This window comes from Antarctobacter sp. (assembly GCF_034670325.1).
Lineage (GTDB): Bacteria > Pseudomonadota > Alphaproteobacteria > Rhodobacterales > Rhodobacteraceae > Antarctobacter.
Window position 1 is genome coordinate 448,798 of sequence record NZ_JAXMNR010000004.1, and the last position, 57,671, is coordinate 506,468.

General features: G+C 62.7%; 44 protein-coding genes, 1 tRNA gene and 1 riboswitch (2 of these 46 only partly in view). Of the genes, 33 read left to right on the forward strand and 12 right to left on the reverse strand.

Annotated features, from left to right (window positions below):
* Positions 1-1,500: the 3' portion of an ABC-F family ATP-binding cassette domain-containing protein gene (locus tag VOI21_RS12800; protein ID WP_323770284.1), read on the forward strand. It extends 318 nt beyond the left edge of the window; the window shows 1,500 of its 1,818 coding nt (coding positions 319-1,818); the start codon falls outside the window, past its left edge; it ends in the stop codon at positions 1,498-1,500.
* Positions 1,501-1,507: 7 nt separating this feature from the next.
* On the opposite strand, the gene VOI21_RS12805 is transcribed toward VOI21_RS12800, so the two are convergent.
* The gene (locus tag VOI21_RS12805) at positions 1,508-2,581 is read right to left on the reverse strand and encodes an AbrB family transcriptional regulator (RefSeq protein ID WP_323770285.1); all 1,074 of its coding nucleotides are present in this window, start codon (positions 2,579-2,581) and stop codon (positions 1,508-1,510) included.
* An 81-nt stretch (positions 2,582-2,662) separates the two neighbouring features.
* Between VOI21_RS12805 and VOI21_RS12810 the strand changes: the two genes are divergently transcribed.
* Entirely contained in the window at positions 2,663-3,775 is a 1,113-nt protein-coding gene (locus VOI21_RS12810) for an acetoin utilization protein AcuC (RefSeq protein ID WP_323770286.1), read from the forward strand.
* Between the two features lie 23 nt (positions 3,776-3,798).
* Here the strand turns inward: VOI21_RS12810 and VOI21_RS12815 are convergent.
* Positions 3,799-3,872, reverse strand: a tRNA-Gly gene (locus VOI21_RS12815).
* Positions 3,873-3,996: 124 nt separating this feature from the next.
* On the opposite strand from VOI21_RS12815, the gene VOI21_RS12820 reads away from it, so the two are divergent.
* The gene (locus tag VOI21_RS12820; RefSeq protein WP_323770287.1) at positions 3,997-5,139 is read left to right on the forward strand and encodes a fumarylacetoacetate hydrolase family protein; all 1,143 of its coding nucleotides are present in this window, start codon (positions 3,997-3,999) and stop codon (positions 5,137-5,139) included.
* A gap of 19 nt (positions 5,140-5,158) precedes the next feature.
* Here VOI21_RS12820 and VOI21_RS12825 read toward each other — a convergent pair whose 3' ends face one another.
* The 3 genes from VOI21_RS12825 to VOI21_RS12835 all read right to left on the reverse strand — a co-directional run bounded on the left by VOI21_RS12825 (position 5,159) and on the right by VOI21_RS12835 (position 9,571).
* Positions 5,159-7,198: an ASKHA domain-containing protein gene (locus tag VOI21_RS12825; RefSeq protein ID WP_323770288.1), complete on the reverse strand. Its 2,040-nt coding sequence runs from the start codon at positions 7,196-7,198 to the stop codon at positions 5,159-5,161.
* Positions 7,199-7,307: 109 nt separating this feature from the next.
* Positions 7,308-8,456, reverse strand: coding sequence for a CaiB/BaiF CoA-transferase family protein (locus VOI21_RS12830; RefSeq protein ID WP_323770289.1), 1,149 nt, complete (start codon positions 8,454-8,456; stop codon positions 7,308-7,310).
* A gap of 158 nt (positions 8,457-8,614) precedes the next feature.
* On the reverse strand, positions 8,615-9,571 hold the full coding sequence (locus tag VOI21_RS12835) for an agmatinase (RefSeq protein ID WP_323770290.1): 957 nt from the start codon (positions 9,569-9,571) through the stop codon (positions 8,615-8,617).
* 176 nt (positions 9,572-9,747) lie between these two features.
* Between VOI21_RS12835 and VOI21_RS12840 the strand changes: the two genes are divergently transcribed.
* The 3 genes from VOI21_RS12840 to guaB all read left to right on the forward strand — a co-directional run bounded on the left by VOI21_RS12840 (position 9,748) and on the right by guaB (position 13,779).
* On the forward strand, positions 9,748-11,232 hold the full coding sequence (locus tag VOI21_RS12840; protein WP_323770291.1) for a hypothetical protein: 1,485 nt from the start codon (positions 9,748-9,750) through the stop codon (positions 11,230-11,232).
* 93 nt (positions 11,233-11,325) lie between these two features.
* A riboswitch (cobalamin riboswitch) is annotated at positions 11,326-11,505 on the forward strand.
* Positions 11,506-11,545: 40 nt separating this feature from the next.
* Positions 11,546-12,247 carry a 5,6-dimethylbenzimidazole synthase gene (gene bluB, locus VOI21_RS12845; protein ID WP_323770292.1) on the forward strand — a complete coding sequence of 234 codons (702 nt, stop codon included), beginning with the start codon at positions 11,546-11,548 and terminating at the stop codon, positions 12,245-12,247.
* A gap of 83 nt (positions 12,248-12,330) precedes the next feature.
* A complete protein-coding gene (gene guaB, locus VOI21_RS12850) occupies positions 12,331-13,779 on the forward strand; it encodes an IMP dehydrogenase (RefSeq protein ID WP_323770293.1) in 1,449 nt (482 codons plus the stop codon).
* 421 nt (positions 13,780-14,200) lie between these two features.
* Here the strand turns inward: guaB and VOI21_RS12855 are convergent, their stop codons facing one another.
* A complete protein-coding gene (locus tag VOI21_RS12855) occupies positions 14,201-15,013 on the reverse strand; it encodes an NAD(P)-dependent oxidoreductase (RefSeq protein ID WP_323770294.1) in 813 nt (270 codons plus the stop codon).
* A gap of 551 nt (positions 15,014-15,564) precedes the next feature.
* Between VOI21_RS12855 and VOI21_RS12860 the strand changes: the two genes are divergently transcribed.
* Together VOI21_RS12860 and VOI21_RS12865 are read left to right on the forward strand one after the other, a co-directional pair.
* Entirely contained in the window at positions 15,565-16,728 is a 1,164-nt protein-coding gene (locus VOI21_RS12860) for an RsmB/NOP family class I SAM-dependent RNA methyltransferase (RefSeq protein WP_323770295.1), read from the forward strand.
* A gap of 97 nt (positions 16,729-16,825) precedes the next feature.
* Positions 16,826-19,120 carry an ATP-binding protein gene (locus VOI21_RS12865; protein ID WP_416358976.1) on the forward strand — a complete coding sequence of 765 codons (2,295 nt, stop codon included), beginning with the start codon at positions 16,826-16,828 and terminating at the stop codon, positions 19,118-19,120.
* Between the two features lie 105 nt (positions 19,121-19,225).
* On the opposite strand, the gene VOI21_RS12870 is transcribed toward VOI21_RS12865, so the two are convergent.
* Complete coding sequence (locus VOI21_RS12870; RefSeq protein ID WP_323770296.1) at positions 19,226-19,816, reverse strand: gamma-glutamyl kinase; 591 nt, start codon at positions 19,814-19,816, stop codon at positions 19,226-19,228.
* A gap of 170 nt (positions 19,817-19,986) precedes the next feature.
* Between VOI21_RS12870 and recA the strand changes: the two genes are divergently transcribed.
* The 5 genes from recA (at position 19,987) to VOI21_RS12895 (ending at position 25,267) form a co-directional block, all read left to right on the forward strand.
* Complete coding sequence (gene recA, locus VOI21_RS12875; RefSeq protein WP_323770297.1) at positions 19,987-21,054, forward strand: recombinase RecA; 1,068 nt, start codon at positions 19,987-19,989, stop codon at positions 21,052-21,054.
* 159 nt (positions 21,055-21,213) lie between these two features.
* On the forward strand, positions 21,214-23,892 hold the full coding sequence (gene alaS, locus VOI21_RS12880; RefSeq protein WP_323770298.1) for an alanine--tRNA ligase: 2,679 nt from the start codon (positions 21,214-21,216) through the stop codon (positions 23,890-23,892).
* Position 23,893: 1 nt separating this feature from the next.
* Complete coding sequence (locus VOI21_RS12885) at positions 23,894-24,181, forward strand: DUF1330 domain-containing protein (RefSeq protein WP_323770299.1); 288 nt, start codon at positions 23,894-23,896, stop codon at positions 24,179-24,181.
* Positions 24,178-24,651 (forward strand): MOSC domain-containing protein, encoded by a 474-nt coding sequence (locus VOI21_RS12890; RefSeq protein ID WP_323770300.1) that lies wholly within the window; start codon positions 24,178-24,180, stop codon positions 24,649-24,651. The genes VOI21_RS12885 and VOI21_RS12890 overlap by 4 nt, the downstream gene beginning before the upstream one ends.
* A 349-nt stretch (positions 24,652-25,000) precedes the next feature.
* Positions 25,001-25,267, forward strand: coding sequence for a hypothetical protein (locus VOI21_RS12895; RefSeq protein ID WP_323770301.1), 267 nt, complete (start codon positions 25,001-25,003; stop codon positions 25,265-25,267).
* An 89-nt stretch (positions 25,268-25,356) separates the two neighbouring features.
* Here the strand turns inward: VOI21_RS12895 and VOI21_RS12900 are convergent, their stop codons facing one another.
* Complete coding sequence (locus tag VOI21_RS12900; RefSeq protein ID WP_323770302.1) at positions 25,357-26,004, reverse strand: hypothetical protein; 648 nt, start codon at positions 26,002-26,004, stop codon at positions 25,357-25,359.
* A gap of 31 nt (positions 26,005-26,035) precedes the next feature.
* Entirely contained in the window at positions 26,036-27,853 is a 1,818-nt protein-coding gene (gene typA / locus VOI21_RS12905) for a translational GTPase TypA (RefSeq protein WP_323770303.1), read from the reverse strand.
* Between the two features lie 311 nt (positions 27,854-28,164).
* On the opposite strand from typA, the gene VOI21_RS12910 reads away from it, so the two are divergent.
* Positions 28,165-28,749 (forward strand): outer membrane protein, encoded by a 585-nt coding sequence (locus tag VOI21_RS12910; protein ID WP_323770304.1) that lies wholly within the window; start codon positions 28,165-28,167, stop codon positions 28,747-28,749.
* 154 nt (positions 28,750-28,903) lie between these two features.
* Here VOI21_RS12910 and VOI21_RS12915 read toward each other — a convergent pair whose 3' ends face one another.
* Entirely contained in the window at positions 28,904-29,233 is a 330-nt protein-coding gene (locus tag VOI21_RS12915; RefSeq protein ID WP_323770305.1) for an SMR family transporter, read from the reverse strand.
* Positions 29,234-29,426: 193 nt separating this feature from the next.
* Positions 29,427-30,965 carry a trimethylamine methyltransferase family protein gene (locus VOI21_RS12920; RefSeq protein WP_323770306.1) on the reverse strand — a complete coding sequence of 513 codons (1,539 nt, stop codon included), beginning with the start codon at positions 30,963-30,965 and terminating at the stop codon, positions 29,427-29,429.
* A 304-nt stretch (positions 30,966-31,269) separates the two neighbouring features.
* Here VOI21_RS12920 and VOI21_RS12925 point away from each other — a divergent pair, with 304 nt between their 5' ends.
* The 5 genes from VOI21_RS12925 (at position 31,270) to VOI21_RS12945 (ending at position 40,604) form a co-directional block, all read left to right on the forward strand.
* Positions 31,270-31,839 carry a hypothetical protein gene (locus VOI21_RS12925; protein WP_323770307.1) on the forward strand — a complete coding sequence of 190 codons (570 nt, stop codon included), beginning with the start codon at positions 31,270-31,272 and terminating at the stop codon, positions 31,837-31,839.
* A 45-nt stretch (positions 31,840-31,884) separates the two neighbouring features.
* The gene (locus VOI21_RS12930) at positions 31,885-33,639 is read left to right on the forward strand and encodes a methyl-accepting chemotaxis protein (protein WP_323770308.1); all 1,755 of its coding nucleotides are present in this window, start codon (positions 31,885-31,887) and stop codon (positions 33,637-33,639) included.
* A 240-nt stretch (positions 33,640-33,879) separates the two neighbouring features.
* Positions 33,880-37,281, forward strand: coding sequence for a transglutaminase family protein (locus tag VOI21_RS12935; protein ID WP_323770309.1), 3,402 nt, complete (start codon positions 33,880-33,882; stop codon positions 37,279-37,281).
* A 2-nt stretch (positions 37,282-37,283) separates the two neighbouring features.
* Positions 37,284-39,683: a circularly permuted type 2 ATP-grasp protein gene (locus tag VOI21_RS12940; protein ID WP_323770310.1), complete on the forward strand. Its 2,400-nt coding sequence runs from the start codon at positions 37,284-37,286 to the stop codon at positions 39,681-39,683.
* A 3-nt stretch (positions 39,684-39,686) separates the two neighbouring features.
* Positions 39,687-40,604, forward strand: a complete 918-nt coding sequence (locus VOI21_RS12945; RefSeq protein ID WP_323770311.1) for a transglutaminase family protein — start codon at positions 39,687-39,689, stop codon at positions 40,602-40,604.
* 128 nt (positions 40,605-40,732) lie between these two features.
* Here VOI21_RS12945 and VOI21_RS12950 read toward each other — a convergent pair whose 3' ends face one another.
* Positions 40,733-41,434, reverse strand: coding sequence for a M10 family metallopeptidase C-terminal domain-containing protein (locus VOI21_RS12950; RefSeq protein ID WP_323770312.1), 702 nt, complete (start codon positions 41,432-41,434; stop codon positions 40,733-40,735).
* Between the two features lie 533 nt (positions 41,435-41,967).
* Between VOI21_RS12950 and VOI21_RS12955 the strand changes: the two genes are divergently transcribed.
* From VOI21_RS12955 to VOI21_RS13020, 14 genes are all read left to right on the forward strand, one after another.
* Positions 41,968-43,083, forward strand: a complete 1,116-nt coding sequence (locus VOI21_RS12955) for an MHYT domain-containing protein (RefSeq protein ID WP_323770313.1) — start codon at positions 41,968-41,970, stop codon at positions 43,081-43,083.
* Between the two features lie 249 nt (positions 43,084-43,332).
* Complete coding sequence (locus VOI21_RS12960) at positions 43,333-44,169, forward strand: xanthine dehydrogenase family protein subunit M (protein WP_323770314.1); 837 nt, start codon at positions 43,333-43,335, stop codon at positions 44,167-44,169.
* Between the two features lie 11 nt (positions 44,170-44,180).
* Entirely contained in the window at positions 44,181-44,711 is a 531-nt protein-coding gene (locus tag VOI21_RS12965; protein ID WP_323770315.1) for a (2Fe-2S)-binding protein, read from the forward strand.
* A complete protein-coding gene (locus VOI21_RS12970; RefSeq protein ID WP_323770316.1) occupies positions 44,708-47,125 on the forward strand; it encodes an aerobic carbon-monoxide dehydrogenase large subunit in 2,418 nt (805 codons plus the stop codon). Before VOI21_RS12965 ends, VOI21_RS12970 begins: the two co-directional genes overlap by 4 nt.
* 89 nt (positions 47,126-47,214) lie before the next feature.
* On the forward strand, positions 47,215-48,069 hold the full coding sequence (locus tag VOI21_RS12975; protein ID WP_323770317.1) for a MoxR family ATPase: 855 nt from the start codon (positions 47,215-47,217) through the stop codon (positions 48,067-48,069).
* Positions 48,069-49,247 carry a vWA domain-containing protein gene (locus VOI21_RS12980; protein ID WP_323770318.1) on the forward strand — a complete coding sequence of 393 codons (1,179 nt, stop codon included), beginning with the start codon at positions 48,069-48,071 and terminating at the stop codon, positions 49,245-49,247. Before VOI21_RS12975 ends, VOI21_RS12980 begins: the two co-directional genes overlap by 1 nt.
* Before the next feature lie 11 nt (positions 49,248-49,258).
* A complete protein-coding gene (locus VOI21_RS12985) occupies positions 49,259-50,089 on the forward strand; it encodes an XdhC family protein (protein WP_323770320.1) in 831 nt (276 codons plus the stop codon).
* Between the two features lie 131 nt (positions 50,090-50,220).
* Positions 50,221-51,540 carry an MFS transporter gene (locus VOI21_RS12990; RefSeq protein WP_323770322.1) on the forward strand — a complete coding sequence of 440 codons (1,320 nt, stop codon included), beginning with the start codon at positions 50,221-50,223 and terminating at the stop codon, positions 51,538-51,540.
* 189 nt (positions 51,541-51,729) lie between these two features.
* Positions 51,730-52,461, forward strand: coding sequence for a PIG-L deacetylase family protein (locus VOI21_RS12995; protein ID WP_323770324.1), 732 nt, complete (start codon positions 51,730-51,732; stop codon positions 52,459-52,461).
* A 22-nt stretch (positions 52,462-52,483) separates the two neighbouring features.
* The gene (locus tag VOI21_RS13000; RefSeq protein ID WP_323770326.1) at positions 52,484-53,446 is read left to right on the forward strand and encodes a VOC family protein; all 963 of its coding nucleotides are present in this window, start codon (positions 52,484-52,486) and stop codon (positions 53,444-53,446) included.
* Positions 53,447-53,537: 91 nt separating this feature from the next.
* On the forward strand, positions 53,538-54,209 hold the full coding sequence (locus tag VOI21_RS13005; protein WP_323770327.1) for a 4-carboxy-4-hydroxy-2-oxoadipate aldolase/oxaloacetate decarboxylase: 672 nt from the start codon (positions 53,538-53,540) through the stop codon (positions 54,207-54,209).
* Entirely contained in the window at positions 54,202-55,269 is a 1,068-nt protein-coding gene (locus VOI21_RS13010) for a 4-oxalomesaconate tautomerase (protein ID WP_323770329.1), read from the forward strand. The genes VOI21_RS13005 and VOI21_RS13010 overlap by 8 nt, the downstream gene beginning before the upstream one ends.
* Positions 55,266-56,156, forward strand: a complete 891-nt coding sequence (locus VOI21_RS13015) for an amidohydrolase family protein (protein ID WP_323770330.1) — start codon at positions 55,266-55,268, stop codon at positions 56,154-56,156. Before VOI21_RS13010 ends, VOI21_RS13015 begins: the two co-directional genes overlap by 4 nt.
* Positions 56,153-57,671: the 5' portion of a TRAP transporter fused permease subunit gene (locus VOI21_RS13020; protein WP_323770331.1), read on the forward strand. It continues 404 nt past the right edge of the window; the window shows 1,519 of its 1,923 coding nt (coding positions 1-1,519); its start codon is at positions 56,153-56,155; the stop codon falls past the right edge of the window. The genes VOI21_RS13015 and VOI21_RS13020 overlap by 4 nt, the downstream gene beginning before the upstream one ends.

Consider the following 57,671-nt stretch of genomic DNA (forward strand, 5'->3'; position numbering starts at 1 on the left):
GAAGGGTTGAAGTTTGACCCCGACCGCCCTGTTGATACCGCCTCTGGCGGCGAGCGGCGTCGCGCGGCGCTGGCCAAGCTGATGGCCGAAGCGCCCGATCTGATGCTGTTGGACGAACCGACCAACCACCTTGATATCGAAGCGATTTCCTGGCTGGAAGACGAGCTGAAGTCTACCCGCAAGGGTTTTGTCCTGATTTCGCACGACCGGCGGTTCCTGAGCGAACTCACCCGCGCGACGCTCTGGATCGACCGGGGTGTGGTGCGTCGTCAGGAACAGGGGTTCTCAGCCTTCGAGGCGTGGCGTGACAAGGCATGGGATGAGGAAGACACCCAGCGTCACAAGCTTGATCGCAAGATCAAGGCCGAGGGCCGATGGGCCGTCGAAGGAATCAGCGCCCGTCGCACGCGCAATCAGGGACGCCTGCGCGCCTTGCAGGACTTGCGCAAGGAACGGTCCTCTCAGATTCGCAGGCAGGGGTCGGCGGCGCTGGAACTGACGGCCGGTCCGAAGTCGGGCAAGAAAGTGATAGAGGCCAAGGGCATAACCCATGCCTTTGGTGAAACAACCATTGTGCGCGGCTTTGACATCACCATCCAGCGCGGTGACCGCGTTGCCTTTGTCGGGCCGAATGGCGTGGGTAAGACGACGCTGATCAAGATCCTGACCGGAGAGATTGCGCCCGACGCGGGGTCCGTCAAGCTGGGCACCAACCTGGTGCCCGCGATCTTTGACCAGAGCCGTGCGCAGCTGGACCCCGATGCCTCTCTTTGGGACAGCCTCACACAGGATCGTGGGATGCGGGTGTCAGGGTCTTCCGATCAGGTCATGGTGCGGGGTGCGCCGCGTCACGTTGTCGGTTACCTCAAGGATTTTCTCTTTGACGAACGTCAGGCGCGCGCGCCAGTCCGGTCCCTGTCCGGCGGTGAAAAGGCGCGTCTGCTGTTGGCGAAGCTGCTGGCCCGGGAATCGAACCTGTTGGTGCTGGACGAACCGACCAACGATCTGGACGTAGAAACGCTGGACCTGTTGCAGGAACTGCTGGACGATTACGACGGCACGGTCATGTTGATCAGCCACGACCGTGATTTCCTCGACCGGGTCGCTACGACCACCGTCGCAATGGAGGGCAGGGGCCGCGCCACCGTCTATGCCGGGGGTTGGTCCGACTATCAGGCGCAGAAGCGCGCGGATGCCGCGCCGGAAAAGAAGGCCAAGCAAGCCCCGAAGCAGGACAGTATCGCCCCGGCCGCAAAGGCCGAGCCAAAGCCGCTGCTCAGCTTTACCGAACGGCATCGACTGGAAGAACTGCCAGAGGTGATCGACCGGCTGACCGCGGAGATTGCCAAGCTGGAGCAGTTCCTTGCCGAGCCTGACCTGTTCACCAAGGCGCCTTTGAAATTCCAGAAGGCGACCGATGCCTTGGTAGAACGTCAGACCGCGCTGGCCGGGGCAGAGGAAGAGTGGCTGGAACTGGCGGAAAAGGCCGAAGAGGCCTGACCGGGCCTTAGCGCATCCCCAACAGGCGCGCCATCACGCTAAGTTCCACCACCGTCATCAGAATACGAACAACATGGTGCAGGCCGACCAGCGCCGGGTTGGCGGCAAGACTCAGGGCCACTACCGACATCTCCGCCACCCCGCCGGGGGAAAAGCTGATCAACAGGTGCAACCACTCGATCCCGGTGATCTGCCAGAGGATCGCTGATAGCACGCCGCCCAGAATCAGCATGTAGACCACTGAGACCAGCGCCAGCCATGTGCAACGCCGAAGCAGCGGCAGGTTGGTTCCCTTGAACCGCATGCCAAGGCTGACGCCGATCACCAGTTGCGCGGCGGCGATCAGCCAGATCGGCAGGTGCAGGTCCAGCACGCCGGTGGTGGTCGCCAGTGCCGCCAGAATCATCGGGCCGCTCAACTGTGCGGCGGGCAGCCGGATCAATCGCGCCAGCCACAGGCCCAAACCCGCTGCAAGGCAGATCAGCACCAGCGCCTGCGGTGTCACCGGCACATGTCCGGAGGCCGCCCGCAACCCTGCCGCACTGCCCACCGGGGTTCCCATCCACAACGACAGGCCCAGCGGCAACAGGGTGATCACCACAATGATCCGCAGGAACTGTTGCGCGGTCAGGATGCGGATGTCGGCCCCCGCGCCTTCGCCCATGACGATGCTTTCCATCAACCCGCCGGGCGTCCCCGAATAAAAGGCCGTGGCGCGGTCGTAACCCCCCAGACGACGGAAAATCAGGGTATTGCCAAGGTGCGCGCAAATGACAAAAACCACAAGCCCGCCCATCGTCCAGGGCAGTTGTCCGGCCATCGCCAACAGGTCCGCCGTCACTTGGGTGCCGATCATTACGCCGATCAGCGCCACGAAGCCGGTCCGGAACGGCAGCGGAAAATCGTAGTCTTTCAAGAACGGTGGCGCCCATAAAAGGATCACCAGCGCAGAGGACAGCAACCCACCCAGCATCCAAGGCATCGGCACATGCGCCAAGGTCGCGACAAAGCCACCAAGCGCGCCAAACGCGATCATCGCGGCGGTCTGCCAGACAAGGCGGAAGGTGGGCAAATCATGCATGTGAGAGTGATATTCCCGCTTGTCGCGCTGTGCAATGCGCCGGGGATTTCCTTTGACGTCCAAAGGCTCTAGCTCTCGAAAATGTCTGACGCGCGCTTTATCGGCTCTCCCATCTATCGCGGCTCTGTTTACGGGGCGCGGCACCCGCTTTCGATTCAGCGGGTGCCAGCAGTGATCGACCTTGCCCGCGCGCTGGACTGGTTGCCGACTGCGCGGTATCGCACCTCGCCACGCGCCAAACCCGCTGCGCTGACGCGGTTTCACTCAACTGGCTACGTGGCAGCCTTGCAAGCGGCAGAATCGGCGCAATCCGTCAGTGAGCTTGTGCGTGCGCGGCACGGGTTGGGCACGCTGTCCAACCCGGTCTTTGCCGAGATGTACCGCCGTCCCGCAACGGCGGTGGGCGGCGGGCTGCTGGCCGCCGAACTGGTGGCCGAAGGCGGCGTGGTTTACAATCCCGGCGGCGGCCAGCATCACGGCTTGCCCGATCGTGCCGCTGGCTTTTGCTATCTCAATGAGCCGGTTTTGACGATTGAGCGTCTGTTGCAGATGGGGCTGGCACGCGTTGCCTATGTCGACATTGACGCGCATCACTGCGATGGCGTCGAGATCGCCTTTGCAGGGCGCGCGGACGTTCGTATGGTTTCTGTCCACGAGGCGCGGCGCTGGCCTTTTACCGGCGCACTGGATGATACGGCGGGCGGCGCGGCGTTCAACCTGCCGGTTGCGCGCGGGTTCAACGACACTGAATTTTCGCTGGTGTTGGAGGAGGTGATCCTGCCAGCCGTTGCCGATTTCCGCCCCGATGCGATCTATCTGCAATGCGGGGCGGATGCGCTGCTGGAGGACCCGCTGGCGCGATTGTCCCTGTCAAACCGGTGCCATGTAGCAGCGGTGCGCGCTCTGCGTCCGCTGTCGCCCCGAATGATCGTATCAGGCGGTGGCGGCTACAACCCGTGGAGCGTGGCGCGTTGCTGGACCGCCGTCTGGGGCGAGATTGCGGGATACAAGGTTCCGGACAATTTGCCAGAGCAGGCGGCGGACGTATTGCGCGGGCTGGTGTGGCATCGCAAGGGCAGGCCCGATCCCGCGCTGTTCACGACTCTTGTGGATTCGCCGCGCTATGGCGCGGTTTCAGCGGATCTGAAAGCGGACATCGCCCGGCTGAAGGCGCGTCTCCGCGCGATCATCTGACGCGTTTTTCGGATTTCGAGAGTTGGAGCGGGTAGCGGGAATCGAACCCGCGCGTTCAGCTTGGGAAGCTGACAGGCTACCATTACATCATACCCGCCGCGAGACGCATCGGTAGCTTAGCCTCGGCGCGTCGTCAAGAACTCTCCGAGCCTGTTCCGCCCGCCGGGGATATGCTCTAGACCTCTTGGAAAATCAGAAAACACCTCTGGAGGAACCTTACCATGACGCTCGCTTTGCCCGCGACGGGCACTTTCGTCGGCCGCGTCTGGCGGCCTGATCGCAACGGTCCGGCGCTGATTGCACGCCGCGGGGCCGAGGCGGTGGATATCACGTGCCCAGAGGTGCCGACCATGCAGGCGCTGCTGGACCGTGAAGATGCGGCGGCTTTTGCCACTGAGGCACCGGGTGAGAGCCTCGGACCGCTGGAGGCGTTGGCCGAAGCCTCTACTGAGGCACCTGAGGGCGCGCATCTGTTGGCCCCTTGCGACATGCAGCCGGTCAAGGCCTGCGGCGTGACCTTTGTATCCTCCATGCTGGAACGGGTGATCGAGGAGCAGGCCAAGGGCGATCCGGCGCGCGCGCTGGCGATCCGGGAACGCTGTACCGCCATTCTGGGGGACAGCCTGCGCGCCGTGCAGCCGGGGTCGGACAAGGCATTGAAACTGAAGGAGGTGCTGATCGCCGATGGCGTTTGGTCGCAATACCTTGAGGTGGGCATCGGCCCCTATGCAGAGGTGTTTTCCAAGGCACAGCCGATGGCGGCGGTCGGCTTTGGTGCCAGTGTCGGGCTGCATCCGATTTCCACATGGAACAACCCCGAGCCAGAGATCGTGCTGGCCTGCGACAGCGGTGGGCGTATCCGGGGCGCGACACTAGGCAACGACGTGAACCTGCGCGATGTCGAGGGGCGGTCCGCGCTCTTGCTGGGCAAGGCGAAGGACAACAACGCCTCTTGCGCGGTCGGGCCGATGTTGCGGCTGTTTGACGACAGCTATGGGCTGGACGATGTGCGCAACGCGGAACTGACGCTCACGGTGACTGGCACGGATGGCTATGTTCTGAACGGTCGTAGCAGCATGTCGCAGATCAGCCGAGACCCAGAGGATCTGGTGGCACAGACCTGCGGGACACATCACCAGTATCCCGACGGGTTTTTCCTGATGCTGGGCACACTCTTTGCCCCGACCGAGGACCGAGATGTGCCGGGTGAGGGTTTCACCCATAAGCTGGGCGACGTGGTCGAAATATCGGAACCCGCTCTGGGGCGGCTGGCCAATACCGTGCGGTTGTCGACGGAATGTCCGTCGTGGAGTTTCGGTACCAGCGCGCTGATGCGCAATCTGGCAGCGCGCGGGCTGCTTTAGACAGCCCCGCGCCGGCGGGTCAGGCGCGCTTGCGCCGCCGCCGTCCGCCCCGATCATCGCCGCCGGTGTTGAAACTGACCTGCGGCAGGTTTACGAGTTTTTTCAACTCCGGGAACGGGTCCGTCGCGTGCGGGATCGCATTGGCGGCGACAAAGTGTTCCTGAAACTTTGGCTCGATTGCGGTTTCGACCTTGGTGATCTCACGCACCACGCGCTCAATCTCGCGGCGCGCGGCAAGGTTGCACAGGGCGATGCGTGCGCCAGTGCCTGCGGCGTTGCCCGCACTGGTGACCTTTTCTAACGGCACGTCGGGGATCATGCCCAGCACCATTGCGTGCAGCGGTGAAATATGTGCCCCAAAGGCACCCGCCAGCACAACGCGGTCCACCTTGTCGACGCCGCGCGTGTCCATCAACAGGCGCGCACCGGCATAAAGCGCGGACTTCGCCAGTTGGATGGCGCGAATATCGCCTTGGGTGACGGTGATCCGTGGGCCGCCTTCTTCGCTCGCATCGTGCACTAGATAGGAAAAGGTGCGCCCCTCGGGGATACAGCGGTCCGTGCCGGTTTTGTCAGGGCCGCCGATCAGGCCCGATGGGTCCATCAGGCCAGCGGTGCGCAGTTCCGCCACCGCCTCGATGATGCCGGAGCCGCAGATGCCTGTGATCCCTGACGCGGCGGTTTCCTCGGCAAAACCCTCTTCGTCTGACCACTTGTCGCACCCGATCACGCGAAAGCGCGGCTCCTTGGTTACGGGGTCAATGCGGATCGCCTCGATCGCGCCGGGGGCGGCGCGCTGGCCGGAACTGATCTGCGCGCCTTCAAAGGCAGGGCCAGTCGGAGAGGAACAGGCCAACACCCGGGTGGTATCGCCCAGCAGGATCTCGGCATTGGTGCCCACATCAACAATAAGCGCCAAGTCCTTAGATTTCCCTGGTTCCTCGGACAATGCCACGGCGGCGGCATCGGCCCCCACATGGCCCGCGATGCAGGGCAGGATATAGATTTGCGCGGACGCAGGCAGGCATGTCAGGTCCAGATCGCGGGCGGTCAGCGTCATCGCATCCGATGTGGCCAGCGCGAAGGGGGCTTGCCCCAGTTCCACCGGGTCGATGCCCAGCAGCAGGTGGTGCATCACCGGGTTGCAGACAAAGACGGTCTCAAGGATCAGGCTGGGGTCAATCCCGGCCTCGGCCGCAATCTCCCGCGCCAAAGTGTCCAGCGCCTCGCGCACCGCGCGGGTCATCTCGACGTCGCCGCCGGGGTTCATCATCGCGTAGGACACCCGGCTCATCAGGTCTTCGCCAAAGCGGATCTGCGGGTTCATGATCCCCGAGGACGCCTTGACCTCGCCGGTTTCCAGATCGGTCAGATGGGCGGCGATGGTGGTCGAGCCAAGGTCGATGGCAAGGCCATAAATCCCGCCTTCGTGCAGGCCGGGCCATGCGGCGACAAGGCGTGGCACCGAATCCTTATCGTCTTTGTGCAAGGCGACGGTGATTTTCCAGCTGCCTTTCCGCAGGATGGGTTGCAATTTGGCAAGTGTGGAAAACTCTGTGGATATCTCGGGGATATCCCACTGCGCTGCCAGTGCGCGGGCCACACGTTCGAGATCGCCGGTGGGTTCGTGCATGTCGGGTTCCTGAACCTCGACGTAGTAAAGCCGCGTGGCCGGGTCCATTTCGATCACCCGGGCGGTGGCAGCCTTGCGCACGACCTGACGGTGAACTTGGCTTTCGGGCGGCACATCGATCACCACATCGCCCTGCACCGTTGCCTGGCATCCCAGACGGCGGCCCGGTTTCAGCCCGCGCTTTTCGTCATAACGGGCTTCGACCTTGTTCCAGTCCGACAGCGCATTCTGTTCCACATGAACGCCGTGCTTGGGGAAATCGCCGTAAGACGGGGTGATTTGGCATTTTGAGCAGATGCCCCGCCCGCCGCAGACTGAATCGAGGTCGACGCCCAACTGGCGGGCGGCTGTCAGGACGGGAGTTCCAGCAGGAAAGCGGCCACGCTTGCCAGATGGGGTGAAGATCACGAGGGGGTCTTGCGCCATGTGTCTGCCTCTGTGGGGTGCTGGCCGGGACCATAGCGCCTGTCGCGAGGATGGAAAGGCGGTGCGGCGTCAGAATACGGGTCGAAAACGGCATGGGGCTTGCAGGGGTTTAGCCCTGTTCCAGCCATCGCAGAATTTCACCGCGGTTGCCGTCCAGATCAGGGGCCGGTCCGCGTGTGGTCGGATCAGGCGCATCGCTCATCTTGATCGGGTTTCCGGCAGCCTTGTAGGCTTGGCGACCGTTTTTATCCAGCACGTCCACAACCATGTTGCGCGCAATGATCTGCGGGTCCTTCAAAACCTGATCGACGGTCTGGATCGGTCCGGTCGGAATCCCGGCGGCGGTCAGCCGTGAGATCCAGTAGGCGCGGGTGTTGTCCAGCGTCACCGCCTCGATCAACCGTTTCAGCAGGCGGGCGTGTTCGCAGCGCGCGGGGTTTGTGGCAAAACGCGGATCGTCCGAGATTGGCAGATTGAGCGCAATGCACAGCTTTTCAAACAGCCGGTCATTGCCTGCGGCGATCACAAACAGCCCGTCGCTGGCGTGAAACGTCTCGAATGGTGTGACGGATGGATGCCGGGCGCCGGACGGTCCCGGTGCCTTGCCGGTGACGGTGGTCAGGGCCACGGCATGCTCAAGGATCGCCAACTGGCTGTCCAGCATCGACACATCGATCTTGCGGCCCACGCCGCTGCGGTCGCGGTCCAGAAGGGCGGCAAGTATACCTTGGCTCAGGAACATGCCCGCAACGATATCCCCGATCGACGCGCCGACCCGTACCGGTTCGCGGTTCTTTTCGCCGGTGATCGACATCACGCCGCCGCGCGCCTGCACCACCATGTCATAGGCCGGGCGTTTCGAATCCGGACCGGAATGGCCAAAACCTGACACAGCCCCGTAGACCAGCCGCGGAAAGGCGGCGTGCAGGTCCTGCCAGCCGTAGCCCAACCGCTCCATCACGCCGGGGCGAAAGTTTTCGACAATCACATCCGCCCGCCCCAGCAGACGTTCAAAGATCGCCCGATCCTCATCCCCCTTGAGGTTCAGCGCGATGCTTTTCTTGCCGTGATTGAGGGCCGCGAAATAGGCGGACTTGCCATCTTTGAAAGGCGGGAAGGTGCGGGTGTCATCCCCGGTCCGGGGGGCCTCGACTTTGATGATCTGCGCGCCCATGTCCGAAAGGGACATGGTGCAGAACGGCCCGGCCAGCACATGCGTCAGGTCGAGGATGACATATCCAGCAAGGGGGGCGGTCATGGGCGGGTCCAGTTCTGAGTATCGTTAGGCCTCTGACCACAAAATCGTGACAGGGCGGTGACGGCAAGTGGTGTGCATCGCGGTCCGCGCCGCTCCGCCGATGACGTGGCCGCTAACATGCGGTCCGTCGATGTTGTGCCGAAACCTAAGGCGCCCGTCTAGGGACGAGGCAGCCCGGCGTGAAAAACAAAGCCGAGCAGGTTCATCAAAAGCTGCGCCGCAAGGATCGACGTGCTGCCCGTCGGGTCATAGTCGGGCGCGACCTCGACAAGGTCGATGCCGACGATGGGGTGTGTCCGGGTGACGTTTTGCAGAAGTTCCAATACCTCGTAGTAGAGAAAGCCGCCGTGGCTGGGCGTGCCTGTTCCCGGCGCGATAGAGGGGCAGAAGGCGTCGATGTCGATGGTGATATAGACCGGCGCGCCCTTGGGCAGCCGCGCGACGGTCGCCTCTGGCCCGAGCGCGCGCATCTGTCTGACCGACAGGATGTCCGATCCGCGCGCGCGGGCGTCTTCATACCCTTCTCGCGCTGTGGAAGAGACGTTGCGGATGCCCACCTGCGTCAGTCCCGTCACCCATGGTTTCTCGGCCGCGCGGCGCATCGGGTTGCCGTGCCCCCGCGTGACGCCATGACGTTCATCGACAAAATCCAGATGCGCGTCGATCTGGAGCAGGTGAAAGGGTGCGCGGCCCTCATAGGCCTCGATGCAGGGGATATTGATCGAGTGATCGCCGCCAATGATGACGGGCAGGGCACCGGCGTCCAGAGCGGCCGTTACCCCTTTGCAGATATTGGCGTGGCTGGTCAGTGTATCGGTGTGGACGATATCGGCGTCGCCCATGTCCACAAGCCGCACGCCCTCCAGATAGGTCACATCATCCTCATGGTCGTAGGCCCCGGCGTGTCCAAAGCTGAACAGGGTCGAGGCCTCGCGCACCCCGCGTGGCCCGAAACGCGCGCCAGCCCGCCATTGGGTGCCTGCATCGAATGGCGCGCCAAGGATGGCGGCATCGGCGTCCAGCGCGGACCAGTCCGGTTGGTATGGCGCGCGGGCAAAGGTGCAAATTCCGGTAAAAGGCAGGTTCAGGCGGCCGCTGTCGTATCCGTGACTCATTGCGCAATCTCCAAAGCTGGGCAGAGCCTATCCGGTGGACCCGGCGCGGCAAGGGGCGGCGCTGTGTCAAGCAGGTTATTACCGTAAAAGTTGATTGATGGACTTTGTTTTCACCCTTACGTTAGCTAACCTTGCGTCACTTGAAGCCTGCCATGGATTGAGAAGAGGAGACAGGGATGCGTGATTTCGGGGTTAAAGCGGGGTTACTGGCCATGCTGCCGCTGGCGGCAGCTGCACAGGACTATGGCGTGAACATGCCAGCGGAACCGGCACCGGGGGTGATGTTCCCCACCGCCGAAGATGAGATCAATTCCTGGATCTACGCCGAGCCGCAGAACGATGCTGCAATTCACGCCCATGCCTGGGGCATCTGGGCGGGATTGACCAAGCCTGTCGACGGCGAGGATGCGTTTGCCCGCGTGACCTATCAGACATGGCTGACCAAGGCGAATATCATCGCGGTTTTTACCGGCAAGGAACCACAGGACAAGTTCCAGCTGGGCGAATCCTCGCAAATGTTCCGGCACGGTCTGGTGGATGGCTTTTTGGCAAATGCCGCCTCTGAAAAGAAGGACGGCACCGAACCGACGACCAATGCCGCCGGGATCATCGTGAACACCGATATTCTTGAGAATGTGGCCTACAGCCCACCATCGGCGTCGTATCTGCTGGAGACCGGGACCGGCAAGCCCGAGGTGCTGGACCGGCTGCTGGCGGACGGCGACAAGGTGCGGTTTCCCGACGAGTCCGTGAACGTCAAACCGGTCTACAAGCTGATCACCAACGACCGGCTGACAGACTGGACCGACGCCGACGGCAGGACGCGCAAACTATACGCCTTTCCTGCATGGCCGGGCATTCCGGACCTTGCCAACTGGACTCCCGACATGAAAGAGGGCGGCTACCCCGAAACGCTCTGGCAGCAATGTGTCTACGTCGACATGGATCTGAAGGGGTCAACCACCTCGACTGGCGTGGATGTGAACTGCAAAAGCCCGGGTGTGGGCAATATCTATTCGGTCGATGACTTTATCGCCGTCGACCTGAAGAAGGCCGGCGCGACCTTTGTCAACAAAGCAACCGGCGAGACGCAGGAGATTGGCGGCGACGGCCCCGCGATTGCGTTGCTGGTAGCGATGCATGTCACCTCACGCGAGACGACGCAGTGGACATGGCAGACCTTCTGGTGGGAGGCGGATGCCGCGCATCCCAATACCCCCTCCAGCGCGGCGATTGCGGCAGCCCGCCCCGATACGCTGACCACGCAGGCGGCGCATTACGCCATGGCCCCGGCCTATTCTATGCTGGTGCCCGCGCAGCCGCTGGTGGGCGGCAAAAACGTCGGCGCGCTGGTTACCGCCTTTAATCCTTACCTCGAGGCCGGATTTGGCACGCCGGTCATTTCGATCATGGAGACGGTGCAGACGCCGGACGGCAAGGGGGCATGGACAACCACGACCACCGACATGGGCATCCAGACCAACTGCATGACCTGCCACGGCCTTGCGGCATGGGGCGGACGCGGGTCGAACTATGCGGCCAATTTCTATGTGCCGCGTGACTTCTGGGTGTTCGACACGGCGCTGGACGTTGATTTCGCGTGGTCGGTCGAGGCGATCGGGGATGCGATCAAGGCGATGGAAGAGAAGACGAAAGACTGATCTGATCCGGCTTTGACAAAGGAACAGGCGCCTGTGGGCGCCTGTTTCCGTTTGGCCCGACGGATCTTGGGTTGTCGTGGCTCGGTTTCCAACGCAATCTGCCCGCTGTCAGGTGCCCCGCCACGGGGAGAATCGGGAAGCTGGTGAAACTCCAGCGCGGGCCCGCCGCTGTAACGGGGACGGAACGGACTTGTGCCACTGGGGGGTCCCCGGGAAGGTGTGCGTTTCGGTTGATCCCAAGCCAGAAGACCGGCCTGACGACATGGATCGGCGTCTGGAAAGCGTTTGATCGCTGTCGCTTGCGAGGCCATTTATGTCCAAACCCGCCATCGCGCCAGAAAGGGCGCGCCAGTTTACCCCGTTTGAGCGTCGGGCGCTGTACGATGTCATCTATGCGCGCCGGGATGTGCGCAATGAATTCCTGCCAGATCCGGTGGCCCCCGACGTGCTGCGCCGGGTGTTGGAAGCGGCCCATGCCGCGCCCTCTGTCGGCTTCATGCAGCCGTGGAATTTCATCCTGATCCGCGATGCCGCGCGGCGACGGGCGGTGCATAAGGCCTTTGAGGCGGCCAATGCCGAGGCGCAGGCGATGTTTCAGGGCGAAAAGCGTGCCCAATACGCCGCGTTGAAGCTGCAAGGCATCCTGAAAGCTCCGTTGAACATCGCCGTTACCTGCGACCGCGCGCGCGGTGGAAAGGTGGTTCTGGGGCGCACGCACAACCGGGACATGGACCTGTATTCAACCGTTTGCGCGGTGCAGAACCTCTGGCTGGCGGCGCGGGCCGAGGGGCTGGGCGTTGGCTGGGTCAGCATCTTTCGACAAGAGGACCTGCGCGGTCTTCTGGGTCTGCCTGAGACGGTCGAGGTGGTGGCCTATTTGTGCGTCGGCCATATCGAAGAGGCCTTTGACCAGCCGGAGTTGCAGGCGCGGGGGTGGCGTCGACGGCTGTCCCTGGACGGTCTGATCATGGAGGACCATTGGCGCGGGGATCACAATGAAACCGACGCAAGGTAAAGTGGTGCGCCGCGCGGGCTTTCCTTTCCCCGCCGCCCATGCGATAGGGACGCGCCAACCGATCCCTCCCAAGGAGTGCCCCCATGGAGATTCGCGAGGCTCTGACCTTCGATGACGTTCTGCTTGTTCCCGCGGCCTCAAGCGTGTTGCCGTCCACCGCTGACACGCGCACCCAGGTCACCAAATCCATCGCCCTCAATATCCCGCTTTTGAGTTCGGCTATGGACACGGTGACCGAAAGCCGCATGGCCATCACCATGGCGCAGGCGGGCGGCATGGGCGTGATCCACAAGAACCTTGGTATCGAGGAACAGGCTCGCGAAGTGCGCCGGGTCAAACGCTTTGAAAGCGGGATCGTCTACAACCCGGTGACCTTGCGCCCCAACCAGACGTTGGGGGACGCGCGGATGCTGACAGAGCGGTACGGCTTTACCGGTTTTCCGGTGGTGGATGAAAACCACCGGGTTGTGGGGATCGTCACCAATCGCGACATGCGCTTTGCCGAAAATGACGCGACCACCGTTCAGGCGATGATGACCCGCGACAACCTTGCCATCCTGACCGAACCTGCCGACCGGCAGGAAGCCATCAACCTGATGAAGGCACGGCGCATCGAAAAGCTGTTGGTGACGGATGCGACGGGCAAGCTGACCGGGCTGCTGACCCTGAAAGACACCGAACAGGCGGTGCTGAACCCGACCGCCTGCAAGGATGGGCTGGGGCGGCTGCGCGTAGCAGCGGCGACCGGCGTTGGTGACAGCGGGTATGAGCGGTCGCAGGCGTTGGTGGATGCGCAGGTCGACATCATCGTGGTGGACACGGCGCATGGCCATTCGTCTGGCGTGCTGGAGGCCGTCGAGCGGGCCAAACTGTTGTCAAACCAAGTGCAGGTGATCGCGGGCAACGTCGCCACCTCCGAGGCCGCCAAGGCGCTGATCGGCGCTGGGGCGGATGCGATCAAGGTGGGGATTGGTCCTGGGTCGATCTGTACCACGCGGATGGTGGCGGGCGTCGGCGTGCCACAGCTGACAGCGATCATGGATTGCGCCCGGGCGGCAGGCGACGTGCCGGTGATCGCCGACGGAGGCATCAAGTTCTCGGGCGATTTCGCCAAGGCCATTGCGGCGGGGGCGAGCTGTGCCATGGTTGGCAGCATGATCGCGGGCACCGATGAAAGCCCGGGCGAGGTGATCCTGTATCAGGGTCGCAGCTACAAGGCCTACCGCGGGATGGGGTCGTTGGGTGCAATGGCGCGTGGTTCGGCCGACAGGTATTTCCAGAAGGATGCCGCCAGTGACAAGCTGGTGCCCGAAGGGATCGAGGGGCAGGTGCCCTACAAAGGCCCGGCGGGCACAGTGATCCATCAACTTGTTGGCGGTCTGCGGGCGGCAATGGGGTACACTGGCTGTGCCACCGTCGAAGAGATGCGCCACAACTGCAATTTTGTGCGGATCACCGGCGCGGGGCTGAAGGAAAGCCACGTGCACGATGTGCAGATCACGCGGGAATCGCCGAACTATCGGATCGGGTGATCTGGAACGGTGATGGGACGGGCTGGGGACGGGACTCGGGCCCGTGCCGGTCCCATCGCCCGCCCACCAACCCTTAATTCGGCTCCGGTTGGCAGGGCGCGCCCTTGGCGCGTGTAACGCTTCAGGATTCACCCGCGAACACGCCCGTGCCTGTTCCCCGAAGCCATCCCTCGCTTGATGATGCCTGAGACAACCGGCACCGCCCCGCAAGGGCAAGCCGCGCGATGCGCGGTGCTGCGCACCCTTGCAGGCCGGAGCCGGTCGCCTCTTTTCGGCATCAGCGAGGGATGGCTCCGGGGAACAGGCACTTGGGGACGGTCTGCGCCGGTTGTGCGGACAGGCCTGCGTGCGATTGACGGGAAAGTTTAAGATCGCGACGTAAAACGCTGATTTATTATGGATTATTCCCGGTTGGCGTTGGTCACTTTTCGTGGATGCCATCGGCGGTAAAGGCTCCGCCCTGATAGACCACATCGGGCGCATCGCCCGGAAATTTTGCTTCCGAGGCGTCCAGCTTGCTGCGATAGGCCTCGGAGTTGTCCTGAGGACGCCATCCCAGCCAAGCGACCTTGGTGTTGTCCCACCAGACGCTGTCATTGTCGGAGACCCCGTAGATCACCGGGCACCCCAGACGCGGCACGTCGAACACCCGTTCGATCAATGAGACGAAATCTCCGTAGGACATCCATGAGGACAACATCCGGTGCGATTTCGGTTCGTCAAAAGAAGAGCCGATCCGAACCACGGCTGTTTCTTGGCCGAACTTGTTCCAATATGCCGATGCCATCATCTCACCGAAGACCTTGGAGACACCGTATAGCCCATCAGGTTGCGGGTAGACCGTGTTGTCGATGACCTGATCTTGTCGGTAAAACCCGACGGCGTGGTTGGACGAGGCAAAGACGATGCGCGGTTTGCCGTGTTTGCGGGCTGCTTCATACAGGTTGTAGACGCCTTCGATATTGGCGTTGCGGATCACCTCCCAGGTGCCCTCGACGGATTTGCCGCCAAAATGCACGATGCCGTCGCAGCCTTCGACCAGAGCCTCGACCGCGGCCCTATCGCCAAGATCGCAGGGCACGATTTCCTCATGCGGGGCGGCGTCGCCCATGTCCGCGACATCCGACAGTCGGATCTTGTCCGCCAGATGGGTGAGGCGCGAGCGCAGGGCGTGGCCCAGCCCACCGGCAGCTCCGGTGATCAGAAGGCGGTTCATCTTGGAGGTCGGGTGCATGGGTAATCCTTTGTGTCTGTCCGTCAGTCGGCAAGGCAGGTCTGGCATGGGACCTGCGCGCCAAGGTCTGTGATTGCCTTGATCCCGGCGGCCTGCGGCTGGTCAGTGCTTGACGCGCGGCCTCTGCCGGGGTGGTCCCGTAGAGTGTGTCGGGTCTATCGTCGCAAACGCAGGTGTTGCAAGTCGAGGGGACGTCGTCCGCTTTATACATGCCCGGTCCTTCATTGCGCGGCGCAAGGAAAGCCATGGGTTCGGCTGGGCGGTGGTTACGGACTGGCCGAAGGCTGCGTCGGTGCATTGGACAGAGCCGACGGGGATATCGCGCCAGCAAAGACACTCCGTCCGCAAGTCCGCAGTTTCCCCTTCGCCGATAGCGCTATGGCTGTCGGTGAGGCAACCAATCGAAATGCCCACGAAGCCCTCCCAGTCTTTCGCTTCGCGGCGACCCTAGCCGCAATCGTTCCCAAGCGCCAAGGGCCAAGCGTCGGGTCTCGTCAAATCGGGTGGGTTGGGCTAGGCACTTCACACCTTACTGCCCCGGAGAGCCGCTCATGACCCCTGCCGCCCGCGTTCAGGCTGCTATCGAATTGACTGACCAGATCGCCGCCGGCCGTCCGGCGGAACAGGTGCTGACCACATGGGGCAGGACATCGCGTTATGCCGGGTCCAAGGACCGGGCGGCGGTGCGCGACCTTGTGTTTGACGCTTTGCGCTGCTGGCGGTCCGCGGCTGTATTGGGCGGAGGTGAGAGCGGTCGGGCGCGCATGTTGGGGGTGATACGGCTGCGCGGCGAAGACGCCGAAGCGATCTTTACCGGTCAGGGGCATGCCCCGGCAGAACTGAGTGAGGTAGAGCGGGATGCAGGACGCGCGCCCGAAGGGAATGAGGCGCTTGACCTGCCAGATTGGTTGGCGGTCCGGTTTCGGGAAAGTCTGGGGGCTGCAACCGAGCAGACAGCAAAGGCGCTGCGCGCGCGTGCGGATGTGTTCCTGCGGATTAACAGTCTGCGAGGCACAATTGATCAAGCCATCGCTTTGTTGGCAAATGACGGAATCACGGCGGAGCCTCATTCGCTGTCCCCGACCGCCTTGCGCGTGACCGAGGGCGCGCGCGCAATTGCCCGCAGCGATGCCTATCTGTCGGGTGCGGTCGAGTTACAGGACGCGGCCAGTCAGGCTGTGGTGGATATGTTGCCGCTTTCTCCCGGACTTTCGGTTCTGGACTATTGCGCCGGTGGTGGTGGCAAGGCGTTGGCCATGGCGGCGCGGCTTGGCGGCGGCGGTGTCGATGCGCATGACGCGGCGCCACGGCGCATGGCGGACCTGCCAGCACGGGCGCTGCGTGCCGGGGCAAAGGTCAGGATCGTTTCAGAACCGCAAAGACTGTATGATCTGGTGTTCTGCGATGTGCCCTGTTCTGGCAGCGGGGCATGGCGCCGCGCGCCCGAAGGCAAATGGCGGTTGACCGATCCGCAGTTGGCGGCACTTTGCGCGACGCAGGCCGATATCCTGGACAGTGCCGCCGAGCTGGTTGCTCCGGGTGGATGCCTGTCCTACGCCACATGTTCCGTCCTGGCTGAGGAAAACGCGGAACAGGTCCGGGCCTTTTTGGCGCGTTCGCTGGGCTGGCGGTTGGAAAGTGAGCGCCAGTTCCTACCGTCCGACGGCGGCGACGGATTTTTCGTCGCGGTTCTGCGATCGGAACCCGTCACGTAGACACAACTTTGACGAGAAATTCTCGAACGGTTAACGTGCTATTAACGGACTTGGTGGGCATACTCAGAGGCAACGATTCGTGATTTCGGGGGATGGCGTGGAGGCGACAATCGATATTGCGCGCAAGCGCCAGGGCGGAATGTCGCCCGTACTGGGGGCGTCGGCGCTTGTGGTGCTTGCCAGTCTTTCCCTGCTTGTGTCGCAATTCGCGACGGTCCGCACAGTAGAGGTGGTGGCGCTTGCCGCGACCGGGGCGTTCGGGTGTCTTGCCGTGGTCTGGCTGATGGTGGACCGGATTACTGGCGGGCGGTTTCAGCGGCGCATTGCGCAACTGGCCGACTTCATCGAAACGGAGCCCGCGTTTTGCTTTCTCACCGATGGTGACGGGGTTGTCTTGCGGACCAATCGGGCCGCACGCGACCGTTTCGTCAGCACGGACGAAAGCCGCCTCTCGGCAATGTTGCGGGATGTTTTCGCCAGTTCCGAAGGTATCGTCTACCGGATGCAACAAAAGGCGCTTCGAGACGGGGCGGCGGTCGAGGATGTGACCAGCCATTCGGAAGGCTATCGCATCTACGTTCGGGCGTTCCGCGCCGACCTCATGCTCTGGCGTCTGGAGAACGAGTCGCAGCGCGCAGGCGGGCGGACGCGGGCCGATCTTGCGGTGATCTCCTTGGGGCGTAACGGGGCGGTGCTCTACATGAACCCGGTGGCGCGTGAACTCGTGGGGCAACGGGTGAAACGGCTTGACGATATCTTTGCCGATCTGCCCCTGCGCTCTGATGGCGTGCATTGCCTCAAAGGCAGCCACGCCGGACAAAGCGTTCTGGTCCATAGCGCCGATATCGGTGGCGGACGGCAGGAACTGGTTCTGTCTCCGATCGCCGAGGATGCGGGCCGACAGGACATCATGGGCAGTTTTGACGGGCTTCCGGTTCCGCTTCTCAAGGTTGCGCCGGATGGTGAGGTCGTCCGCGCAAATCCCGAGGCGCGTCGGCTGTTGAATCTGGGGCAGGGAAATCCTGGTCATGTGGCCGAACACATGGAGGGATTGGGTCGCGCCATCAAGGACTGGTTGCAGGAGGCAGCGGATGGTCGTGGCCTGCACCGGTCAGAGTTTCTGCGGCTGACCCGCGCCGACCGTGAGGTTTTTGTTCAGGTCACGCTCAATCGCGTGATCGAAGAAGGTGAGACCGCGCTGATCGCCGTTCTGAACGATGCCACCGAACTCAAGACCCTCGAGGCGCAATTTGTCCAGAGCCAGAAAATGCAGGCCATCGGTCAACTTGCGGGCGGCGTAGCGCATGATTTCAACAACTTGCTGACCGCGATTTCGGGTCATTGCGATCTGCTACTGCTGCGTCACGATCAGGGTGACCCGGACTATGGCGACCTTGTGCAGATCAATCAGAACGCCAATCGCGCGGCGGCCCTTGTTGGGCAGCTACTGGCGTTTTCGCGCAAGCAGACGATGCAGCCAGAGATCATGGATCTGCGCGATACGCTGTCCGACCTTGCGCATCTGCTCAATCGCCTTGTCGGCGAGAAAGTGCGCCTGACGCTCAAGCATGATCCTGTTCTCCCACCGGTCCGCGGCGATCGCCGCCAGCTGGAACAGGTCATGATGAACCTCGTGGTAAATGCGCGCGATGCCATGCCCGACGGGGGCGAAATTGTCGTCGAAACCGAGTCTCGGACCCTCAACGACCCGATGAGCCGCGACCGCGCCGTTGTGGCCCCGGGTACTTATGTGTCGGTCCGGGTCACGGATGAGGGCATCGGTATCCCGCAGGACAAGTTGCAAAAAGTGTTTGAGCCCTTCTTTACCACCAAACGCACCGGCGAAGGCACCGGACTGGGGCTGTCGACTGTCTACGGCATCGTCAAGCAGACCGGGGGGTTCATCTTTGTCGATAGCGTGGTGGGGCAGGGCACCTGTTTCACTTTGCTGTTCCCCGCCTTTGAAACCCCAAGGCAAGTGGCCCCGGTTGCCATCCCGAAGGATGAGCGCAAGCTGCCGGAACAAGGCACTGGCGTGGTGCTGCTGGTCGAGGATGAGGCCCCGGTTCGCGCTTTTGCCGCCCGTGCCTTGCGCTTGCGCGGCTATACCGTGATCGAGGCGGAAACCGCCGAGGATGCACTGAGTACACTCGATGATGAGGACCTTGCCGTCGACATCTTCGTCACCGACGTGGTTATGCCGGGGATGGACGGGCCGACCTGGGTGCGCAAGGCGCGGGAACGGCGGCCAGATACCCGTGTGGTTTTTGTTTCGGGCTATGCCGAGGATGCCTTTGGCGAAGGCAGCGAAGAAATCCCGAATTCGGTCTTCCTGCCCAAGCCATTTTCGCTGTCGGATCTGACAGAGACGGTTCACCGCCAGTTGAATTAAGATGGGCTGACAGCTTTTCGACAGTGCTGTGTTGGTTGGGTTCAGGTTTAAATTCCGACGATCGTTCGTATCACGCTGCCGTCCGAAATTGCCGGCAGAGTCGCATCAGAGCGCGCTTTCCCAGATCTCAAAATCCGCCGCGCATTTGCGTCGCAGCTTGGCCTCGGTTTTCGCGGACAAGGTCAAATCTCGGCTGGGCGACACATTTTCCCGCGGCAGGTCAATCTGCGTCTGTAGACGTTCTTCCAGAAATCCGATCAAACCCGCCTGATTTTCATATTTGAACAGGTGCGACACAGCCACGCCATTTGGCCGGGGCTCAACGAATTTCGCCTGACTGCCGACATTTGCGTAGGCGGGGCGAGCCCCCTGAGCATAGGCGTCGCAGAACATGTCGAAACTCAGACCCCGGGTCGATGTCGGTTTACCTTCGAGAAATCCACGTTGGCGATAACGATACCAAGACCCCAGCCAATCGACGGGTTCACGGATGACGGCCAGCAGGTCCATCTCTCCACCGACTTTTTCGAACATCGGACGAAAAAAGCGATTGTAGCGATAGACCGGCGCATGTTTCAGCTCCGGAGGATCAGACACAGCCATCGAGGCCACGGGCGCAAGCGCGCGTGCATAGGCCGACGTCCCCGTCTTGGGCACCGCCAACATCACAAGACGTGCTTTCCAGAACACCAGCATTCAAATTGTTCCTGTTTCGTAAACCTTGCTTTAACCCTCTCGCAGCAAAGTGGAAAAGGAAAGATTTGACTTGAAATGTTCACTCTTTGGTCTCATACGGTTTGGAACAAGAGGTGAACGAAAGCAGCGATTGCCGCGCTCCACGGCATATGGAATAAGGATCGAAACGCATGGCAACGGCAGATCTTCTGAGCATGGACACTAAGAAAAAAGCGGAAAAGCAGAAGGCCCTGGATAGCGCGCTGGCCCAGATCGAGCGGCAGTTCGGCAAGGGCTCGATCATGAAGCTGGGTGGCGAAAACGCGATCAAGGATATCGAGGCGACGTCGACCGGGTCCTTGGGGCTGGATATCGCTTTGGGAATCGGCGGTTTGCCCAAGGGGCGGATCATTGAGATTTACGGACCGGAAAGCTCGGGCAAGACAACCCTGACCCTGCACGTGGTGGCCGAAGAACAGAAAAAGGGCGGTGTCTGCGCCTTTGTCGATGCGGAACACGCGCTGGACCCACAATATGCGAAAAAGCTGGGCGTGGATCTGGACGAGCTGTTAATCTCGCAGCCTGACACCGGTGAGCAAGCGCTTGAAATCGTGGATACTCTGGTGCGTTCCGGCGCGGTCAACCTGGTGGTTGTCGACTCCGTTGCCGCGTTGACGCCGAAATCAGAGCTTGAAGGCGACATGGGCGACAGCAGCGTCGGCGTGCACGCTCGCCTGATGAGCCAGGCAATGCGCAAGCTGACAGGTTCGATCAGCCGGTCGAACTGCATGGTCATTTTCATCAACCAGATCCGGATGAAAATCGGCGTCATGTTTGGCTCTCCCGAGACGACCACGGGCGGCAACGCGCTCAAGTTCTATTCCTCTGTGCGTCTGGACATCCGCCGGATCGGCGCGATCAAGGACCGCGATGAGGTTGTCGGAAACGCCACCCGCGTCAAGGTGGTCAAGAACAAGGTTGCGCCACCGTTCAAGCAGGTGGAATTCGACATCATGTATGGCGAAGGCATCTCGAAGATGGGCGAATTGATCGACCTTGGCGTAAAGGCTGGCGTGGTCGAGAAATCCGGTGCCTGGTACAGCTACGGCGACGAACGGATCGGGCAGGGGCGTGAGAACGTCAAAACCTACCTGCGTGAGAACAAGCGAGTCGCTCTTGAGATCGAGGACAAGATCCGCGCAGCGCACGGGTTGGAGTTCGACATGCCCGAAGATGATCCGGAACTGACCGAGGACTGACCTCTATTCCAGTCGGTACGTTGAGGGCGCCACACAGGGCGCCCTTTTCTTGATCACCTGTTGGTCCCGGATGAATCCGCGCCGGATCAAGGGGCGGTGGACACCGCCGGATGGCGCGGATACATCTTCGCCGATCACTCGCCCGCGAAGAGGCCCGACATGGCAAGCCTGAACGACATCCGCTCTACCTTCCTGACCTATTTTGAAAAGCAGGGGCATGAGGTTGTGGCCTCCAGCCCGCTGGTGCCGCGAAACGACCCGACACTGATGTTTGTCAATTCGGGTATGGTGCAGTTCAAGAACCTCTTCACCGGGGTCGAAAAGCGGGACTACAACCGCGCCACTACCTCGCAAAAATGCGTGCGGGCGGGTGGCAAACACAATGACCTCGACAACGTGGGTTACACCGCGCGCCACCACACCTTTTTCGAGATGCTTGGGAATTTCTCTTTCGGCGATTATTTCAAAGCCGAAGCGATTCCTTTCGCCTGGGAACTGGTGACGAAGGAATTCGGGATTGATCCCAAGCGTTTGTTGACAACGGTGTACCACACCGATGATGAGGCATTCGACACTTGGAAAAAACTCGGTGTGCCCGAGGATCGGATCATCCGCATCGCGACCTCCGACAATTTCTGGCAGATGGGGCCGACCGGTCCCTGCGGCCCTTGCACTGAAATTTTCTACGATCACGGCGACCATATCTGGGGCGGACCTCCGGGCAGCGCCGAAGAAGATGGCGACCGGTTCATCGAGATCTGGAACGTCGTCTTCATGCAGAACGAGCAGTTCGAGGACGGCTCGATGAAGGCGCTGGACATGCAGTCGATCGACACCGGCATGGGGCTGGAGCGGATCGGCGCGCTGCTGCAGGGCAAACACGACAACTATGATACCGACTTGATGCGTAGCCTGATCGAGGCGAGCGCCGATGCGGCCAGCGTCGATCCGGACGGGCCGGGCAAGATGCACCACCGCGTTATTGCAGACCACCTGCGGTCCACCTCGTTCCTGATCGCCGACGGCGTAATGCCCTCGAACGATGGACGTGGTTATGTCCTTCGTCGGATCATGCGTCGCGCCATGCGCCACGCGCACCTGCTGGGTGCACAGGACCCGATGATGTACCGCCTTGTCCCGGCGTTGGTGCGGCAGATGGGGCAGGCTTACCCGGAACTTGGTCGTGCGCAGGCGCTGATCGAGGAAACACTGAGATCGGAAGAGACCCGTTTCAAAGCCACGCTGGATCGTGGGTTGAAGCTGTTGGACGACGAACTGGCCGACCTTCCCGAAGACGCGCCGCTGCCCGGGGCTGCGGCCTTCAAGTTGTATGACACCTTTGGTTTTCCGCTGGACCTGACGCAGGACGCCCTGCGTGAGAAGAACCGGACCGTTGACGTCGACGGCTTCGATTCTGCCATGCAGGAACAGAAAGCACGGGCCCGCGCTGCATGGAGCGGATCGGGTGAGGCGGCAGATGCGACCGTTTGGTTCGACATTGCCGACTCCCATGGTGCAACTGATTTCCTTGGCTACGACACCGAAACCGCCGAGGGCCAAGTTCTTGCGTTGGTGGTGGACGGCAAGGCGGTCGAGAAACTCGATGCTGGCCAAAGCGGCTGGGTCGTGTTGAACCAGACGCCGTTCTATGGCGAGTCCGGCGGTCAGGTGGGCGACACCGGCTGGTTGCGCCGGTTGGAAAACGAAGATGAGGGCGCGACGGTCACGGACACCCACAAGATGGCGGGTGGCAAGGTCACGGCGCATCATGTGACGGTGGACCGTGGTGCGCTGACCAAGGGCGACGCGCTTCAGCTTGAAGTCGATCATGCGCGCCGGTCGGCAATCCGCGCCAACCACTCGGCCACGCACCTGCTGCACGAGGCGCTGCGTGAGGCGCTAGGCGATCATGTGGCACAGCGCGGCTCGCTCAACGCACCGGACCGCCTGCGGTTCGATTTCAGCCACAACAAGGCGTTGAGCGCTGCGGAATTGCAGGCAGTGGAGCGTGATGTGAACGCCTTTATCCGCCAGAACGCTGCTGTCAGTACGCGGATCATGACGCCAGACGACGCGCGCGGTATCGGCGCACAGGCGCTTTTCGGTGAGAAATACGGCGATGAAGTGCGCGTGGTGTCGATGGGCATCCAAAGTGGCTCTGGCAAGGGCGCGGAGGGGCAGACCTATTCGATCGAACTATGTGGAGGCACCCACGTCAGCCAGACCGGCGATATCGGTTTGTTCGTCACGTTGGGCGACAGCGCGTCGAGCGCTGGTGTGCGCCGGATCGAGGCACTGACAGGCGCTGCGGCCTTGGATTATCTCACCGAACAGGATCACCGTCTGGCCGAGGTGGCCGGTGCGCTGAAGGCGAGCGCTGCGGACGTTCCCGCACGGGTCAAGGCGTTGCTGGACGACCGCAAAAAGCTCGAATCCGAAGTGGCACAACTGCGACGCGAGTTGGCGATGGCCGGTGGCGCCGGGCAGGGTGGTGGCGCGGAAGTGCGCGAAATCAACGGGGTAAAGCTTGTTGCTCAGGTTCTGAGCGGGGTGACAGGCAAAGACCTGCCGCCGCTCATCGACGAGCATAAGGGCCGGATCGGATCTGGTGCGGTTCTGTTGATCGCGGATGCCGGCGGCAAAGCGGCCGTGGCAGCCGGCGTGACCGATGACCTGAAAGGCACGCTGTCGGCGGTGGACATCGTCAAGGCCGCTGTGGCCGAACTGGGCGGCAAGGGCGGCGGTGGCCGTCCCGACATGGCGCAGGGCGGTGGTGCCAGCGCTGACAACGCCGATGCAGCAATCAAGGCGGCAGAAGCCGTTATTGGAGGAAAATAAGATGGCCGCACTCTGGATTGCCCATGTGACCGTGACCGATACCGAAGCTTACGGCCAATATGCCGAACTTGCGGGGCCTGCCATTGCCGATCATGGCGGGACCTTCATCGCCCGTGGCGGGCGCTTTGTGCAGCTTGAGGGCAAGGAACGCCCGCGCAATGTGGTCGCCCGCTTCCCCTCGGTCGAGGCCGCGGTGGAATGTTACCAGTCCGACGCCTATCAGGAGGCTCTGAGCCATGCGCGCGGTGCGTCCGAGCGTGAGCTGATGGTGGTCGAGATCACTGAGTGAGATCACTTGCTGACCTGCGCCGGACCTTTGCAGGGCCGGGGCGGTTGGAATGGATCGGTCTGCGGCCCGAACGCAAGGCGCCGCTTGTCCCGGTTCCTCGCGCAGAGATTGGGCCCGAAGGCTTGACCGGAGACCATGGTCGATCCGGCAAGCGAGCGGTGACCTTGATTCAGGCGGAACACCTGCCGGTCATAGCGGCGCTGGTTCACCGACAAGAGGTGCCGCCCGATGTGCTGCGGCGCAATCTGGTGATATCTGGCATTAACCTGACAGCACTTCGGGAATTCGGCCTGCGTATCGGATCTGTCCGGTTGGAAGTGACAGCGCCTTGCGCTCCTTGTTCCCGCATGGAGGCGGCTCTGGGGCGTGGCGGCTATTCGGCCATGCGCGGGCATGGCGGCTGGTGTTGTGCGGTTGTGCAGTCCGGGTGGATCACACAAGGGGATGCGGTCGCTCTGGAAAAAGGATAGGCGTCGGCACCTTTTTGCCCGGTCCCCCCGGCGTTTGAGCAATCTCCTGCCGCAAATCTTTCCCGGTCTTTTGGAAGATAACTGATTCGTGCGACATTCCCTCCAATCCCTTGTCAGGGGGTGAAAAATTTCGATTCCGTGAATTGTTCCCGATATAGAAAATATCGTGCCGGTCCGATCGGGCTGGACCGTTGCAAAACTATGGCACCTCCACCACAGAATCCCTTATTTCGGCTGGAAAAAGTGGGGTTTGTCGAATTTTGCCCCGCCAAGTCAGGAATTCCTGTCGCGCGGCGGCGATTTTCTTGGCTAGAGTTTGGATACCTTCAATTTTCTTGGGAGAAAGATCATGAAAAAAGTTCTTGTCGGCGCACTTATCGCAGCCGCTTTCGCAGCACCCGCAATGGCATGGGAAGGCAAAGTTGTTGCCTGCTATGACAAGGTCTGGGTTCCGGCCAAATACGGCTACAAGCAGCACCTGATCATGGCGGCCCACACCGAGTGGGAATACAAGAACGGCCAGATGATCAAGGTCCACTATCCGGCTGTCTACAAAGAGTCCAAGCACATGGTGAAAGCGGGCTACTACGTGGCCAAGAAAGCTGCCTGCAAGTAATCTGCGCGCATCGAAACAAGGAAGGCGCGGGGTCTGCCACCCCGCGCCTTTTTCTTTGTCCAATGAGATGTTTGGCCTACGTCAAAGGATCAATGCCGGGGTCTTGTGAAGACAATGCTGCCGTCGAGAATGCCGTTGATCCAATCGCAACGATCAGGTCGCTGTTTCAGATGCGCCCAAGCGCTCAGCGCGAATTGGTCGGTTTCGAGCATGAGCGACCCAAGGCTGATCTCGTCCCGTTTGACGGTCTCGTTCGGGTCAAACTCGTCTAGCCAAGGGGCGCGGAACTTAGTGGGCAAAGCCTCAAACTGCAGCGCGTAGGCCAAGTATTCACTGGTGACATAGCATTCAGTGAATTCGGCCGTGCAGGGCGTCCCGTCATAAAGCGCATGGATCAATTCGTGGATGACGACGCTCTCGAAAAACTCTTGGGGCGGTATGTGCGCGAATATGCTGTCCGCTTCGATTTTTCGGCTCAGAGCATCGGGGGTCAAAACCTCTATCTTGGCCTTGCCGCAATGAAACAAACCCAGACAATCGCCAAGGATTTCCTGTGCTGTTTGGATGTTTACACGTTCAGACAGGCGTTGATCACAGGCGTCAAGCTGCGCAAACACCCGGTCTGAGGCGCGGCAGGCGCGTTCAACAAGCTCTGCCGCGTTTGTTTTGACCGTCACCAGTCCATTGTCGCAGGGCACTTGAGCCGAGGCCGTGACCGCAACAAGTGTTGCGATCACGGATCCTAAAGCGCGCTCCCAGCGCGATCGATTAGACCGAACGCGCCATGCGTTTACGCTCATGCGGGTCGAGAAAGCGCTTACGCAGGCGGATGGCGTTGGGTGTAACCTCGACCAGTTCATCGTCATTGATATAGGCGATGGCCTCTTCCAAAGAAAGAGTGATCGGGGTTGTCAGGCGGACCGCCTCATCTGTGCCGGAGGCGCGCACGTTGGTCAGCTTTTTGCCTTTGAGCGGGTTTACCTCAAGGTCGTTCTCACGGCTGTGTTCGCCGATGATCATGCCTTGATAGACCTTGGTCTGAGCACCGATCATCATCCGGCCACGGTCTTCGAGGTTCCATAGCGCGTAGGCCACGGCCTCACCGTCTTCCATCGAGATCAGAACACCGGCGCGACGGCCCGGGATCGGACCTTTGTGCGGGGTCCAACCGTGGAAAACGCGGTTCAGCACGCCGGTGCCGCGCGTATCGGTCAGGAACTCGCCATGATACCCGATCAATCCTCGCGACGGGACGTGCGCGATGATGCGGGTTTTGCCGGCACCTGCGGGGCGCATCTCGACCAGTTCGCCCTTGCGGGCTCCGGTCAGCTTTTCGATAACCGCGCCAGAGTATTCGTCATCCACGTCGATGGTGGCCTCTTCGACCGGTTCCAGCGTCTTGCCGTCCTCTTCGCGCAGGATCACCTGCGGGCGCGAGATCGACAATTCGAAGCCTTCACGGCGCATGTTCTCGATCAGAACGCCCATTTGCAATTCGCCCCGGCCCGACACCTCAAACGCTTCGCCACCGGGCGTGTCCTTGATGCGGATGGCGACGTTGGTTTCCGCCTCTTTGTACAGGCGGTCGCGGATCACGCGGGACTGGACCTTTTTGCCATCACGGCCTGCCAGCGGGCTGTCATTGATGCCAAAGGTGACGGTGATGGTGGGCGGGTCGATGGGCTGTGCCTCTAGCGGGTCTTCGACTGCCAACGCGCACAGCGTATCTGCAACGGTGGATTTGGTCATACCCGCAAGGCTGACGATATCGCCTGCTTCGGCCTCGTCGATGTCTTGCAGGTGCAGGCCGCGAAAGGCCTGAATCTTGGTAACGCGGAATTGCTCGATCTTCTGGCCGATGCGCGACAGGGCCTGAATGGTCTGTCCCACTTTGACGCGACCGGATTCAACGCGGCCTGTCAGTAGGCGGCCAACAAACGGGTCGGCACCCAGCGTCACCGCCAGCATCCGGAAGTCATCGTTGACCTGCTTCACCTGCTTGGGGGCAGGGACGTGGTTCACGATCAAATTGAACAGCGCATCTAGATTCTTGCGCGGGCCGTCCAGTTCGGCATCGCACCAGCCCGAGCGGCCCGAGGCATAGAGATGCGGGAAATCAAGCTGGTCCTCATCCGCGTCGAGGTTCGAAAACAGGTCAAAGACCTCATCCAGCGCGCGATCCGGCTCGGCGTCGGGTTTGTCGACCTTGTTGAGCACCACGATCGGGCGCAGGCCCAGCGCCAGCGCCTTGGAGGTGACGAATTTGGTCTGCGGCATCGGGCCTTCGGCGGCATCGACCAGCAGAACGACGCCATCGACCATCGACAGGATGCGTTCGACCTCGGCACCGAAATCGGCGTGGCCGGGTGTATCCACGATGTTGATGCGTTTGCCCTTCCATTCGACGCTGGTCGCTTTGGCAAGGATGGTGATCCCGCGTTCACGTTCCAGGTCGTTGGAATCCATGGCACGTTCGGCGACGGCCTGGTTGGCGCGAAAGGCGCCGGATTGTTTCAGCAGTTCGTCCACCAGTGTTGTCTTGCCGTGGTCCACGTGGGCGATGATCGCGACATTGCGCAAATCCATAAGACGTTTCCTTTGTCCGGAGTTGGCGCGGACGTAGCCGGGACGCGGCAAAAAGGCCAGAGCCCTTTTGCCGCAAGCCTGTTGCAAGGGTGGAACAGGTCACAGCTGCGAGAGCGTCAGAGGGAACCGGCGGGCTTTTGCCGGGCAAAGGAAGCGCCTCAGCGACGTTTGGCCGGTCCCTTGGTCCCGGGCAGATCGGATGGAACTGGACGCGTGCTGACCCGTTGAAAGGGCATGACGGATGGATACATCCGGTCGTGACATGACGCGCCGCCTGAGAGCGGCGTACGGAACCAGAAAAGGAGACAGTCATGAAATCGAGCATTTTTGCCCTTGTCGCAGCGTCGGCAACCCTTGGTGCGGTCCCGGTCCTTGCCGGCAGCCTTGATGACACCCCGGTCGAGGTTGCGCCCGCAGCCCCCATTGTACCCGTTGCGCCCCTCGGCGTCGACTGGACCGGCATTTATGGTGGTCTTTCTTTGGGCAACATGAACGCTCAGGGCGGCGGCGCCTCGAACAACGGCACCGTTTACGGTCTGCACACTGGCTATGACTATGACTTCGGCAAAGTCGTGGTCGGCGGTGAGTTGGAGTATCAGGCCGGCGACGACTACAGCCTTGGTGGTGTGGACGTGGACAACGTGATGCGGCTCAAAGGCCGGGTCGGCTATGAAATGGGCCAGTCGCTGCTGTACGGCACCGCTGGTGTCGCGCGGATCGACACGGCACTGGGCGATGCAACCGGCCCCGTCGGTGGTGTCGGCATCGAATACCGCGTCAATGACCGGTTCTCGATCGGTGGTGAGGCGCTGGCGCACAGCTTTGACGATGTGGGTGGAACCGGCGCTGACATCGACGCGCAGACATTCTCGCTGCGGGGTTCCTTCCGCTTCTGATGTCCCCTCATGTTTTGCGGAAGGCACGATCCCCTCGGAGCAATCGCTCCGGGGGGATTTTTCTTTGCGTGCGGGAACCGGACAGGCGGCTGTCCGGCCTCGCGACAAGTCGACAACAGGTCTGAAGGGCGAGAGTCCGGTTTCGGGCGCGGTTCTAGTGGGGTGACGTGTTCGAAAAGAGATGAATGACCAGAATGCCGGTCAGGATGAGTCCCATGCCCAGAACAGCGGGCAGGTCGAGCCGTTGCCCAAAAACCACCAGACCAATAACCGCAATGAGTACAATCCCAAGCCCCGACCAGATCGCATAGGCGATGCCCACAGGGAAGAACTTCAGCGCGATTCCCAGCAGGTAAAAGGCCGCGCCGTAGGCGAGGACGACTATGATCGTCGGCCCCAGCTTGGAAAACTGCTGACTGGCCTGTAGTGCGGTCGTTCCAATTGTTTCGGCCAGAACGGCAAAAGCAAGGATCAGGTAAGGCATCGCAATCTCCGGAACGCGCAGGAAACGACGGGCGCGCATTCACCGCTAGCGCGCCCCGCGCCCGACCGCAAGCGGCCGGATCCTATGGGGATTGAGCGGCTTGTCGTCCCTATGCCGCTGCGGGCGGCAACCGCCAGCGTGCTCCCAAGCCTTGTTGGTCTCGGAGAGGCAGCGCCCGTTGCCGCGCGCGGTGTCAGGCAGGCAGGTGGATGTTGAACCGCGCTCGGATTGCGGTGTCGGTGGCAGCGTCAAACCGCGCAGGGCTGCGGGTGGCAAGGATTCCTTCCTTGCGGCTGGTCGCGTTGACCAGCAGATCGGGCTTTTCCTTTTCTTCCCATTCCTTCGGGGAACTGCGGTTGCCCAGCTTTGGGTAAACATGGTCGCTTTGCATCCGGCCAAGGGTGGCGTCGGTGCCAAGGTAGTGTCCCGGTCCGTTCAGGCAGACATCGCGCATCTGCTCTAGCGCCAGCGTTTCGTCGTCTACCTCGATCCCGCGCACGCAGCGCAGGGCCTGACCAATCAGATCGTCGCCAAGGATCAGGCTTTCGTGGCAGAACCCCAACAATGAGGCATGCATTCCGGCGGCCTCGTAGACCATGTTCAGGCCTGACAGCCCGGCCATGACATTGGTGCACATCTGCTCCCATCCTGCCTGCATGTCCGGCAGTTTGGAATCCGACGCCCCCCCGGTGGCCCCGCCAGGCAGACCATAAAACGCATGCATCTGCGCGCAGCCCGAAGACAGCAGTGCTTGTTCGCCCGATCCCACGGTCATGGCACCAGACCGCAGGTCCAGCCCAAAAGGCCATGTGCCAAAGATCGCCGGATGGCCCGGTTTCAGCGCGTTGACATAGACCACACCGGCAAGGCATTCGGCGACGGCCTGCACGATGGCCCCGGCGATGGTGGAGGGTGCGGTGGCACCTGCCATCCCGGCGCTCAACAGCAGCACTGGCATGCCGCCATGAATGCACGCCTCCATCGCCTGACAGCTTTCCGTGGCGAATTTCATCGGTGGCACGACGAAGCAGTTCGAATTGGACACGAAAGGCCGGGCACGCCAAGCCTCCTCGCCACCGGCAATCAAATGCAAGAGCTCCAGACCCTCGGCGACATGTGACGGGTCAGAGAATGACGTTCCAATGTGCTTGGTAGTGCCCGCGCAGCAGGCGTAGATGGTGTTCAGGTCCATCTCGCGGTTGTCGAGGATGTCCCGCGCCACCATAGGCCGTTGCAGGAAATGGATATTGTCCAGAACGTGCGCGATGCGGGCAGCATCGTGCAGATCCTGAAGCGTGCTTTCGCGATAGTTGCGACCTGCAACATCGACCATATGCACCGCGGCGCCCGCTGTGCCGTAGTGGACCCGCTGCCCCGACAGGTCGAGGTCAAAGCGCGGGTCACGGCCACACAGTGAAAGATCGCGGCAGGCTTTTGCCAGCATGTCCTCGACCAACGACGGCGAAAACCTCAGCCGACCGTCGTCGCCCAGTCTGGCACCGGCGTCTGTCAGCAGTTCGATCCCCGAAGGAGGCGCATCTGCAAGGCCGATTTCGTCGAGCGCAAGCAGGGCTGTTGCATGGATTCGCTCGACTTGGGTGTCGGTCAGCGGGCGGAACGTGCCGCCGGTCATACCGGGACGGACGGGGCGGATGTCTTCGGACAGGGCGGCCGCGCGGGCGGCGACCCGGGCGGCGCGGCCACCACTGCGGCGCGAAAGAGGTGCTGTCATGATCGGAGGTCCATTATTCGGGAATACCAAGGGCAGATCGAAGTCGGCGGGCTTAGTCCGGCCGACCACGGGCCGCGCGTCCGCGTCGGGCACCAATCTTGCGCAAGTTCAATGAGATGGTTGCGTTTTCCCAGCACATGTCTGCCAGCGTCTCCGACCGCATAGGTCTTGTCTGTGCCGAAAACGACGCCGTGTCGCTTTTGATCCGGAGGCAAAAATGAATTCAATTTTACAGACGGTTAAGGGCACGTAAATGCGCTGCGCCTAATGTGCGGGCACCCGAATCCAACACCGGAGTACTCCAATGATCCGCGCTTTTCTTCTGTCCGCCGCGCTTGTCGCGACACCCCCCATGGCCATGGCGGTCGAACCCCATGCGGCTATGCAGGCCTATGTAGATGCCGAAATCATGACTTGGGCGCATGACGGCACCATCATCAATGCGATCGCTGCTCAGAACGCCGAAACATCTGGCTATGATGCCATTCAAATCGATGCGCTGGACAAGACTTGGCGCGCCGAGGTTGGCACCGGCTCTGATCTGGTCAATGGCGTGCTCAAGAACGCGGCTGCCGATTTCCTGCGCACGCAGATTGCCTCCAGTGGCGGCATGATCACTGAGATTTTTGTCATGGATGCCCAAGGTCTGAACGTTGCCGCGTCCGGCGCCACCTCTGACTATTGGCAAGGGGATGAGGCCAAGTTTCAGGAAACCTATCCCAAGGGCGCGTCCGCCGTGCACTTTGGCGAGATCGAATTCGACGAGTCCAGCCAGACCTATCAGGCGCAGATCTCTGTCACGATCACGGACCCTGCAAGCGGTAAGCCCATCGGCGCGATGACCATCGGCATCGATGCCGAAGCGCTAATGTAAAAAATCCGACAAAAACGAAACTCAAAACGGGCAAGGAACGCGAGCATGACACAGGACGACAAGGGGCGGCTTGGGGCTGGGCTCCATTCAGTATTCGTCAGATGTGCGGCGATCATGGCCGTCACCACGATTGTGGTGGCGGGTCTGATTTCGGTCCAGGCGGGGTCCTTGATAAAAGGACTGGCAGTCAAGGGCGTCGTCGATCAGGCGGCCAAATCAGCTGAACGCTACGCAGAGTCGCTGGTCAAACCGATCCGGTTCAGAGTCGTGCCCAAGATCGAAGAAATGACTTCGGCCGCAATGAACGCGGCCGGAGCAGACGGGAGCGCCATGGTGGTCTTGGACGCAGAGGGCGCGCTTTTGGCAAGCGCGGGTGATGATCCGGCCCTTGTCGATGAGATTTCAGCTCTTGCCCGCACTGCCTTGGCAGAGGGTACACGGCAATTGGCGGTGGGCGGGTTGATCGTCGCAGAACCTGTGCTGGCTGAACCCGAGGGGCCGGTAATCGGTGCCTTGGTGGTGGCGTTGAACGCAGATGCGGCGCTTGCGGAATCCCGGAACGAAAAAAAGCTGATTATGATGACCGCGGCGGTCGTGTTCGTCGTCCTGATGGCAGGCACGCTCTTGGTACTGCAACGCAGCCTGGGACGCCCCCTGCGGCAGCTGACCGAAGCGGTCAATCGTGTTTCGCAAGGCGACTATGAGACCGAGGTCGGAATGGCCGGGAGGCGTGACGAGTTCGGTGAAATCGGGGCGCACATGCGGTCGCTGATCGTCGCGTTGCGTGATGCTCGCGCCGCCGAGGAAGAGCGCGCCGAGAACATGGAACGGCAGGTCGAAATGGTTCACCACCTGGGTACGGCATTGGACATGCTGGCCGATGGCGTGCTCAACCGCGAGATCGAGGCTGAATTCCCAGAGGAATACGCGGCATTGCGCGCCAACTATAACCGGGCCATCGCCAGCCTTCGGAAAGTGATCGACGAGGTTTCGGCGAGTGCGGGCAGCCTGCTGGACAACGCCAACCAGATCACCTCGGCTTCTGACGATCTGGCCCGCCGGACGGAAACGCAGGCGGCCACACTGGAGCAATCGGCGGCGGCGCTGGAGGAACTGTTGAGCAGTGTCACAGCGGCAGCGGAAAACGCGCAGAGCGCCGATGAGCAGGTGCGCCAAACCCGCGATATCGCCGAACGCAACGGGCAGGTGATGAAGTCCGCCATCGAGGCGATGGGCGCAATCGAGAAGTCCTCGGATCAGATCAGCGAGATCACCAACGTGATCGACGACATCGCCTTCCAGACCAATCTTCTGGCGCTCAATGCCGGGGTCGAGGCGGCCCGGGCCGGAGAATCGGGCAAGGGGTTCGCCGTGGTGGCGACAGAGGTCCGGGGGCTGGCCCAGCGTAGCGCTGCAGCGGCGCAACAGATCAAGGATCTGATCACCGGCGCTGGCGAGCAGGTTAACAGTGGTGTCAAACTGGTCGAAGAGGCCGGTGGCGCTTTGGACGACGTGCTGGCCCGAGTGGCCGATGTTTCGAAAATGGTCAGCGGGATCGCGAACAGCGCCGGGGAACAGGCGCAGGGTCTGCAGGAAATCAATGTGGGCGTGTCAAATCTGGACCGGGTGACGCAACAGAACGCGGCCATGGTGGAAGAGGCCACCGCCTCGGCACATATGATGCGCGGCGATGCCAGCGCCCTCAGCGAAACCGTCGGTCGTTTCACGACGCAAAAAGCGGGTTCTTCCGACCGCGCTGACAGCAAGACTGTCAAGAAGCCGACCAATAAGGCGGCTTGAGCACGAGGGCCTGTGAATTTGGGTGTTTTCTGCTGAAACACCCTTGGGCGGTCTATAATCCGGCACTTGCATAGCGTCTTGCGCCGGATTGCTCAAAAAAAAGGCGTTTGCCGAAAGCTGTCTCTTGGGGGCGGCAACGACAGGCCGAATGTCTGACGACAGTGGCAACGGGTTTACATCCCGGCCTGCGAAGGGTTCTGTGGAAAAAGGAAAACGCAACACGGAACAGACGGGAAAAAAATGGCGATTACGGCGAGCATTCGGCACCTCACGCACTACACGTACGACCGACCGGTCACCTTGTCTCCGCAGATCATCCGTCTACGCCCTGCACCTCACAGCCGCACCCGGGTGATCAGCCATTCGCTCAAAGTGTCGCCGGAAGGGCATTTCGTAAACCACCAGCAGGACATCTACGGCAACTGGCTGGCGCGTTTTGTGTTTCCGGAGCCGGTGACAGAATTCCGGATTGAGGTTGATCTGGTTGCCGACATGACCGTCTACAACCCGTTCGACTTTTTCGTGGATGACGTGGCCCGCGAATGGCCCTTTTCCTACCCCGAAGATATCGCCCCGGATCTCGCGGTTTACCGCAAGGCCGTGCCGATCACCCCAAAGGTCAAGGCATGGGTCGAAAGCGTTCCGCGCAAAAAACAGGTCACCATTGATTTCTTGGTCGAGTTGAACCGACAGCTCGAAACCGAAATCGACTACCTGATCCGGATGGAGCCGGGCGTGCAGACGCCCGAAGAGACATTGACCAAAGGCTCGGGCTCTTGCCGCGATACCAGTTGGCTGCTGATCAATATCCTGCGCCATCTTGGTTTCGCGACACGCTTTGTCTCGGGCTACCTGATCCAACTGAAGCCGGACCTTGAGGCGCTGGATGGCCCCTCGGGTACGGACCATGACTTTACCGATCTGCACGCATGGTGTGAGGTCTATCTGCCCGGCGCGGGCTGGGTCGGCCTTGACCCGACCAGCGGCTTGCTGACCGGCGAAAGCCACATCCCGCTGGCCGCGACCCCACATTACAGCAATGCGGCCCCCATCGTGGGCGGCTTTGAGGGGCACGAGGACACCAAGACAGATTTCGATTTTGCGATGGAGGTCAACCGCATCGCGGAACACCCACGCATCACCAAGCCGTTCTCCGAGGAAAGCTGGGACGCGCTGGATGCGTTGGGCCAAAAGGTCGACGAGGAAATCGAGGCGGCGGACATGCGCCTGACCATGGGCGGTGAGCCGACCTTTGTGTCCATCGACGATTTCGAAAGCCCGGAATGGAACACTGATGCCGTCGGCCCGCAAAAGCGCGATCTGGCAGACCAGTTGATCCGGCGACTTCACGACAAGTTCGCCCCCGGCGGTTTCCTGCACTACGGGCAGGGCAAATGGTACCCGGGCGAAACTCTGCCACGCTGGACCTTTTCGCTGTACTGGCGACACGATGGCAAACCGATCTGGCGCAACAAGGACCTGGTGGCCCGGGAAACCGACAAGTCCGCGACAGAGGTTGACGCCGAACGCTTCATGGTCGGCTTTGCCAAGTCGTTGGAGATCGGGACGGAATACGTGCAACCCGCGTTCGAGGACCCGGCCGTCTGGATCCTCAAAGAGGCGGAATTGCCAGAGAACGTGACGCCCGAGGATTCCCGTCTGAAAGACCCCGAAGCCCGGCAACGGATCGCGCGTGTGTTTGAGCGTGGTTTGGACAAGCCTGCCGGGTTTGTGCTGCCGATCCAGCGCTGGCAATCGCGTGCCTTTGGCCGTGGCTGGAGGTCGGAACGGTGGCGCGCACGACGCGGCCATCTGTTCCTGATCCCCGGCGACAGCCCGGTGGGCTTTCGCCTGCCTCTGGGTACGCTGCCCTATGTCAGCCCGTCCAACTATCCCTACGTCTATCCGGCAGACCCCAATGTGCCGGTCGACGAATTGCCGGATTTCCTGGAAATGGACGACAAGCGGCAGGCCGTTTTCGAAGAGCTGCGCCGCATCGCTCAGGAAGAGCGCGACACCTTGCCGGAAACCACGCCGGGCCGCGAACAACCCGTTTCCGCCCTGCGCGGGGATGAACCGTCAGAGGCGCTGCGCGAACAGGCGGTGACGCCGGAGGGGGCGACCGTGCGGACCGCCATCGCGGTAGAGCCGCGCGATGGCAAGCTTTGCCTCTTCATGCCGCCGGTTGAACAGCTTGAGGATTACCTTGAACTGATCTCTGCCGCAGAGGCCACCGCCGAGGCGCTGGACCTTCCGCTGCACATCGAAGGCTATACACCGCCGCACGATTCCCGCCTGAACGTGATCAAGGTGGCACCGGACCCCGGCGTGATTGAGGTCAACGTGCATCCCGCGTCTAGCTGGAAGGATTGCGTCGACATCACCAGCACGGTCTACGATGAGGCCCGTCAGTGCCGCCTTGGCGCCGACAAGTTCATGATCGATGGCAAACACACCGGGACCGGCGGCGGCAACCACGTCGTCGTGGGCGGCGCGACGCCAATGGACTCTCCCTTCCTGCGGCGACCCGACCTGCTGCGCTCACTGATCCTGTACATGCAGCGGCATCCTTCGATGTCCTATCTGTTCTCGGGCACCTTCATCGGGCCGACCAGTCAGGCACCACGGATTGACGAGGCGCGGCACGACACGCTCTATGAACTCGAAATTGCCATGTCGCAGATCCCCGACCCGGATGAAGGGGGGACGCCGCCGCCTTGGCTGGTGGACCGGCTGCTGCGCAACATCCTGATCGACGTCACCGGAAACACCCACCGGGCAGAGATCTGCATCGACAAGCTGTATTCGCCGGACGGTCCGACCGGGCGTCTGGGGCTGGTGGAATTCCGCGGCTTCGAGATGCCGCCCGATCCGCGCATGAGCCTTGCGCAGCAGGTGCTGATCCGCGCGCTGCTGGTGCGGCTGTGGAAGTCGCCCGTCAAGGGCAAGCCGGTGCGCTGGGGCACCACGCTGCACGACCGGTTCATGTTGCCGGAATTCGTCTGGGCCGATTTCCTCGACGTGCTGCGCGATCTCAAGGAACACGGGTTCGATCTGCGGCCCGAATGGTATGAGGCGCAGCGTGAATTCCGCTTCCCCTTTGCCGGGGAGATCGAAGCCGACGGCGTGCACCTAGAGGTGCGTCAGGCGCTGGAGCCGTGGCATGTGCTGGGCGAACGCGGGGCAATCGGCGGCACGGTTCGCTATACCGACAGTTCGGTTGAGCGGATGCAGGTGCAACTGACCTCTGCCGATCCGGACCGCTACGTTGTCTGTTGTAATCAACGCAGGATACCGATGACACAGACCGGGGAAAGCGGACGCCGCGTCGGCGGTGTGCGGTTCAAGGCGTGGCAACCGGCTGAGGCGCTGCACCCGGTGCTGCCGGTGGATGCACCGCTAATCTTCGATATCTTTGACACATGGTCGGGGCGGGCAATCGGTGGGTGTACCTATCATGTCGCGCATCCGGGCGGGCGGAGTTACGACACGTTCCCGGTCAATACCAATGAGGCGGATGCCCGTCGTCTTGCGCGGTTTGAGAAATGGGGGCATACCCCGGGGACCTACCAACCGGCCACCGAAAACACGCATCCGGAGTTCCCGATGACACTCGACCTGCGCCGCGCCCCCTGGATCTGAATATGGTCGAAACCGGCGCCGCTGCACCGGCGCGCAAGGCGCCGCTGGAACATTATCAGCCACCCAAAGGGGTGGCTGATGAATTGTTGCGGCGTGACGGCACCCTGCGCCCGGCGTGGAAGCCTATGATTGACCATCTGGCCGGGCGCGATCCCGGCCAGGTTGCTCAGGACTTTGCCCGCGGCGACCTCTACCTGCAGGATGCGGGCGTCTACTATCGCCAGTATACCGGCGACGAATCCGCCATGCGTAACTGGCCGCTTAGCCATATCCCGGTGATCATTGGCGAGTCCGAGTGGCGCGAACTTGCCGCCGGGATCGAACAGCGGGCCGAACTGCTGGAACGTACGATGGCGGACCTTTACGGTCCTGCCGATCTGGTCAAACGTGGCTTGCTGCCGCCGCAATTGATCGCGCGCAATCCCGAATGGCTCAACCCTATGGTTGGGGTGAAACCGCGCTCGGGGCATTATCTGCATTTTCTCGCCTTTGAGATCGGGCGCTCGCCCGATGGCAGTTGGCTGGTGCTGGGCGACCGGACGCAGGCCCCATCGGGCAGCGGCTTTGCGCTGGAAAATCGTATGGCGACCCTGCGCGTCTTCCATGAGCTATACCCTGAGGCGAATGTTCAGCGGCTGGCCGGGTTCTTTCGCAGTTTCAGGGATCGACTGACCCAGCTGCGCGGGACAGAGCAAGGGCAGGTGGCGATCCTGACCCCGGGTCAGCACACCGACACCTATTTCGAACACGCCTATATTGCGCGATATCTTGGCTTCCTCCTTCTGGAATCTGAGGATCTGGTGACGATAGACGGCAAGCTGATGGTGCGCACGATCAGCGGGCTGGAGCCGGTCAGCGTGCTTTGGCGACGCCTCGATTCACGATTTGCCGATCCGCTGGAACTGGATGAAACGTCGGCGCTTGGCACGCCGGGCATGGTCAGCACGCTGCGCTCAGGATCAGTGACGATGCTGAACTGCCTTGGGTCGGGTGTGCTGGAGGCGCGGGCGCTGATGGCCTTTCTGCCGCGTATCTCCGAGGCGCTGCTGGGAGAGCGGCTGAAGCTGCCCAACATTGCCACATGGTGGTGCGGGCAGGCCAAGGAACGCGCCTATGTTCGCGACAATCTGGAACGGATGATGATCGGTCCCGCTTTGTCGACCGATCTTCCGTTTGACTTCGACAGCACCACGGCGCTTGGCGGCCGGTTCCGGGACAATGCGCGCGGGCCTGTGCTCGACTGGTTGGAAAAGAACGGCGACTCGCTGGTGGGACAGGAGGCGGTGACGCTGTCCACGACACCCGCGATGATCGATGGTCAACTGGTGCCGCGGCCTATGGTGGTGCGGGTCTTTGCGGCGCGCACGCGCGATGGTTGGACCGTGATGCCGGGTGGCTACGCCCGCATCGGGCGCAATGGCGACCCCACGGCGCTGGCCATGCAAAGCGGCGGGTCAGTGGCGGATGTCTGGGTTGTCGGCGACCGTCCGGTTGCCCCCGATACCCTGTCAGGCCAGCAGCCCGGACCTTTTGTGCGGCGGATGCCCGGACGGCTTCCGGCACGGGCGGCGGATAACCTGTTCTGGCTGGGACGCTATGTGGAGCGGGCGGATTTCACCGCACGGACCCTGCGGGCCTATCACCTGCGGTTGGAGGATCACGGCGGGACCCCGATGCCGGTGTTCGACCAGTTGGGCCGCTATCTTCAGGGCCGGGGGCTGTACCTGTCGCAACCCATGCCGGACCTGTTCCTGACCCTGCTGGAAAACGCACGGGGCTGCGCCAGCAAGGTGCGGGACAGGTTCTCGGACGACGGATGGTACGCGCTGGACGAACTGGAGGGCGCGGCGCGCGCATTGGCCGGAGCGGTCGAGCCGGGTGATGCCACCGGCCGCGCGCTTAGCCAGTTGCTGCGCAAGCTGGCGGGGTTTGCCGGTCTGGTGAATGACAACATGTTCCGGTTCTCGGGCTGGCGCTTTATGTCGATGGGGCGCGCACTGGAACGCGGTGTGCAGATTTCGGACCTGCTGGCGGTGTTCTCCGATGAGGGCACGCCTCAGGGCAGCCTTGATGCCGCGCTGGAGATTGGCGACAGCGTGATGACCCACCGCCGCCGCTATTCCGTAGAGACAAACCGCACCACGGTGGTCGATCTGCTGGCGCTGGACCCGGAGAACCCTCGATCCGTCATCTATCAGGCGGGGGTGCTGCGCGATCAGCAGGCGAAATTGCCCCGGCGCAGCAAATCCAGCCAGTTGAGCGTTGTGGGCCGCCGCATCCTGCGGCTCCATACCGACCTGAGCATCGCCACACCAGAGGAACTGAGCAGTGCTGCGCTGGCCAAACTGGCCGACGATCTGCAGGCCGTGTCGGATGCCATTCATAACGAGTACATGGGGTAGGCGATGCTCTACGACGTCACGCTCGCGGTGCGCTATGCCTACAATCTGCCTGCCGCGTCCGCGCGGATGCACCTGCGCATGATGCCGGGCAGCGGTCCGGCGCAGCGGCTGGTGTCCGGTCTGCTGGTGGCCGATCCACAACCGGCCTATCGCCGGGACCGGGTGGATTTTTTTGGCAATGCGTTGACAGAGATCACCTATGATACGCCTCTGGACGCGGTCGACTTTCGCTTTACCGGGCGCATCCGGCGCAATGATCTGCCCAATGAACTGGACTTGTCCTGTGCCCTGCAGGGAATGCCGCGCGAACTGGCCGAGGTGCCGTCGCTTGCGCCAGAGTCGCCGCATCACTTTATGGCGGCATCGGACCGCGTTGCACTGGTGCCTGCGATCAGCGCCTTTGCCCGCAACCTCACGCGTTTGGACCAACCGGTGCTGAAGGTGGTCGAGGCAATTGCGCACGGGTTGCACGAGGAAATCACCTTTGACCCCACGGCGACGGATGTGACCACCGATCCGGCAGAGGCTTTTGCCAACCGGCGCGGCGTCTGTCAGGACATCAGCCATATCATGATCGCCGCCTTGCGCGGGATCGGCGTGCCTGCGGGCTATGTCTCTGGCTTTCTGCGGACGGAACCGCCCGAGGGGCAGGAACGCTTGGCCGGCGCGGATGCGATGCACGCCTGGGTGCGGGCCTGGTGTGGGCAAGAGATGGGCTGGATCGAGATTGATCCGACCAATGACATGCGCGTTGGCGCGGATCACATCAGTGTGGCGGTGGGCCGCGATTACGCCGACGTGGCGCCGGTCAAAGGCTCGCTGCGCAGTTCGGGGCTGCATAGCACGCGACACAGCGTCGATGTCGTCCCGGTGCCCGATAAGGGCCTGACAGAGGACCGCAACCGCAGCAATACCAATTGACACCGAACAGGCGATGCTGTCCTAGCCGTACGTTGCCACGACTTCTTTGCCATCGTCCCAACGGGTGACACGTTCGAACAGCATCCCACTGTTTGTTGTCATAACCGATCTCGATCTCGCGCCCGTCGTCATAGGTTATCCCGCGAGAGACGTTGGCCCCTGTCATAGGCGTTTGTCGGGCTGGTCCATTGGCCCGAGGCGGTAAAGCTGCGGGCGATGCTTTGCCATCCGTGGCTGTCGGTCGCGTCAACCTCAAGGGGGCCTTCGGTCAGGCCGCTGCCGGTCTTGTACAGACGCACTCTGGTGACCGCGCCGTGGTTCTGGATCGTGCCCAAGGCCCCGTCGGCAAAGCTCAGGGTTTCCACACCAGTCAACATGTCGGTTCTGTCGTCGCCATCGGTCAGGTCGGTGTCAGTGATCCGCAGCGTGCCGTCCCAATTCAGGTCATTCCCTTCGGAGGCGCCGGTAACGATGACTGTGTCGTCACCCGAACCGCCATCAAAGGTGTCATCACCGGCGACGGTTATGGCGTTTTCAATCACCGCCCCGCAGGCGATGCCAAAGTTGCCCACGTAGCCATCAAGATCCGACCAAGTGGCGTCTGTCAGGCTCAGGCGTTGGTTGTAGACCCGCGTTCCAAGGTCGATCAGGTCGAGTCCGTCCAAATTGACCGTCAGCGTGTCGCCTGCGTGAACGTTGAAGGCACGCCGGTCGCCGTCGCCGGACGTCGCGGCGGCGGCGATCGATCCGGTCAGGCCATGGAAATCGTAGTCATCGGTCTTCGGGTTGGGTTCTGGCAGAGAAAGCACATGGGGCAGGGGCCTGTTCATCAGGTGCGCGCCTCGCCTGGTCTTGGGCAGTGGCGAGATGCGCAGGTGCGAAACCGTCGTGCGTTGACCCGGCAGAGGGCCCCTCGCGGACCATTGGTTCTGGTCGGGAACAGACCCGACGGTTCGTATGGTGGTGGTGTGCTGCAAGATGCCTGCGCCCGGGCACATGGCCCCGCCGAGCGCCTGAGGCACGTCTTGCGAAGCTGGGGTATGCCGTGAGACCAAAGTTGTTTCAGGGCTCCTGTAGCAGCATGGCGAGCAGTAGACCGGGGCCAAACCGATCCATGGTTCGGTATGGGAATACGAATCCGTGAAGGGTTGGGCGGGAAATTTTTGAAGGCGCGTCATTGGTGCGGGTTAAGAAACAGAAAACGAAGAAAACGTCGGAGTGTTTCCGTTAGCCCGCTGTTCTGTCGAGACAAATTTTGTTCATACTATCATAAATTGTGCCAAGTCAGGCATGAGGAGGCTTTGATGCGCTTGCGCCGCGAGGATGGCATGACTAATTTTCGCGCATCTGGAGGAGCGGCTGCGTGCTGGAGTTTTCGCATCATCCGACGCTTGTGGCGGCGTCTCTTGCGGTTGCGCTCATGGCCGGATTCAGCGGTCTTGCGATCACTCGCGGCGCATCGAGTCTGCCCTTGGGGCGGCGCAAGGCGGTTGTTGCGATTTCGGCCATCGCATTGGGCGGTGGCATCTGGTCGATGCACTTTGTGGCCATGTTGGGCCTGCAACTGCCGATCCTGTTTTATTACGACGGGCTTGTGACGCTGATATCAGCGCTGATCGCGATCCTGATGGTGGGTTTGGCGCTGCTGATCCTGCATTTCCATGCACGCACGCTCGCCAGCCTGACGCTGGCAGGGGCGATAGTCGGCGCCGGGATCGTCGCGATGCATTACGTTGGCATGAGCGGGATGGAACTGTGTCGCCCGGTCTACAGCGTCGGCGGTGTGGCAGTGGCGCTGGTTGCGGCGCTGGCATTGTCGATCGCCGCGATCTGGGTGGCCTATGGCGAAAGGACACGGGGCCACATTCTGCTGGGCACGCTGTTCTTTGGTATTTCGGTCTTTGTCGTGCATTTCGTCGCCATGGCCGGAACTGGCTTTGTCGGACTGGGCAGCGGTGGCGGGGCAGGTCCGATCTTGTCGAACGAAATTCTGGCGATGGGGGTGACGCTGTCGTCCTTCGCGATCTGCGGCGCATTCCTGCTGTCCGGCGCGACCTTCTTTCCCGTGAAGGCCGCAGGACCGGCGGACTTGGACGCTGCTGCAGTACTCGAAGATGAGGTGTCAACGGCTGTCCCGGCGGGCGCGCGCGTCTCCGTCCCCTTCGAGAAAGAGGGGCGCACCCAGTTTCTTGACGCGGGCGCGATCGCTGCGGTGCGCGCGGAGGGCCATTATACGGTGCTGTACTCCGGCAGAGACAAGCTGTTCTGCCCTTGGTCGATTTCCGAGGCGGCGCGGCGATTGGGGCCTGCGGGGCTGATCCGGACCCACCGGAGCTATCTGGTCAACCCTGCCTTCGTGACGGAATTTCGACGGACCAAGGACACGGGACTGTGTTTTTTCGAGGCGGTCGAGTCGCTGCCCAAGGTGCCGGTGAGCCGCTCGCGCCTGTCGGGGGTGCGGGACGTTCTGGGCATCTGAACATCTGGCCCATCGTGCGGCCAGTTGCCGGGGTCGACAGACGGCGCTCGATCCGGCCTTTGGCCGAAACGTCGCCCCGCCCACCGTCCCCGGCCAATCCCGGTCCTCGCCGCAGGCTTCGCACCTCGTGCAGGTATTTCGCATTTCGTGCGCGTCGCCCTGCACTTCATGGCTCTTTCGTTGGTTCGCGTCCTCCTTCGGGGAACTCTGACAGCGCGCGGCAGGAGACCGCAGGGAGGACATTCGATAATGATACCAGCCGCGTTCGAATACCATCGGCCGATCGACGTTGCGTCGGCCATCGGCCTTTTGCAGACACATGGCGATGAGGCGCGCGTGGTCGCGGGCGGGCACAGCTTGATCCCGATGATGAAGCTGCGCATGGCCTACCTGTCGCATCTGGTCGACCTTCAGGACATTGCCGAGCTTAAGGGCATCGACGTGGGCGCGGGCAGCGTGACCATAGGCGCGATGACCACCCAGAATGAATTGATCACAAATGCAGGCCTGTCCCAAGCAGTGCCGATCCTGCGCGAGGCGGCGCTACAGATTGCCGATCCGCAGGTACGCTATGTCGGCACCATCGGCGGCAATGTCGCCAACGGCGATCCGGGCAATGACATGCCGGGTCTGATGCAGTGCCTTGATGCCTCATATGAGGTGGTCGGCCCGGACGGCGCGCGCGAAATCGCGGCGCGGGCGTTCTACGACTCCGCCTATTTCACCGCGCGCAGCGATGAGGAGATCCTGACGCGGATCACCATCCCTCTGCCAGCCGCGGGCACCGGATATGCCTATGAAAAGCAAAAGCGCAAGATTGGCGACTATGCCACTGCCGCCGCGGCGGTGCTGGTGGGCCAAGGCGGCGCATCGATTGCCATGACCAATCTGGCGGATACGCCGATCTGGTCGGCAGAGGCGGGTGCGGCTCTGGCCGCCGGGGACAGGGAGGGCGCTGTCAGCGCCGCGCTCGCCGCCATTGATCCGCAGGAGGACATGCGCGGACCGGTGGAATTCAAGAAACATGTGGCGGGCATCGTTTTGCGCCGCGCCATCGACCGGGCGCTGTCGCGCGTCGCGGGCTGAGGGGAAATGGGATGAGCAAGATGCATGTAAAGCTGAAGGTGAACGGTGAAGAGGTCGAGGGCCTTGCAGAACCGCGCACCCTGTTGATCCATTTCCTGCGGGAAAACCTCAAGGTGACGGGGCCACATGTGGGCTGCGAAACCTCGCATTGCGGGGCCTGCACCGTCGACATGAATGGCAAGTCGGTGAAATCCTGCACGGTCTTCGTGGCGCAGGCGCAGGGGTCGGATGTGACCACGGTCGAGGGGCTGGTGAACCCGGACGGGTCTCTGTCCGTGCTGCAAGAGATGTTCCGTGAACATCACGGGCTGCAATGCGGTTTTTGCACGCCGGGGATGATCACGCGCGCACACCGTCTATTACAGGAAAACCCGACCCCGACGGAGGACGACGTGCGCTTTGGCATGGCGGGCAACCTGTGCCGGTGCACAGGCTATCAGAACATCGTCAAGGCGATCCTTGCGGCCGCTGACATGATGAACGCTCAGAAATCGCCCTCAAGCAGCGAAGCGGTAGGGCAATCAGTGGAGGCCGCGGAATGAAGGACGAGGTCGCAACCCCCGAAGAACGCAGCGCTGGCCTCAAAGGCATGGGCTGCTCGCGCAAGCGGGTCGAGGATGTCCGGTTCACCCAGGGCCGCGGCAACTATGTCGATGATATCAAGCTGGACGGTATGCTGTTCGGCGACTTCGTTCGCTCTCCTTATGCCCACGCAAAGGTCGTCTCGATCAACACCGAAGAGGCGATGAAGGTGCCCGGCGTGCTGGCGGTTCTGACCGCCGCCGATCTGGAACCGCTGGGCCTGCACTGGATGCCGACGCTTGCGGGTGACAAGCAGATGGTCTTGGCCGACGGCAAGGTGCTGTTTCAGGGACAAGAAGTGGCTTACGTCGTCGCCAAGGACCGCTATGCCGCCGCCGACGGCGCCGAGGCGGTCGAGGTCGAGTATGAAGAACTGCCCGTCCTGACCGATCCTTTTGAGGCGCTGAAATCGGACGTTGTCCTGCGTGAGGATCTGGTGGGACAGACCGAGGGCGCACACGGCCCGCGCAAACATCACAACCATATCTTCACGTGGGAGCAGGGCGACAAGGACGCCACAGAGGCAGTCATGGCTGGCGCCGACGTGGTGGCCGAAGAGATGGTGTACTACCACCGCACGCACCCCTGTCCGCTGGAGACCTGTGGCTGTGTCGCGTCGATGGACAAGGTTACGGGCAAGCTGACCCTGCACGGTACCTTTCAGGCACCGCACGCGATCCGCACGGTGGTCAGCCTGATCTCTGGCATTGCCGAGCACAATATCCGCGTGATTTCACCCGATATCGGCGGCGGCTTTGGCAACAAGGTCGGCGCTTATGCTGGCTATGTCTGTTCGGTCGTGGCCTCGATCGTCACCGGCAAGCCGGTAAAATGGGTCGAGAACCGGATGGACAACCTGATGTCCACCGCCTTTGCGCGTGACTACTGGATGCAGGGCAAGATCGCCGCCACCAAGGAGGGCAAGATCACCGGGCTGTGGTGTCATACGACCGCCGATCATGGCGGCTTTGACGCCTGCGCCGACCCGACCAAGTTCCCGGCGGGATTCATGAACATCTGCACCGGGTCTTATGACATCCCTACCGCCTATCTGGCCGTGGACGGTGTCTATACCAACAAGGCACCGGGGGGCGTGGCGTATCGCTGTTCATTCCGCGTGACAGAAGCCGCCTATTTTATCGAACGGATGATCGAGGTGCTGGCGATCAAGCTGAACATGGACGCGGCAGAGTTGCGCCGCATCAACTTTATCCGCAAGGATCAGTTCCCCTATCAGTCCGCTTTGGGCTGGGAATACGACAGCGGCGACTATCACACTGCATGGGACAAGGCGCTGGCGGCGGTGGGGTATGACGATCTGCGCCGCGAACAGGCGCAACGGCTGGATGATTTCAAGGCGGGCAAGACGCGCAAGCTGATGGGGATTGGCCTGACCCATTTCACGGAGATCGTCGGCGCGGGGCCGGTCAAGAACTGCGACATCCTTGGCCTTGGCATGTTCGACAGTTGCGAAATCCGCATTCACCCAACCGGGTCGGCCATCGCGCGGCTGGGCACGATCAGTCAGGGGCAGGGGCACGCCACCACCTTTGCCCAGATCATCGCGTCAGAGATCGGGATTCCGGCGGATGACATCACGCTGGAAGAAGGCGACACCGACACCGCGCCTTACGGGCTGGGCACTTATGGTTCACGCTCGACGCCTGTTGCCGGGGCGGCCACGGCCATGGCCGCGCGTAAGATCCGCGCCAAGGCGCAGATGATCGCGGCCTATCTGCTGGAGGTGCATGACGACGACGTGGAATTCGACGTCGATCGTTTCGTGGTCAAAGGCGCGCCGGATCGTTTCAAGACGATGAAAGAAATCGCCTTTGCCTCTTACAATCAGGCCATTCCGGGGTTGGAGCCGGGTCTGGAGGCGGTCAGCTACTACGATCCGCCCAACATGACCTATCCTTTTGGCGCCTATATCTGTGTGATGGACCTGGACGTGGACACCGGCGAGCACGAGATCCGCAAGTTCTATGCGCTGGACGATTGCGGCACCCGGATCAACCCGATGATCATCGAGGGTCAGGTGCACGGCGGCGCGACCGAAGGCTATGCCATCGCCATGGGGCAGGAGATTGCCTACGACGATATGGGCAACCACAAGACCGCGACCTTGATGGACTTTTTCCTGCCCACCGCGTGGGAGACGCCGACCTATGAGACGGACTTTACTGTCACACCCTCTCCGCATCATCCAATTGGGGCCAAGGGTGTGGGCGAAAGCCCCAATGTCGGGTCGGTTCCGGCGTTTTCCAACGCGGTGCACGATGCGTTCCGGCCCTTTGGCCTGACGCAAAGCCACATGCCGCATGACCACTGGCGGGTGTGGCGGATCGCACGTGATCTGGGGCTGCACGGGTAAAGCGGTTTCGCCCCGCGTCGCGCGGCGATCCGGCCGGGGGGCTTTGCCCCCCGGACCCCCCAGAGGTATTTGGACCAAGAAGAAATCCCATGAGCCACAAGACCTTGCAGGATCGTTTGGCCGCCACCGGCTATGTCACGGATGAAAGCTTGGCGATGGCGCTGCATCTGGCGCTGACGCTGGGCCGTCCGCTGTTGCTGGAAGGCCCTGCGGGTGTAGGAAAGACTGAGATCGCCAAGGCGCTGGCAGAGGTGCTGGAGACTCGGTTGATCCGGCTGCAATGCTATGAGGGGTTGGACGCAGGCCACGCCATCTATGAGTGGAACTACCAGCGGCAGTTGCTGGCGATCCGGGCCGAGGGCGCGGGAGAGGCGGCACTGTTTTCCGAGAAATACCTGCTGAAACGCCCTTTGTTGGAGGCGATCTCGCAAGAGGTGCGGCCAGTGCTTCTGATTGATGAGATCGACAGGGCGGATGAGGAATTTGAGGCCTATCTGCTGGAAATCCTGTCGGACTTTCAGATCACCATCCCGGAACTGGGCACTATCAGCGCCCGGACGCGCCCGGTGGTTATCCTGACCGCCAATGGCACACGCGATCTGTCGGATGCGTTGCGGCGGCGTTGTCTGTATTCCTATGTCGACTATCCGGACCGGGACACCGAACTGGCAATCCTCGCACGTCGCGCTCCGGGCGTGGAAACGCGACTGGCGCAGCAGATCATTGGCGTGGTGCAGGCGCTGCGCCGTGAGGATCTGGAGAAATCGCCGGGCATCGCCGAGATGCTGGATTGGGCCGCGGCCCTGTCGGGCCTCGGGATCAACGATCTGAGCGGCAACCCCGTTCAGGTGCAGGCGACGCTGGTTTGCCTGCTGAAAACCGCCGCCGACCGGGACGCCCTGCCACCCGAGGTCATGGCGCGCATCGTGGGCAAGGTGGCGTGATGTCGGTCACCCGCTTTCCCTCGCGCGCCGAAGGACTGGCCGACCGCATGGCCGGATTTATCGCGCATCTGCGGATGAACGGGCTGCGTCTGGGACCGGGGGAGACGGTGGCGGCGCTGGCGGCCTTGTCAGAGGTCGAGGCCAGCGCCCCGGATCAGGCGCGTCGCGCGCTCAAGGCGCTCTTGGTGCCCGACGCCGAGGGCTGGCGTCGGTTCGACGATCTGTTTGACGGCTATTGGTTCAACGCGGGCAAAAAGCGGCAGGGGCAGGCCAACACGCATGTGCGGGTGCAAAGCGCGAAGCCGGCGCTTTGGCAGACGCATCTTGGCGACGATGGCGCAGAACAGGACGGGGATGCGGGCCAGCCCGATGGCGGCGACGGAGAGGCCGAAGGCATCGACGGCCGCCTGATCGCTACCCGGACAGAGGCGCTCAGCCGTCGCGACCTGCGCGAGTTGATGGATGAGGACAGCCTGCGCGCCGCCGAAAAGGCCGCGCGCCAACTGGCGCGTGCGTTGCGAGACCGGCGCTCAAGGCGGCGCAGGCAGGCGGCCCGGGGGCAGGAACTGGACCTGCGCCGGGTCATCCGCGCCAGCCTTGCGCGGGGGGGCGAACCTTTGGACCTGCCACGTCGCAGGCGGCTAGACCGCCCGCTGAGGATCGTGGCGCTGTGTGATGTCAGCGGGTCGATGAGCACGGTTTCACGGGTGTTTCTGGCGTTTCTCAGGGGGCTGATCGGCACCGACACGCGGGCCGATGCCTATCTGTTTCACACCCGGCTGATGCGCGTCACCGAGGCGCTGCGCGATCACGACACCCTGCGCGCGGCCGGGCGGTTGAGCCTTATGGCCGAGGGGTTTGGCGGTGGCACCGATATCGGTGGCGCGCTGCGGAGTTTCAACGAGGGGTATGCAAGCCGCGCGGTGAATGGCCGGACCGTGGTGGTCATTCTCAGCGATGGCTATTGCACCGGCGCGCCTGAGGAGGTGGCTGAGGGGCTGCGACGTCTGCAACGGCGGGCGCACCGGGTGATCTGGCTCAATCCGCTGAATGGCTGGCAGGCACATGCGCCGGTGGCGCAGGCGATGGCCGCCGCGCGGCCGCATCTGGACGCTTTGCTACCCGCCAACACGATTGCGGCGCTGGCCGCACTTGAACCCGAATTTGCGCGGCTTTGACGGAGGACATCATGGACCCATTCGACATTTTCGACACCGTGTCCGAGTTGCGCGCCAGGGGGCGGCCCTTTTGCCTTGTCACCGTGGTGCGGACCGAGGCGGCGACATCGGCGCGGGCCGGGGCGAAGGCGGCTGTTACCGAGGAGGGCGAGGTCATTGGCCATCTGGGCGGGGCCTGCGTGACCCGGGCGGTACGCGAGGCGGGGCAAGCGGCGCTGGACAGCGGCGCGCCTCGGGTGATCCGGGTAAAGCCATCGGAGACGGTGGTGGCGCTGCACGACGCGGATGGGGCAGAGGTCTACAAGAGCGGCTGCCCCTCGGGAGGAACGGTGGAACTGATGATCGAACCCTTTGCATTGCCGCCCACCATCTGCATCTTTGGCGCGTCGCCCATTGCCCGCTCGGTTGCGGGGCATGGGCTGTTGGCGGGCTATCGCGTGGCCTTGGCCGAAGGGGTGTCCTGCGCGGGGGAGGTGCGACGCTTTGAGGGCGAGGAGATCGCCGCGCTGGGTCTGGGCCCGAGGGATACCGTGGTGGTGGCCAGTCAGGGGCAGCGCGATCTGGCCTGTCTGAAGGCGGCGCTGGAGAGCGATGCGGGGCGGGTCTCGATGGTGGCCTCCAGAAAGAAGGCGGGGGTGCTGTCCGAGCGGCTGCTGGCGGCGGGGATGGATGCCGGGCGGCTGGGGAGATTGAAGGCGCCCGCCGGGCTGGATATCGGCGCGGTCGATCCGGCGGAAATTGCCCTGTCGATCCTGGCCGAGATCGTCGCGTGGCGGCGGACGGCGGGGGATCTGGGAAGAGGCGGCACCGGCCTGTCCACGCGTGGACAGATCGGCGGGTGAATGAAATCAAGGGCTTCCAGAGACGGATTCATCAAGCGTTAGGATTTCACGGCCCGAAAGCGGCCCCTTTCCACGGGGCCTGAACATGCTCTAGTCTCGACGCAAAGGCACTAAGTCAGAAAGAGGCCGCGGTGTTCGAGATCCTGTCAGACCGCACCTATCGTCACGTCTTTCTTGCGCAGGTCGTGGCCCTGCTGGGCACCGGGCTGGCGACCGTGGCGCTGGGTCTGTTGGCCTTTGATCTGGCGGGCGACGGCGCGGCGATGGTGCTGGGCACGGTCTTTACCGTCAAGATGGTGGCCTATGTGGGCATCGCGCCCGTGGCCGGAGCCTTTGCCGACCGGGTGAACCGACGCGCGCTATTGGTGACGCTGGACGTGGTGCGCGCGGGCGCGGCGCTGTGCCTGCCCTTTGTCACCGAATTCTGGCAGATCTATGCGCTGGTCTTTGTGCTGCAATCGGCCTCTGCCGCTTTTACCCCGACCTTTCAGGCGACCATCCCGGACGTGCTGCCCGAGGAGGCGCGCTATACCCGCGCGCTGTCGCTGTCGCGGCTGGCCTATGATCTGGAAAACATCGCAAGCCCGACGCTGGCGGCGCTGTTGCTGGCGGTGATGAGCTATAACGCGCTGTTTCTGGGCACCGTTGTCGGCTTTCTTGGGTCGGCATTGCTGGTGGTGTCGGTGATGCTGCCCAGCCCCAAGTCGGGCACGCGGCGCGGCATCTATGACCGCACGACGCGGGGGATACGGATTTATCTTGCGACGCCGCGCCTGCGCGGGTTGCTGGCGCTGAACCTTGCCGCTGCGGCGGCGGGGGCGATGGTGCTGGTCAACTCGGTGGTGCTGGTGCGGGGCGATCTGGGGCTGGGCGAGGCCGCGCTGGCCTGGGTAATGTTTGCCTTTGGGGCCGGGTCCATGACGGCGGCGCTGCTGCTGCCCCGACTGCTGGACCGGGTAAGGGACCGCCCGGTGATGCTGGCCGGGGCGGGTGTGATGGTGCTGGCCCTGTTGGCGCTGGCGGTGGGGATCGCCGCCACCGGCCTGACATGGCCGCTGCTGGCGGCGGTCTGGGTTTTGGTCGGGCTGGGCTATTCGGCGGTGCTGACGCCCTCGGGGCGGTTGCTGAAACGCTCGGCCCAGCCAGAGGATCGCCCGGCGGTCTTTGCGGCACAATTTGCGCTGAGCCATGCCTGCTGGCTGCTGACCTATCCGTTGTCGGGGTGGGTGATGACGGTTTACGGCGCGGTCCCCGCGCTGATCGTGCTGGCGGTTGTGGCGGGCGCGGGCGTGGGACTGTCGCGGCGGCTCTGGCCGGTGGAAGAGGCCGGGCCGGTGCCGCACCGGCACGACAACCTGCCGCTGGATGACCCGCATCTGGCCGGACACCGCGAGCATTCCCATCCGCTGGTCATTGATGACCGGCACCCGCATTGGGGCGCGAAATTCTGACCGCCTAGACCGGGCAGAGGAAGACGGTCGGGGTTGCATCACCGTGCGCAACCGGGCGGGAAGGGGCATCTTTCCGTCAGCGGTTTCTTGATACTGCTATAGCAAAAATTCATGACCTTCGCAGGGTTTGGAATTGGCAGGTCAGGCCATGACAGGGCAGACTGACGGCCACGGGGGAGGACCTTTGGTATGAGCGATACAAAGACGGCGCTGGTGATTTCGGCGCATGCGGCGGATTTTGTCTGGCGCTGCGGCGGGGCAATCGCGCTGCACGCGGAACTGGGCTATGAGGTGACGGTGGCCTGCCTGTCCTTTGGCGAACGCGGCGAGAGCGCGCGGTTGTGGAAAGAGGGCAAGTCGCTGGACGAGGTCAAGGACATCCGCCGCGCCGAGGCCGAGGCGGCGGCAGAGGCGCTTGGCGCGCAGGCACTGGTCTGTTTCGATCTGGGCGATTACCCTTTGCATCTGGAACAGGACGACAAGTTTGCGCTGGTCGATCTGATCCGGCGGGTGCAGCCGTCTTTCATGATGAGCCACAGCCAGTACGACCCCTACAACACCGACCACATGTATATGACGCAGGTGGCGCTGGAATGCCGGATGATCGCGCAGGCCTGGGGGCACAACCCCGGTGAAAAGGTGCTGGGCGCGCCGCAACTGTACCTGTTCGAGCCGCACCAGACCGAGCAGATGGGATGGAAGCCGGATGTGTTTCTGGACATCACCCCGGTCTGGGAGAAAAAGCGCGCCGCCATGGAATGCATGAACGGGCAGGTCCATCTGTGGGACTATTACACCCGAGTGGCGCAGCAGCGCGCCAACCATTTCAAGCGCAACTCCGGTGGCCAGTCCGGCGGGCGCGACTGCCAGTATGCCGAAGGCTTTCAGTCGGTCTTTCCGCGCACCGTGGACGTGCTTTGAGACATCTCCGGGGGGGAGCGTCATGACCACAGCGACCAATCCGAGCTTTGACATCGCCCATCTGGGCCATGTGGAAATGCTGACCGACAGGTTCGACGAGAGTCTGGCCTTTTTCACCGAGGTCTACGGGCTTAAGCTGTCGGCGCGGGATGGCGACAGCGCCTATCTGCGGGCCTGGGACGATTACGAGTTTCATTCGCTGAAGCTGACCGCTGCGGCGACCACCGGGGTGGGGCATATCGGCTATCGCGCCGCCTCGCCCGAGGCGCTGGCGCGGCGGGTGGCGGTGATCGAGGCCAGCGGCTTCAAGACCCACGGCTGGGTCGAGGGCGATCTGGGCCACGGGCGGGCGTATCGCTTTGAGGACCCGTTTGGCCATGTCTTCGAGATTTACTGGGACACCCGACGGGCGGAACCGGGCGCGGGCGACACCCCGGCGCTGAAGAACACCGCCAGCCGGTTCACCGGCGTGCCGCCCCGGCGCATCGACCACCTGAACCTTTTGGCCTCGGATGTTGCCGAGTTCCGGCGGTTCATGGAGGTCTGTCTGGGCAGCCGTGTGACAGAGATGATCCAGCTGGACAATGGCCGCCTCGGGGGCTGCTGGTTCACCGTCAACAACAAGACCTATGACCTTGCCTGCACCGAAGAACAGGGCGGCGGCATGGGGCGGCTGCATCATGTCACCTATGCCACCGACCAGCGCGAGGACATCCTGCGCGCCGCCGATCTGTTCCTTGAGGCCGGGGTGCATATCGAGACCGGGCCGCACAAGCACGCCATTCAGGGTACGTTTTTCCTGTATGTCTGGGAGCCCGCGGGCAACCGGGTGGAACTGGCCAATGCCGGGGCGCGGCTGATCCTTGCGCCCGACTGGGAGCCGGTGGTCTGGACCAAAAGCGAACGCAAGCGGGGGCAGGCCTGGGGGCTGAAGACGATCCCGAGTTTCCACACCCACGGGACGCCGCCGGTGTCGGGCGGGTAGGGGGCGCTGCCCCCTCGGCCTTTGGCCTCTCCCCCGGAGGTATTTGGTCCAAGAAGAAATACAAGAGACGACACACTGGGAGGAGCGGAAAATGGCGGTTGTGGTGCAGGAGATCGAACGGGCCGATGCGGATGTGATCGCGCGGCTGGGGTCGGCGGGTGTCGCCACGGTGCATGAGGCGATGGGACGGCGCGGGCTGATGGCCTCTGGTATGCGGCCGATCCAGCAGGATTTCGGGCTGGCCGGGTCGGCGGTGACGATCAGCGCGCCGCCGGGGGACAACTGGATGCTGCATGTGGCGATCGAACAGGTGCAGCCGGGGGATGTGTTGGTGCTGGCGCCGACCGCGCCCTGTGACATGGGGTATTTCGGCGATCTTCTGGCGACCAGCGCCATGGCGCGGGGCTGTCGCGCGCTGGTGATCGACGCAGGCGTGCGCGATACGCGCGATCTGCGGGCGATGGGGTTTGCGGTCTGGTCGACGGCGGTCTCGGCGCAGGGGACGGTGAAGGAGACGCCGGGGGATGTGAACCTGCCTGTGGTCTGCGCCGGGGCGCATGTTCACCCCGGCGATGTGGTCGTGGCCGATGACGACGGGGTCTGCGTGGTGCCGCGGCTGGAGGCGGCGGCGGTCATGGAAAAGGCGCAGGCGCGGCTGGATGCCGAAGAGACCAAGCGGGTGCGGCTGGCCTCGGGCGAGTTGGGACTGGACATCTATGACATGCGTGGGCAGCTGGCCGAAAAGGGTCTGACCTATGTCTGACGGGCTGCGCGCCATGTGGATGCGGGGAGGCACGTCGAAGGGCGGGTATTTCCTTGCCTCGGACCTGCCGGGGGACGTGGCAGCGCGGGATGCGCTGTTGCTGGGGGTCATGGGCAGCCCCGATCCGCGCCAGATCGACGGGATGGGAGGCGGCGATCCGCTGACCTCGAAGGTGGCGGTGGTGGCGCCCTCTGCGCGGGAGGGGATCGACGTGGATTACCTGTTCCTACAGGTCTTTGTCGACCGCGCCGTGGTGACGGATGCGCAGAACTGCGGCAATATCCTTGCCGGTGTCGGACCCTTTGCCATTGAGCGCGGGCTGGTCCCTGCGCGCGGTGCGGAGACCCCGGTGACGATCTGGATGGAAAACACCGGGCAGGTGGCGGTGGCGCGGGTGGCAACGCCGGGCGGGCGGGTCAGCTATGCGGGCGATGCGCGGATCGATGGGGTGCCGGGCAGGGCGGCGGCGATCCCGATTGCCTTTCGTGACACCGCCGGGTCCAGCTGCGGGGCGCTGTTTCCGACCGGCAAGGCGGTGGATGTGATCGAGGGGGTCGAGGTCACGCTGATCGACAACGGGATGCCCTGTGTGATGCTGCGGGCGGCGGATCTGGGCATTGTGGGCGATGAAGACCCCGAGGCGCTTGAGGCCGATGCGGGTCTGCGGGCGCGGCTGGAGGCGATCCGGTTGATCGCTGGGCCGATGATGACCCTTGGCGACGTGGCGGAGAAATCCGTGCCCAAGATGACGCTGGTCAGCGCGGCCCGGAGTGGTGGGGCGATTGCGACGCGGACCTTCATTCCGCACCGCTGCCACAAGGCAATTGGCGTGCTGGGCGCGGTCAGCGTGGCGACCGCCTGTCTGACGCCGGGGGCCGTGGGGCATGATCTGGCGGACCTGCCGGAGGGGGATTTGCGCGTTGTCTCGGTCGAGCATCCAACCGGAGAGATGACCGTGGTGGGGCATGTGGAGGCGGGCGTGGTGACACGCGCGGAGGTGCTGCGCACTGCGCGCAAACTGATGGACGGGATGGTGTTCCCGAGGGAGGAAATATCATGACCGGGATGACAGAGGGTTATCTGCCGTTTCACGCCGCGCCCAAGGTGCCGGACTATGTGCCGCCCGAGGGGGCCGTAGATGCGCATTGCCATGTCTTTGGGCCGGGGGAGGTTTTTGCCTACGCGCCAGAGCGCAAGTACACGCCCTGCGATGCGCCCAAGGAGCAGTTGTTTGCGCTGCGCGATCATCTGGGATTTGCGCGCAATGTTATTGTGCAGGCAAGCTGTCATGGCAAGGACAACGCCGCGCTGGTGGATGCGCTGGAGGGCGCAAACGGCATGGCGCGGGGCGTGGCCATCGTTGGCGCGGATGTGACGGAGGACGCGTTGCGCACGCTGGACAGCGCGGGTGTGCGTGGTGTGCGGTTCAATTTCATCAAGCGGTTGGTCGAGGCCACGCCTCATGCAGTGTTTGAGCGGATCGCCGAAAAGGTGGCGCGGCTGGGCTGGCATATCGTCGTCTATTTCGAGGGGCAGGATCTGGACGAGGTTGCGCCCCTTGTGCGGCGGTTGCCGGGGATTGTCGTGGTCGACCACATGGGGCGGCCGGATGTGACGGCGGGAGTCGACGGCGCGCGGTTCCGCGGGTTTATGGACTTTCTGGCCGAGGATGCGCGCTATTGGGTCAAGGTATCCTGCCCGGAGCGGCTGACCGTGGCGGGGCCGCCTTATGATGACGTGGTGCCCTTTGCGCGTGCCTTGGTCGAGCGGTTTCCGGACCGGGTGCTGTGGGGCACCGACTGGCCGCATCCCAACATGAAAAGCCATGTGCCGGACGATGGCGCGCTGGTGGATGTGATCCCGCGGATCGCGCCGACAGCCGATCTGCAACGCCGGTTGCTGGTGGACAATCCGATGCGGTTGTACTGGCCCGAGGAGGGCGCATGACCGCGCAGGGCCTCCGGGACGGGGTGATCGCCGGTCTGGCGGTCACCATGGTGGTGGCCTGTATCCTGTGGAACCTTGAGGCGCCGACGCGGCTGGGTGTGGCGGTGCTGACGCAGCAGTATATGGCGCTGCAACTGGGTCTGGCGCTGACCATCGCCTATCTGAACTTTGACTGGCGGGGCAACGAAAAGCCGGGGATGGGCTGGATCGACGGGGCCTTGGCGCTGACCGCCTTTGGCGTGCTGATGTACGCCGCATGGGATTTTGTCTGGCTGCTGAAGGAACAGGCCTACCGGCCTTGGCAGATCACGCTTGTCGGCTCTGTGGTGGTGGTTGCGGTGATGGAGGGCGTGCGGCGGCGCGCGGGCTGGATGCTGTTTTCCATCGTCGGGGTGTTCCTGATCTATGCGCTGTTTGCCGACAAGGTGCCGGGGCGGTTGATTGGCAAGGAACTGTCGCCCGAGCGTCTGGTGCAATACGTCGGCTTTGACCCCAACGCGGTGTTTTCGACGCCGCTGGCGGTGGGCACGATCATCGTTTTGCTGTTCGTGTTCTTTGGCAAGCTGCTGTTCGCCGCCGGAGGGGGGGCGTTTTTCACCGATCTGGCGATGGCGGCCACGGGCCGGTCGCGGGGCGGTAGCGCCAAGATCTCTGTCGTCGGCTCGGCGTTGTTCGGGTCGATCTCTGGCAGCGCGGTGTCAAACGTGGTGACAACCGGTGTGGTCACGATTCCGCTGATGCAGCGCGGCGGCTATACCAAACGCGATGCGGGCGCGATCGAGGCGGTGGCCTCGACCGGGGGACAGTTGACGCCGCCGATCATGGGGGCTGCGGCCTTTCTGATGGCCGAGTTTCTGGACATTTCCTATTTCACCGTCGCGGGCGCGGCGCTGTTGCCGGCGGCGCTGTATTACTTCAGCGTCTTTCTGCAGGTGGACCTGATCGCCGGGCGCGACCGGATTGCGCCGACAGAGGTGGACGGGCTGACCGTCCGGCAGGTGTTGCGCGAGGGCTGGCATTTTGTCCTGCCGTTCGGGGTGCTGCTGGGGGCACTGTTCTGGTGGCGGATGGACCCGGCGGATTCGGCGCTGTTGTCGGCGCTGGTGATCGTGCTGGTCAGTTTCCTGCGCAGCTATCGCGGCCAGCGGCTGAGCCTGCACACGCTATGGCGGACCTTTGTCGAGACCGGCACCGGCATGGTCGATCTGATCCTAGTGGTGGCGGCGGCGGGCTTTGTCATCGGGGTGCTGAACATCACCGGACTGGGCTTTGCCCTGACGCTGGTGCTGGTGGACGCGGTGGGCGCGAATGTGGTGCTGCTGCTGGGGATTTCGGCGCTGATCTGCATCGTGCTGGGGATGGGGATGCCGACCTCTGGCGTCTATGTGCTGCTGGCGGCGCTGGTCGCGCCTTCGCTGGTGGAAGCGGGGATTGACCAGATCGCGGCGCATCTGTTCATCCTTTATTTCGGCATGATGTCGATGATCACGCCCCCGGTGGCGCTGGCGGCCTTTG

What these genes read in the sequence shown, in the direction of transcription:
- VOI21_RS12805 (WP_323770285.1), bottom strand. Translation starts at nt 2,581, where the DNA reads ATGCATGATTTGCCCACCTTCCGCCTTGTCTGGCAGACCGCCGCGATG.
- VOI21_RS12810 (WP_323770286.1), top strand. Translation starts at nt 2,663, where the DNA reads ATGTCTGACGCGCGCTTTATCGGCTCTCCCATCTATCGCGGCTCTGTT.
- VOI21_RS12820 (WP_323770287.1), top strand. Translation starts at nt 3,997, where the DNA reads ATGACGCTCGCTTTGCCCGCGACGGGCACTTTCGTCGGCCGCGTCTGG.
- VOI21_RS12825 (WP_323770288.1), bottom strand. Translation starts at nt 7,198, where the DNA reads ATGGCGCAAGACCCCCTCGTGATCTTCACCCCATCTGGCAAGCGTGGC.
- VOI21_RS12830 (WP_323770289.1), bottom strand. Translation starts at nt 8,456, where the DNA reads ATGACCGCCCCCCTTGCTGGATATGTCATCCTCGACCTGACGCATGTG.
- VOI21_RS12835 (WP_323770290.1), bottom strand. Translation starts at nt 9,571, where the DNA reads ATGAGTCACGGATACGACAGCGGCCGCCTGAACCTGCCTTTTACCGGA.
- VOI21_RS12840 (WP_323770291.1), top strand. Translation starts at nt 9,748, where the DNA reads ATGCGTGATTTCGGGGTTAAAGCGGGGTTACTGGCCATGCTGCCGCTG.
- bluB (WP_323770292.1), top strand. Translation starts at nt 11,546, where the DNA reads ATGTCCAAACCCGCCATCGCGCCAGAAAGGGCGCGCCAGTTTACCCCG.
- guaB (WP_323770293.1), top strand. Translation starts at nt 12,331, where the DNA reads ATGGAGATTCGCGAGGCTCTGACCTTCGATGACGTTCTGCTTGTTCCC.
- VOI21_RS12855 (WP_323770294.1), bottom strand. Translation starts at nt 15,013, where the DNA reads ATGCACCCGACCTCCAAGATGAACCGCCTTCTGATCACCGGAGCTGCC.
- VOI21_RS12860 (WP_323770295.1), top strand. Translation starts at nt 15,565, where the DNA reads ATGACCCCTGCCGCCCGCGTTCAGGCTGCTATCGAATTGACTGACCAG.
- VOI21_RS12870 (WP_323770296.1), bottom strand. Translation starts at nt 19,816, where the DNA reads ATGCTGGTGTTCTGGAAAGCACGTCTTGTGATGTTGGCGGTGCCCAAG.
- recA (WP_323770297.1), top strand. Translation starts at nt 19,987, where the DNA reads ATGGCAACGGCAGATCTTCTGAGCATGGACACTAAGAAAAAAGCGGAA.
- alaS (WP_323770298.1), top strand. Translation starts at nt 21,214, where the DNA reads ATGGCAAGCCTGAACGACATCCGCTCTACCTTCCTGACCTATTTTGAA.
- VOI21_RS12885 (WP_323770299.1), top strand. Translation starts at nt 23,894, where the DNA reads ATGGCCGCACTCTGGATTGCCCATGTGACCGTGACCGATACCGAAGCT.
- VOI21_RS12895 (WP_323770301.1), top strand. Translation starts at nt 25,001, where the DNA reads ATGAAAAAAGTTCTTGTCGGCGCACTTATCGCAGCCGCTTTCGCAGCA.
- typA (WP_323770303.1), bottom strand. Translation starts at nt 27,853, where the DNA reads ATGGATTTGCGCAATGTCGCGATCATCGCCCACGTGGACCACGGCAAG.
- VOI21_RS12910 (WP_323770304.1), top strand. Translation starts at nt 28,165, where the DNA reads ATGAAATCGAGCATTTTTGCCCTTGTCGCAGCGTCGGCAACCCTTGGT.
- VOI21_RS12915 (WP_323770305.1), bottom strand. Translation starts at nt 29,233, where the DNA reads ATGCCTTACCTGATCCTTGCTTTTGCCGTTCTGGCCGAAACAATTGGA.
- VOI21_RS12920 (WP_323770306.1), bottom strand. Translation starts at nt 30,965, where the DNA reads ATGACAGCACCTCTTTCGCGCCGCAGTGGTGGCCGCGCCGCCCGGGTC.
- VOI21_RS12925 (WP_323770307.1), top strand. Translation starts at nt 31,270, where the DNA reads ATGATCCGCGCTTTTCTTCTGTCCGCCGCGCTTGTCGCGACACCCCCC.
- VOI21_RS12930 (WP_323770308.1), top strand. Translation starts at nt 31,885, where the DNA reads ATGACACAGGACGACAAGGGGCGGCTTGGGGCTGGGCTCCATTCAGTA.
- VOI21_RS12935 (WP_323770309.1), top strand. Translation starts at nt 33,880, where the DNA reads ATGGCGATTACGGCGAGCATTCGGCACCTCACGCACTACACGTACGAC.
- VOI21_RS12940 (WP_323770310.1), top strand. Translation starts at nt 37,284, where the DNA reads ATGGTCGAAACCGGCGCCGCTGCACCGGCGCGCAAGGCGCCGCTGGAA.
- VOI21_RS12945 (WP_323770311.1), top strand. Translation starts at nt 39,687, where the DNA reads ATGCTCTACGACGTCACGCTCGCGGTGCGCTATGCCTACAATCTGCCT.
- VOI21_RS12950 (WP_323770312.1), bottom strand. Translation starts at nt 41,434, where the DNA reads ATGAACAGGCCCCTGCCCCATGTGCTTTCTCTGCCAGAACCCAACCCG.
- VOI21_RS12960 (WP_323770314.1), top strand. Translation starts at nt 43,333, where the DNA reads ATGATACCAGCCGCGTTCGAATACCATCGGCCGATCGACGTTGCGTCG.
- VOI21_RS12965 (WP_323770315.1), top strand. Translation starts at nt 44,181, where the DNA reads ATGAGCAAGATGCATGTAAAGCTGAAGGTGAACGGTGAAGAGGTCGAG.
- VOI21_RS12970 (WP_323770316.1), top strand. Translation starts at nt 44,708, where the DNA reads ATGAAGGACGAGGTCGCAACCCCCGAAGAACGCAGCGCTGGCCTCAAA.
- VOI21_RS12975 (WP_323770317.1), top strand. Translation starts at nt 47,215, where the DNA reads ATGAGCCACAAGACCTTGCAGGATCGTTTGGCCGCCACCGGCTATGTC.
- VOI21_RS12980 (WP_323770318.1), top strand. Translation starts at nt 48,069, where the DNA reads ATGTCGGTCACCCGCTTTCCCTCGCGCGCCGAAGGACTGGCCGACCGC.
- VOI21_RS12985 (WP_323770320.1), top strand. Translation starts at nt 49,259, where the DNA reads ATGGACCCATTCGACATTTTCGACACCGTGTCCGAGTTGCGCGCCAGG.
- VOI21_RS12995 (WP_323770324.1), top strand. Translation starts at nt 51,730, where the DNA reads ATGAGCGATACAAAGACGGCGCTGGTGATTTCGGCGCATGCGGCGGAT.
- VOI21_RS13000 (WP_323770326.1), top strand. Translation starts at nt 52,484, where the DNA reads ATGACCACAGCGACCAATCCGAGCTTTGACATCGCCCATCTGGGCCAT.
- VOI21_RS13005 (WP_323770327.1), top strand. Translation starts at nt 53,538, where the DNA reads ATGGCGGTTGTGGTGCAGGAGATCGAACGGGCCGATGCGGATGTGATC.
- VOI21_RS13010 (WP_323770329.1), top strand. Translation starts at nt 54,202, where the DNA reads ATGTCTGACGGGCTGCGCGCCATGTGGATGCGGGGAGGCACGTCGAAG.
- VOI21_RS13015 (WP_323770330.1), top strand. Translation starts at nt 55,266, where the DNA reads ATGACCGGGATGACAGAGGGTTATCTGCCGTTTCACGCCGCGCCCAAG.